This is a genomic window from Streptomyces sp. NPDC051214 (genome assembly GCF_040682375.1).
GTDB lineage: Bacteria > Actinomycetota > Actinomycetes > Streptomycetales > Streptomycetaceae > Streptomyces.
In genome coordinates this window covers 57,672-114,542 of the sequence record NZ_JBFBAT010000011.1, presented here as the reverse complement: position 1 = coordinate 114,542, position 56,871 = coordinate 57,672, and the positions used below count along the sequence as shown (strand labels likewise).

The following is a 56,871-nucleotide window of genomic DNA, read 5'->3' as shown; positions in this document are numbered from 1 at the left end:
CGAACCGGTCAGGGTCGGGGTGACGATCTTGTCCCCGTACACGAAGTACAGGTTCATGCCGCCGAGCTCCTCGACCCACTTGTGCTCCACGGCGTCCAGGTAGGCGACCTGGTCGCAGCCCTTCTCCGCGGCCTCGGCCTGCGCGAGCAGGGACGCCGCGTAGTTGCCGCCGGTCTTGGCGTCGCCCACGCCACCGGGGACGGCCCGCACGCGGTCCTCCGACAGCCAGATGGAGACGGGCTTGACGCCGCCGGGGAAGTACGCGCCGGCGGGCGAGGCGATGACGATGAAGAGGTACTCGTTGGCGGGCTTCACGCCCAGGCCGACCTCACTGGCGATCATGAAGGGGCGCAGGTAGAGCGACTCCTCGCCGCCGTGCGCGGGCACCCACGCCTTGTCCGCCTTCACCAGCGCGTCGCACGCCTCGATGAACGTCTCGACCGGCAGCTCCGGCATCGCGAGCCGCCGCGCGGAGCGCTGGAAGCGCTCGGCGTTGGCGTCGGGGCGGAAGGAGGCCACCGAGCCGTCGGGCTGCCGGTAGGCCTTCAGGCCCTCGAAGATCTCCTGCGCGTAGTGCAGGACGTTGGTCGCCGGGTCGAGGGAGAGCGGGCCGTACGGCACGAGCTGGCCGTCGTGCCAGCCGCGGCCCTCCGTCCACTTGATCGTCACCATGTGGTCGGTGAAGTGGCGGCCGAACCCGGGGTTGGCCAAAATCGCCTCGCGCTCCGCCTTGGACAGCGGGCTCGAGGTGGGCTTGAGCTCGATCGTGGGTGTCGGCGTCGTCGTCATGAGTACTAGTCCTTCACGGTGTGATGGTGACGGACCGCGCTCACGCCAGTACGTGTCGTACTAGGACGTCCGAGCAACCCTGCATTCCGCGGCCCCACGTTCGATTATCGCTCGCGTGGCGCCGAGGAAGAAACAGCGTGAATGCGGCCCAGGGGTCGATGGTGGCACCCGGAGCCGCATACGAGAAGCCGCCGGGTGGTGAACCAGACCCGGCGGCTTGTGTGCAAGAGGATGAGCTGCCGGGTCAGTCGGCTACTCGTACGGCGAGCGCGTCGCCGATCTGCTCGGTGGTGCGGACCGTGTCGCCGCGCTCCGCCAGGTCGGTGGAGACGGCGGTCTCGATGCGCGCCGCCTGGTCCTCGTAGCCGAGGTGACGCAGGAGGAGCGCGACGGACAGGACGGTGGCCGACGGGTCGGCCTTGCCCTGGCCCGCGATGTCCGGCGCGGAGCCGTGCACGGGCTCGAACATCGACGGGAACTCGCGGCTCGGGTTGATGTTGCCGGATGCCGCGACGCCGATGCCGCCGGAGACGGCGGCCGCGAGGTCGGTGATGATGTCGCCGAAGAGGTTGTCGGTGACGATCACGTCGAAACGGCCCGGGTCGGTGACGAGGTAGATCGTCGCGGCGTCGACGTGGATGTAGTCGGTGGTGACGTCGGGGAAGTCCTTCGCCACCGCGTTGAAGACGTTCGTCCAGAGGTGACCGGCGTAGGCGAGGACGTTGTTCTTGTGGACCAGCGTCAGCTTCTTGCGCGGGCGGGCCTGCGCGCGGGCGAAGGCGTCACGGACCACGCGCTCCACACCGAAGGCGGTGTTGACGGAGACCTCGGTGGCGACCTCGTGCGGGGTGCCCGTGCGGATCGAGCCGCCGTTGCCCGTGTAGGGGCCCTCGGTTCCTTCGCGTACGACGATGAAGTCGATCTCGGGCTGGCCCTTGAGCGGGGTGGCCACACCCGGGAGCAGCTTCGAGGGCCGCAGGTTGACGTGGTGGTCGAAGAGGAAGCGGAGCTTCAGCAGGAAGCCGCGCTCCAGGACGCCGGACGGGACCGAGGGGTCGCCGATCGCGCCGAGGAGGATCGCGTCGTACTGCTTGAGGGCCTCGACGTCGGCGTCGGTGAGGGTCTCACCGGTCGCGTGGTAGCGCTTGGCGCCGAAGTCGAACTCCTTGGTCTCCAGCTTCACATCCTGCGGGAGGACGGCGTTGAGGACCTTGAGCCCCTGGGCCACGACTTCCTGGCCGATTCCATCACCGGGGATCACTGCGAGATTGATGCTGCGAGACATGCCAGCAGCGTACGCGTCGTCCCAGGGGATGACACACGCAGTCCGGCATGCGGACACCCCTGGTCACGCCATGGGTGCGTCATCACATGGCCACCCGCCCTTCACCCGCAGGCCTGGCGGGAGTGGGGAATCACCGGGAAGGTGCAGGGACATGGACACCCCCAACGTCGGCATACCGGAGCGGCTCGCGGCCGGGATGAGCATGCCGGAGCAGCACGAGTACCTGCGCAAGAGGCTGTCCCGGCGCAAGGTCCTCGCCAGTTCGTTCGCCGCGGCAGGGACGGTCGGTGGCATCGGCCTGCTCGCGGGCAGTTCGGGCGGCTCGGGCGACGCCCAGGGCGGGAGCGCGTCAGGGTCGAGCCCCCTCACCGCGGCTTCCGCGCGGTCCGCGCCGGTCAAGGTCGACGGCAGGCTGGTGGCGCCCTTCGCCCGGCATCTCGCCTTCGGGGCCGACCCCAAGACACAGATGCGGGTCTCCTGGCAGGTGCCGTTCGCGGTCAAGTCCCCTTATCTGCGGGTGGGACCGAAGCCCTGGGAGCTGAGCCGGAAGATCGAGGCGGAGGTGCGCGACCTGCACACCCCCTCCCTGTCGAAGAAGCTGCCCGCGGTCGAGCAGTACTACCTGCACGCGGCCCTCGACGGCCTGCGGCCCGGCACGACGTACTACTACGGGGTCGGCCACGAGGGCTTCGACCCGGCGTCGCCCGAGCGCATGGCGACGATCGGCACCTTCCGCACGGCCCCGGCGACGGCGGAGAAGTTCGTCTTCACGGCCTTCGGCGACCAGGGCGTGAGCTACGACGCGCTCGCCAACGACCAGTTGATCCTGGGCCAGAATCCGTCCTTCCATCTGCACGCGGGCGACATCTGCTACGCGGACAGCACCGGGCACGGCAAGGAGTCCGACACGTACGACGCACGCGTGTGGGACACCTTCCTCGCGCAGACGGAGTCCGTGGCGAAGTCGGTCCCGTGGATGGTGACGACCGGCAACCACGACATGGAGGCGTGGTACTCCCCGAACGGCTACGGCGGGCAGTCCGCCCGCTGGTCGCTGCCGGAGAACGGCTTCGACCCCGTGCAGGCGCCGGGCGTCTACTCCTTCACGTACGGCAATGTCGGCGTCGTCGCGCTCGACGCGAACGACGTCTCGTACGAGATCCCGGCCAACAAGGGCTACACGGACGGCAGGCAGACGGCGTGGCTGGACAGGCGCCTCGGCGAGCTGCGGGCGGACGAGACCGTCGACTTCGTCGTGGTCTTCTTCCACCACTGCATGTACTCGACGGCGACGCACGGGTCCGACGGCGGGGTGCGCGACGCGTGGCTCGAGCTGTTCACCAGGCACCAGGTGGACCTGGTGATCAACGGCCACAACCACGTGTACGAGCGCACCGACGCGATCAAGGGCGGCGAGGTCGGCAAGCCCGTGCCGGTCGGCGCGTCGACCGATCCGACGCGCGACGGCATCGTGTACGTCACCGCGGGCGGCGCGGGCAAGGACCTCTACAGCTTTCCGGCGGGCGTGAAGGACAGCTACGAGGGCCATGTCGACGACCGGGATGCGGTCAAGTCGTTCCACTGGACCTCGTCGCGCCTGCACGCTCCGGACACCGTGGCGTGGTCACGGGTGCGGTACACCGGCTTCTCGTTCCTCGCGGTGGAGGTGACGGCCGGCGCCGACCCGAGGCTGACGGTCTCCGCGCTCGCCGAGAGCGGAGAGCGCGTGGACCACTTCGAGGTGGTGCGCGGTAAGTAGGGACTCGAAAGCAGGCTCAGGGGGCGGGCGGGTCAGTGACCCGTCTCGCCGCCGTTGTCCCTGCGGTCGAGGGCGCGCTGCAGGGCTGCGGCGGCCTTCCTGCGGTCGGCATCGCTGGTACGGGAGGCGTGGCGGACTCGGCGTGCGGTCGTCTCGGCCATGGGGGATCCACTCCTTGAGGGAAGCGTGTACTTCGAGACGCCGGAAGGGCGGGGAGCGGGGAGCCGCAGGGGTTGCCTGCACGGGGCTCCGGCTCACGACCGCCATTCGCTTGATCGAGCGAGACGTTCGGCTCCTACAAAGCTAAGCGAGGACGGAGCGTCTGTCTCCACAATTACTCGGACTTCCTACTATCTGAGACGGCCTTCTTCCGCGGCCCCTCCTCTGGAGGCCCTGAGCTCGCGGATGAGGGCACGGACAGCGGCCGTGGAGGCCAGCTCAGGCGTGGTGACGTAGCCCACGGAGCGCGACGGGCGCTCCGGACCGAGATCGGTGATCTCGATTCCGTCCGGTGCTCCGTTCAGTGAGAGCGCGGGCATGATCGCCATGCCGTGACCCCTGCTCACCATCGAGAGCACCGCTCCGTCGTCCTCGGTCAGCACCGTCGCCTTCGGGATCCAGTCCTGTCCGGCCCACCACTGCCGGGTGTAGGAGCCGCAGTTCTCGTGCCAGTCCACGAGGGGCAGGGAGCGCGGGTCGGGGTGTCCCGCCGGGTGCACCAGCGAGTAGGGCTCCTCGATGAGTACGTCACCGATGAGTCCGGCGGGCACCGGCGAGGTCGCCCCGATCGTCGCGATGCCCACGTCCGCCCGCCCCTGAGCGACCTCGCCCGCGGTCCCGGCCCCCAGTTCGCGCACCACGCGCACCTCCGGTTCGATGCCGGGATGGCGGGTGGTGAGCCGCTCCAGGACGGGCGGCAGCAGATGCAGGGCCACGCTGCGGAACGCGGCGATGCGCAGCACTCCCGCGACCGTGCCCTGTGCGGCGCCACGCGCCTCGGCGGCCAGGGTGTCCAGGAGCCGCAGGACGCGCCGGGCGTGGGCGGCGGCGGCCACGCCGGCCGGGGTCGGGGTCGCTCCCTTGCGGCCGCGTTCGAAGAGCACCGCCCCGATCTTGCGTTCCGTCCCGCGGACGGAGTGCGAGACCGCGGACTGGGTCACCCCGAGCGCCTCGGCCGCCGCCGAGAATCCGCGCTCGCGGTCGACGGCCACGAGGATGCGCAGTTCGTGCGGCGCCAGGTCGGTGGCGGCGGTGGTCGCGTTCGGCGTTCCGGCAGCGCTCATCGGGGGTCCCACCTGCTTCTATGAGGGCTCTTCATGGTTCGGGGCGTTCCATGAGCGCAACCCACTCCCCCGCCCCCGCATTCCTCCGTACGGTCACCGCCATGACCGAGACCGCGCTCACCGTGCACCAGACCGCCCGCCCCCACGGCTTCCCCACCCGCGACCACTTCGCCTTCGTGGAGTCGGCGCTGCCCCGACCCACGCCGGGCACCGCCCTGGTGGAGAACCTGTACTGGTCGGTGGACCCCTACCACCGCGAGATGATGGACGGGGACTTCGCCCTGAACGCGCCCCTGGAGGGCCGCACCCTCGGCCGCGTCATCGAGTCCCGTGACCCCGCGCTCCGCGAGGGCGAGATCGTCTTCCACCGGCAGGGCTGGCGCACGCACACCGTCGTCACCCCCGATGAGGCGCGCGCCGTCCCCCGCTTCGACGGCGTACCGCTCTCCGCGCACCTGAGCATCCTCGGCGGTACGGGCCTCACGGCCTACGTCGGCCTCACCCGCATCGCCGAACTCCGCGCGGGCCAGGACGTGTTCGTCTCCGCGGCGGGCGGCGGCGTCGGCACGGCCACCGGGCGGCTCGCCCGGCTGATGGGCGCGGGACGGCTCGTCGGCGGCGCGGGCACGGCGGCGAAGGCGGCGTACCTGACGGAACACGTCGGCTACGACGAGGTCTTCGACTACCACGCGGGCCCGACGGCCGAGCTGCTCGCGAAGGCGGCGCCCGAGGGGATCGACCTCTACATGGACAACGTCGGCGGCGAGCACCTGGAAGCGGCGATCTCCTCGCTGCGCGACCGTGGACGGATCGTGCGCATCGGCACGATCGCCCAGTACAACAGCACCGGCACGCCGTACGCCCTGCGCAACCTCCCCGACATCGTCGAGAAGAGCCTGCGCATGGAGGGCTTCCTGGTCCGCGATCACTACGCGGTGCAGGAGGAGTTGTACGAGTTCGTGGTGCCGCATCTGCAGAGCGGGCGCGTCGGGCTCGACGAGACCGTGGTGGAGGGCTTCGGCTCGATCGTGGACGCGTTCCTGGGGATGCTGCGCGGCGAGAACCTCGGCAAGATCATTGTCGCCGCCTAGAAGACGTCCCCGTCACGCCAGTCGATGAGGAGTTCGTGCGCCGGGTCGAGGCCGGCGCCCCACAGGAGCGGGGGTTCCTCGTCCGGCATGGGGACGGCGCCCTGCGGGCCGAGGGTGCCGACCGTGCCCTTCCACCGCTGCCAGCCGCGCCCGAGATAGAGCCGCTCCCCCTCGTCCGACGCCGAGAGCGCGCCCAGCGCGTACGCCCGGTCGATCACCCGCTCCAGGGCGCCCATCACCTGCCCGCCCAGGCCCTGCCGCTGCCGGTCCGGGCGGACGGCGACCGCCTCGACGTAACCGACGCGCAGCGAACGGCCGTCGTGCAGGATGCGGCGCTGCACCACGGAGCCGTGCGCGAGGAGGAGGCCGGAGTCGTCGTGCACCAGGGCGTGCATGCCGCCGAGGCCGTGCTCCCAGTCCTGGTCACTGAAGTCCCCGTCGAACGCCTCGTCCATCAGGGCGCGGGCGGCGCGGAGTTCGGCCGGGTCGATGTCGCAGGTATGGGCCGTACGCAGCGTGGTCACCTCTCCACCGTACTCAGGCCCTGTCTGCGTACGCACGCCGATTTCCCCGCGGCGGTGAGCCTCGCCTTTGGGGCCTTCGGGTGACGGGGTCGAGCTGACCGGGGCACACTCGGGGCCATGGCTGACTACACCGCAGAACGGCCCTGGACCCCCATCCACGGCGAGCCCTACCGCTCCGTTCCGTACCGCCCCGAGCGCATGCCCGCGTCCCAGTCCCTGTCCCGGTCCGCCGAGTTGCGCGAGCGGATGCGGGAGCGCCGCACCGTGCGGCAGTTCGCGCCGGACCCCGTGCCCGCGCAGGTCGTGCGGGACGCCGTCGCGTGCGCGGCGACCGCGCCGTCCGGCGCGCACCAGCAGCCGTGGACCTTCGTCCTCGTCCAGGACCCGGAGGTACGCCGCCGAATCCGCGAGGCCGCCGAGCACGAGGAGCAGGTCTCGTACGACGGGCGGCTCGGCGAGGAGTGGCTCGCGGCCCTGCGCCCGCTCGGCACGGACGAGGTGAAGCCGCATCTGACGGACGCGCCCGCGCTGATCGTCGTCTTCCAGCAGCGCTACTGGCTGGGCGATGACGGCACCAAGCGCAAGCACTACTACGTCGACGAGTCGGTGGGCATCGCGGTGGGGATGCTCCTTTCCGCGCTGCATCTGTCGGGCCTCGCCGCGCTGATCCACACGCCGAGCCCGATGCGGTTCCTGTCGCAGGTGCTGGGCAGGCCGGAGAACGAGAAGGCGTTCGCGGTGATCCCGGTGGGCTATCCGGCGCCGGACTGCCAGGTCCCCGACCTCGTGCGCAAGTCCCTCGATCAGGTGCTCGTGGAGGTCTGAGCGGAGACCAACTGGCTCTCCAGGGAGGGGTAGTCGGTGTACCCCTCGGCGCCGTGGGTGTAGAGGTGCCGCGCGTCGATCTCCTGGAGCGGCGCGCCCACCGCGAACCGCTCCGGCAGGTCGGGGTTGGAGATGAAGGCACGGCCGTACGAGACGAGGTCCGCGAGGCCTTCGGCGAGGACCGCCTCCCCGGCCTCCCGTGTGGTCGGGTCGCCGTTCTCGCCGACGTTGCCGATGAGGGTGCCGTGCCAGTGGGGGCGCAGGTCGGCGAGGGCCGGGTAGCTGTCGTTGTCGGTGAGGTGGAGGTAGGCCAGGCCCAGGCCGTCGATCGCGTCGAGCAGCGCGCGGTAGACGGGGCCGGGGTCCGCCTCCGCCATGCCGAACTGCGGGTTGCCCGGCGAGAGGCGCAGGCCCAGGCGCTCGGCGCCGATGGCGTCGGCGGCGGCGCGTACGACCTCCACGGCGAAGCGGATGCGGTCGGCGATGGTGTTGCGGCCGTACGCGTCGTCACGGAGGTTGGAGTTGTCCGCGAGGAACTGGTGGATCAAGTAGCTGTTGGCGCCGTGCAGTTCGACGCCGTCGAAGCCCGCCGCGATGGCGTTGCGGGCGGCGTCGGCGAAGTCACGGACCGCCGTGTGGATCTCGTCGACGCTCATCTCGCGCGGGGTGGCCGGGTCGGCCTTGCCGCCGTCGCGCACATGGACGCGGCTCGGGTCGACGAGCACGGCGGACGGAGCCGCGGGAACGTCCTCGTCGATCCGGGACAGCGGGTGCCCGTGTCTGCCGCCGTGCATCAACTGGGCGTAGATGCGGCCTCCCGCGGCGTGCACGGCCTCGGTGACCCGCCGCCACCCCTCGATGTGCGCGGCGGTCTGAAGGCCGGGGAAGCGCCAGCCGCTCTGGCCCCGGCTGCTGGGCCAGATGCCCTCGGTGACGATGAGGCCGGCGCTCGCACGCTGGGCGTAGTGGTCGGCGACGACCGGCAGCGGGGTGCCGTCCTCGGTGGCGCGGTGGCGGCTCATGGGGGCCATGACGATGCGATTGGGCAGACGCAGGCCGTGAGCGGTGGGGGCGGAATACGGTGTGAGGAGCTTGGTGTTCGTCATGCCGGAACGGTAGAAGCTGACACCGGTGTCAGATTCAAGTGCGGAAGTACGTCGAGTGCGGAGGTACGCGTGACATGAGGATCGGCGAGCTGGCGAAGCGTACCGCTGTGAGCGAGCGGTCCCTGCGCTACTACGAGAAGCAGGGCCTGCTGCACGCGGACCGCACACCGGGCGGCCACCGCGACTACCCGGAGTCCGCGGTCGACCGGGTCGTCCACATCCAGGAGCTGTTCGCGGCGGGCCTGTGCAGCGCGAAGATCGTGCAGCTGCTGCCCTGCATGCGGGACCAGGACGGCGGCCCGTCGGAGAAGGCGACGCCCTGGCTGGTGGAGGAGCTCTCGGTGGAGCGGGCGCGGATCGACGGCATGGTCGAGGAGTTGCTGCGAGCCAGAGACGTGCTCGACGAGGTGATCACCGCGGCGGGGAAGAGCAACGCGTGACCCCTTGAAGTTTACCTAACCCCTTAAAACGCGTTGACTGGTTAGGTCGACGCGTGCTCTACTCACCTCCAAGGCAACCATCAACACGCGTTTGAGGGGTTAGAGATGAGCAACAGGACCCACCACCGCTCCATCACCGTCCGGGGCCACGAGATCGCCTACCGCGAGGCCGGCCGCGCCGACGCCCCCGTCCTCCTCCTGCTGCACGGCTTCCCCTCCAGCTCGCACATGTTCCGCGACCTCATTCCGCTCCTGGCCCACCGCTACCGCGTCATCGCCCCCGATCACCTCGGCTTCGGCCGCTCCGCCACCCCGTTGGCACAGGACTTCACGTACTCCTTCGCCGAACTCGCCGACCTCACCGCGGAGTTCACCGAGCAACTGGGCCTGACGCGTTTCGCGCTCTACATCCAGGACTACGGCGCACCCATCGGCCTGCGCCTGGCCCTCGCGCACCCCGAGCGCGTCACCGCCATCGTCACGCAGAACGGCAACGCGTACGAGGAGGGCCTCGGCACCGAGGCCTGGGCACCCGTCCTCGCGTACATCGCGGACCCGAACGAGAAGACCGCCGCGCCCGTACGGGAGATCCGCTCCCTCGAAGGCATCAAGTGGCAGTACACGCACGGTGTTGCGGACCCGACCCTCGTCAGCCCGGACGCCTGGCTGCACGACGCGGCGCTGATGGCCCGCGAGGGCCAGGACGAGATCCAGCTCTCCCTGATCGGCGACTACGGCAGCAACATCGAGCTGTACCCCGCGTTCCAGGAGTACTTCCGCACCTCCCAGGTCCCGCTGCTCGCCACCTGGGGCGCCCACGACGAGATCTTCGTGCGGGGCGGCGCCCTCGCCTTCCTCCGCGATCTGCCGGAGGCCGAGGTGCACCTGCTGCCCGCCGGCCACTTCGCCCTGGAGACCCACGCGGCGCAGATCGCCGGACTGATCGACGACTTCCTGACCCGGCGCCTCGACGCACCGGCGCGGTGAGACAGCACCGCCCCCGACCGGGGTGGGGCCCAGGTCGGGGGCGGGGTTCTAGGGGGCGTCGAGGCCCCTGGGGGGCGTCAGCCCATGTGCGGGTACGCGTACTCCGTCGGCGGGACCAGCGTCTCCTTGATGGCGCGGGTCAGCGTCCAGCGCTGCAGGTTCTGCGGGGCGCCGGCCTTGTCGTTGGTGCCGGACGCGCGGCCGCCGCCGAAGGGCTGCTGGCCGACGACGGCGCCGGTCGACTTGTCGTTGATGTAGAAGTTGCCCGCGGCGTAGCGGAGCTTCTCCATCGTGTACGCGGCCGCGGCGCGGTCACCCGCGATGACCGAGCCGGTGAGGGCGTAGTCCGAGGCCGACTCCATCTGGGTCAGCATCTCCTCGTACTTGTCGTCCTCGTAGACGTGGATGGCCAGGAACGGGCCGAAGTACTCGGTCGTGAAGACCTCGTTGGCCGGGTCCGAGCACTCGACGACCGTCGGACGGACGAAGTAGCCCACCGAGTCGTCGTACGTGCCGCCCGCGACGATCGTGCAGGTCGGGTCGGCCGCGGCGCGGTCGATGGCCGCCTTGTTCTTGGCGAACGCGCGCTCGTCGATGACGGCACCGATGAAGTTCGACAGATCGGTGACGTCACCCATCTTGATGCCGTCGACCTCGGCCGCGAACTCCTCCTTGAAGCCGTCGTTCCAGATCGAGGCGGGAACGTACGCACGCGACGAGGCGCTGCACTTCTGGCCCTGGAACTCGAAGGAGCCGCGGGTCAGCGCGGTCTTCAGGATGGCGCGGTCCGCGGACGGGTGCGCGACGACGAAGTCCTTGCCGCCGGTCTCGCCGACGAGACGCGGGTACGTGCGGTAGTTGGCGATGTTCTCGCCGACCGTCTTCCACAGGTGCTGGAAGGTCGGGGTCGAGCCGGTGAAGTGGATGCCCGCCAGGTCGCGGTGGGTCAGGGCCACCTCGGAGACGGCGATGCCGTCGCCGGTCACCAGGTTGATGACGCCCTTGGGCAGACCGGCCTCTTCCAGGAGCTGCATGAGCAGCACGGCGGCGTGCGTCTGCGTCGGGGACGGCTTCCACACGACCACGTTGCCCATGAGGGCCGGGGCGGTGGGGAGGTTGCCCGCGATGGCGGTGAAGTTGAAGGGGGTGATCGCGTAGACGAAGCCCTCGAGCGGGCGGTGGTCCAGGCGGTTCCAGACGCCGGTCGCGTTCGCCGGGGGCTGCTCGGCGAGCAGGTCACGGGCGTACTTGACGTTGAAGCGCCAGAAGTCGATGAGCTCACAGGGCGTGTCGATCTCGGCCTGCTGGGCGGTCTTCGACTGGCCGAGCATCGTCGAGGCGGCGAGCGTCTCGCGCCACGTCGTGGAGAGCAGCTCGGCGGCGCGCAGGATGATCGCGGCGCGGTCGTCGAAGGACATCGCGCGCCAGGCCGGTGCGGCGGCGAGCGCGGCGTCGATCGCGTCCTGGGCGTCCTGCTGCGTGGCGCCGCGGCCGGTGCCGATGACGGCCTGGTGGTTGTGCGGCTGCACGACCTTGAAGGGCTCACCGCCACCGAGGCGCTTGACGCCGCCGATGGTCATCGGCAGCTCGATGGGGTTCTCGGAGAGCTCCTTGAGCTTGGTCTCGAGGCGGGCACGCTCCGGGGAACCGGGGGCGTAGCCGTGCACCGGCTCGTTGACCGGCGCGGGGACCTGGGTGACGGCGTCCATGAGTTCCGTACTCCTTACGGGGGGTCGGGGGAAGTCGGGAGAGGAGCGCTCAGCCCTTGGTGAGGATGGAGCGGGCGAAGAAGAGCAGGTTGGCCGGCTTCTCCGCGAGGCGGCGCATGAAGTATCCGTACCAGTCGGTGCCGTAGGCGGTGTACACGCGCATCCGGTGGCCCTCGGCCGCGAGCCGCAGGTGCTCGTCGCTGCGGATGCCGTACAGCATCTGGAACTCGTACTCGTCCAGTTTGCGCCCGGCACGGCGGCCGAGCTCCTGGGCGATGGAGATCAGACGCGGGTCGTGGGACCCGATCATCGGGTACCCGTCGCCCTCCATGAGGATGCGCATGATCCGCACGTACGCCTTGTCGATCTCGGCCTTGTCCTGGTGCGCGACCTCGGCGGGCTCCTTGTAGGCGCCCTTCACGATGCGTACGCGGCTGCCGGCGGCGGCCAGGCGGCGGGCGTCGTCCTCGGTGCGGAAGAGGTAGGACTGGATGACGCAGCCGGTCTGCGGGAAGTCCTTCCGCAGCTCCTCGTGGATGGCAAACATCGAGTCGAGGGTCGTGTGGTCCTCGGCGTCCAGGGTGACCGTGGTGCCGATGGCGGCGGCGGCCTCGACGACCGGACGGACGTTGGCGAGGGCGAGCTCGTGGCCGCCTTCGAGCGCCTGGCCGAACATGGACAGCTTCACGGACATCTCGGCCTTGGTGCCGAGGCCGAGGTCCTTGAGACGCTCGACCAGCTCCAGGTAGGCGTCGCGCGCGGCGGCGGCCTGCTCGGGCGTGGTGATGTCCTCGCCGACGACGTCGAGGGTGACCTCGAGGCCCTTGTCGGCGGCGTCCGTGATGATCGGCACGACCTGGTCCACGGTCTCGCCGGCGATGAAGCGGCTCACGACCTGCTTGGTGCCCGGGGCCGCAGAGACGAAGCGGCGCATCTGGTCGCTGCGCGACGCGGCGAGGATCACGGGACCCAGCACGGGCACCTCCACGGAGAGTAGAAACAGGGCCGTACCTGGATAGGCGTAACGAAGCGGTACGGCACGGAGAACCACCGTGAAACTTAAGGATCCCTCCGATCCGGGGCCATCGACACCTGTCACGCATCCGTGCCCTGGATCTCAGACATCTGTCTGAAGGCGGGGGCGAACTACGTCAGAATGGACAGCGTGAAAGGCGATTACCAGGAACTGGTCGACGAGATCTCAGCCCTGCTCGGCGCGCCCGCGACGCTGGAGAACCGCGATTTCGAGCTGATCGCCTTCGGCGCGCACGACAGCGGCGGCGACAGCGACTTCGACGCGGCGGCGCTCGACCCGGTGCGCACCCGCTCGATCCTCACGCGCCGCTCGACTGCGGGGGTCCGCACCTGGTTCGAGAGCTTCGGCATCACCCGCGCCACGGCCCCGGTCCGCATCCCGCCCACTCCGGAGGCGGGCGTCCACCGCGGGCGGATCTGCCTTCCCGTACGGCATCGGGGGTTCGCCCTGGGATACGTATGGCTGCTCGACGACGATCCCGGGCCCACGGACGCCCAGCTGACCGCCGCCATGGAGGTCGCCGCCCGCATCGGCGCGCTGCTGGCCGACGAGGTGCAGGCGGGCGCCGATCTGACCCGGGAGTTCCGGGCCGTCCTGACCGCCGAGCGCGGCTGGCAGCGCGACATGGCCGTGGCCGACCTGCGCACGGCGCTCGGCCCGCGCGGCGAGGGCCTGCACGCGGTGGTGTGCGTGGCCCCGTGGCCCTCCGCCGACCCGGACTCCGCCCCCTCGGTCCGTACGGTGCAGGGGGCGACCGCCCTGTGCACGGTCCCCTGGGGCGCGGCGGGCCAGAGCCTCGCGGTCCTGGTCCGGCTGCGCTCGGCGGACGTACCGACCCCGGCGGTGTCGGCGGCCACCCGGCTCCTGGAGACGGCGAAGGGCGCGGCGGCGGGCATCGCGAACGCCCGGCACGGCCTGGACGAGCTGGGCGCTGCCTGGTGGGAGGCGTCGACGGCGGCCCGCGCGGCCCGCGCCGAACCCCGCTTCGCCCCCGTGGCCCAGTGGTCGCAGGTGGGCCCCTACCGCCTGCTGACCTCCCTGCCCGCGGAGGCGGCACAGGACCCGGCGGCCCGCGCCCTGCTCTCCCCCGCCCACCGCGAACTCGCCCGCACCGCCGAGGTGTTCCTGGACTGCGCGGGCCAAGCGGGGCGCGCGGCGGCGGAGTTGGGCATCCACCGCCAGACGCTCTACTACCGCCTCTCCCGCGTGGAGCAGCTCACGACCCTGGACCTGGACGACGGCGAGGACCGCCTGCTCCTGCACATGGTCCTGAAGGCGTCACGACTGTAAGAGCACGGCTACAGGCGGCTTCTGACGTGACCATGGCCGGGTAGCGTCTCGCCTTGATCACGCAGGCACCACTCCACAGGGAGAACGAACACCCCATGCGATTCACGTTGTTGGCACCTGCCGTCGCCGCCGCGGCCCTCGTCGGCACCACCCTCGCGGGCGGCGTCGCCGTGGCGCAGACGCCCACGGCGCCGGTGGCCGCCGCCGCGCCAAGCTGTGGCAACGGCCTGACGAACGTGCCGGCCAAGGAGAGCGTCAAGATCCGCTCGACGCCGAAGCTGAACGGCACGGCCGTCGGCCTGTGGGCCAAGGGCCAGAAGGGCTTCATCTGCAACGACGGCAAGTCGATCAAGGGCCAGAAGTACACGCTCTGCGGCAAGACGAGCACCGAGTGGCTCTACGGCATCACGAACAGCACGAACAAGAAGGGATACGTCCCTCGCGCCTGCATGAAGTGGTAGCCAAGGACATCTCAGCAGCATGAGAGGAGCGGTGCGGGCGGCTCACCAGCCACCCGCACCGCTCCTTTCGTCCCTCTCCCCGGACCTCCGCCTCACTCCTGGGACATGCGCCCCATGACCCGCCGCATCCCCTCGGTCAACTGCTCCGCCGTGGTGGCCGATTGAGGGTCGAAGAGCCACTGCACCATCAGGCCGTTGAGCAGCGTCGTGTGGAAGCGGCCTTCGGTCTCCACCACGTCGTCGGGGAGGTCGCTCTCCGCGATTCCGGTGAAGGCCGCGGCGAGCCCGCTGCGGCCCTCCCGTTGTGCCTTGACCAACAGGTCACGTACTCCGGCAAGGCGCTCTCCCTGGGTGATGACCTCGAAGGTCAGCATCCAGATGGAGCGGGACTGGGGGAAGTCGCGCAGGACGTTCGCCCAGACCTGCTCGAAGCGCTCCAGCGAGCCGCCCTTCGCCTCGCTCTCTGTGGCGGGAGCGTCGTCGAAGCCGTCACCGGCCTTCTCCACCAGGGCGACGAACGCCTCCACGAGGAGCGCGTCCTTGGACCCGTAGTGGTAGCCGATCGATGCCAGATTCGTGCCCGACTCCTTCACGAGATCGCGGGCCGTCGTCCTCACGAAGCCCTTGGTCAGCAGGCAGCGCTTGGCGCCTTCGAGCAGATCCTCACGGTGTCCCATGCGCGCCAGCGTACCGCCCGTCCATACACCCGTACCAGACGACTGTTTTATACAGACGTACTAGACAGATGTTTATGACGCTCGTACAGTCCTCGGCATGACGAACTCGACGCACGACCAAGCGAATTCGGCGGTCCCCGAGCGCGCGGGCCGCAAGGAGTGGACCGCTCTCGCCGTCCTGATGCTGCCGCTGCTCCTGGTCTCGATGGACGTCTCGGTCCTCTACTTCGCGGTACCGGCGATCAGCGCCGACCTGGAGCCGAGCGGCACCCAGCAGCTGTGGATCTTCGACATCTACGCGTTCGTCCTCGCGGGACTGCTCATGACGATGGGATCGCTCGGCGACCGCATCGGCCGCCGCAAGCTGCTCATGTTCGGGGCGCTCGCCTTCGGCGCGGCTTCCCTGACCGCCGCCTACGCGGGCAGCGCCGAGCTGCTCATCGCGGCCCGCGCGGTCCTCGGCATCGGCGGCGCGACCCTGATGCCGTCCACGATGGCCCTCGTCCGCACGATGTTCCGCGACGCCGGGCAGCGCGCGAAGGCGATCGGCATCTGGTCGGGCGTGATGGTGGCCGGGGTCGCGCTCGGCTCGGTGATGAGCGGCATCCTCGTCGAGCACTTCTGGTGGGGCTCGGTCTTCCTGGTCAACCTGCCCGCGATGGTGATGCTCCTGGTCCTCGCGCCGGTCCTCATCCCCGAGTCCAAGGACCCGCAGCCGGGCCGCTTCGACCTGCTGAGCGTGCCCCTGTCCATGGCCGCCGTACTCCCTGTCGTCTACGGCCTCAAGGAGATCGCCGCCGAGGGCTTCGAGCCCGCGTACGGCGCTTCGCTCGCCGTCGGTCTCGTCTTCGCCGCCCTCTTCGTCCGCCGCCAGCGCACCACGGAGTCGCCGCTGATCTCCCCCGCGCTGTTCCGTGGCCGCGGCTTCGCCCCGGCCGTCCTCCTGAACCTCATCGCCTCGCTGGCGATGATGGGCTCGGCCTACTTCACCACGCAGTACCTGCAGTCCGTCCTCGGCAAGAGCGCCATGGAAGCCGCCCTGTGGGCCCTGCTCCCCTCGGCCCTCATCGGCTTCGCCGCACCGGTCGCCACGGCCATGGTGCAGCGCGGGGTGAACCGCGCCCACGTCGTCTCGTCCGGCTTCGTCGTCTCGGCGTGCGGATTCGGCCTGCTGACCCTGACCGGCACGGACTCGATCTGGACGGTCCTCACGGCGGCCGGGCTCCTCGCGTGCGGCGCCGTGATCGTCGGCTCTCAACTCACCGATCTGGCCCTGGGTTCGGCCCCGGCGGAGAAGGCGGGCTCCGCCTCGTCGCTCCTGGAGACGGGCCAGGAGTTCGGCGGCGCGCTCGGCATGGCACTGCTCGGCTCGGTCGGCAACGCGGTCTACCGGGACGAGATCCCGGACGCGGCCCCGTCCGAGGCCCACGAGACACTGGGCGGCGCGCTCGCGGTGGCGCGGGAACTGCCGGACAAGGCGGCTTCCGCCCTGATCGACACGGCCCGGGAGGCGTTCACGAGCGGCATGCAGGTGGCGGCGCTCAGCGGGGCGGCGATACTGCTGATCGCGGCGGCTCTGGCGGCAACGACACTGCGCCGGATCAAGCCGGCGGAGGCTGCCGAGCCGGAGAAGGCCCTGGTCTGAGACCGCACGACAAAAACGCCGGACGGGCTGGAGATATCCAGCCCGTCCGGCGTTTGAGGACGAACTCGGCGGAGCCGGTGATGAACCGGCAGCCGAAGCTTCGGGGCTCCTAGTCGGTCAGGTTCACCGCGCGAGCGGACTCCGCACCGATCTCCTCGGCCAGCTCGTTCAGCACCGCCTGCGGCACGGTGTCGTCCACCGTCAGGACGGCAAGGGCCTCGCCGCCGACGTCGGCGCGAGCGACCTGCATGCCGCCGATGTTGATGCCCGCCTCGCCGAGGACGCGGCCGACGGTGCCGACGACACCGGGACGGTCCGCGTACCGCAGGACGACCATGTGCTCGGCGAGCGCCAGGTCCACGTCGTACCCGCCGATGGCGACGATCTTCTGCAGGTGCTTCGGGCCGGCCAGCGTGCCGGAGACCGAGATCTCCTCGCCGCCGGTGAGCGTGCCGCGCACCGTCACGACGTTCCGGTGGTCCGGGGACTCCGAGCTCGTGGTGAGACGGACCTCGACGCCACGCTCCTGGGCGAAGAGAGGCGCGTTCACGTAGCTCACGGTCTCGTCGACGACGTCCTCGAACACGCCCTTGAGCGCGGACAGTTCGAGCACCTTCACGTCGTGCTGGGTGATCTCGCCGTACACCTCGACGTCGAGGCGGGCCGCCACCTCGCTCGCGAGGGCGGTGAAGATGCGGCCGAGCTTCTCGGCGAGCGGCAGACCGGGACGCACGTCCTCGGCGATGACGCCGCCCTGGACGTTCACCGCGTCCGGGACCAGCTCGCCCGCGAGCGCGAGGCGCACGGACTTGGCGACGGCGATACCGGCCTTCTCCTGCGCCTCGTCCGTCGAGGCACCGAGGTGCGGCGTGCAGACGACCTGGTCGAACTGGAAGAGCGGGGAGTCCGTGCAGGGCTCCTTCGCGTACACGTCCAGACCGGCGCCCGCGACGCGGCCCTCCTTGAGCGCCGAGTACAGCGCCTCCTCGTCGACGATCCCGCCGCGCGCGGCGTTCACGATGCGGACGGCGGGCTTGACCTTGTGCAGGGCCTCGTCGCCGATCAGACCGACCGTCTCGGGGGTCTTGGGCAGGTGCACGGTGATGAAGTCCGAGACCTCGAGCAGCTCGTCGAGCGTGAGGACCTTGACGCCCATCTGCGCGGCACGCGCGGGCTGTACGTACGGGTCGTACGCGACGACCTTCATGCCGAAGGCGCTCATGCGCTGGGCGACGAGAGCACCGATGCGGCCGAGGCCGACGACACCGAGGGTCTTCTCGGCGAGCTCGACGCCCGTGTACTTCGAGCGCTTCCACTCACCGGCCTTGAGCGCCTGGCTGCCCTGGGGGATGTTGCGGGCGGTGGCGATGAGCAGGCCACAGGCGAGCTCGGCCGCGGTGACGATGTTCGAGGTGGGTGCGTTCACCACCATCACGCCGGCCTTCGTGGCGGCGGACACGTCCACGTTGTCCAGGCCCACGCCCGCGCGGGCGACGACCTTCAGTTTCTTGGCGGCCGCGATGGCCTCGGCGTCGACCTTGGTCGCGGAGCGGACCAGAATCGCGTCGACGTCGGCGATGGCGGGCAGCAGCTCGGCGCGGTCCGCGCCGTTGCACTGCCGGATCTCGAAGTCCGGGCCCAAGGCGTCGACAGTGGCGGGCGACAGCTCTTCAGCGATGAGTACGACCGGTTTGCCGTTGGCAGCAGTGCTCACGTGAGTCCTCACAAGTCCAATGCGGACGGCCGTCCCGACGGCCGCATGCGGTGTCGCTTAGCCGCGTGGAAGACGCACGACGCTGTGGGCCCGACGCGAATATTGAAAGCAGTCTAGTGGCGCGGCGCAGGTCGTCTTACGCCTCCGCGGAAGGATCACTCGTCCGTGGCTGGACGAGGTGGACAACGCCGGAGGGAGAGCGCCCCCTCCGGCGTTTCCGGGGTGCGTCAGGCCTCTTCGTCGACCCAGGACATGAGCTTGCGGAGCTCCTTGCCGGTGGTCTCCAGGAGGTGCTCGGAGTCCGCGGTCTTGTACTCGTTGTACTTCTTCAGACCGCCGTGGTACTCGTCCATCCACTGCTTGGCGAACGTGCCGTCCTGGATCTCGCCCAGGACCTTCTTCATCTCGGCCTTGGTGGCGTCCGTGATGATGCGCGGGCCGGTGACGTAGTCGCCCCACTCGGCGGTCTCGGAGATCGACCAGCGCATCTTCTCCAGGCCGCCCTCGTACATGAGGTCGACGATCAGCTTCAGCTCGTGGAGGCACTCGAAGTACGCGATCTCCGGCTGGTAGCCGGCCTCGGTCAGCGTCTCGAAGCCCGCCTTGACCAGCGCCGCGGTGCCACCGCAGAGCACGGCCTGCTCGCCGAACAGGTCGGTCTCGGTCTCCTCGGTGAAGGTCGTCTTGATGACGCCCGCACGCGTGCCGCCGATGCCCTTGGCGTACGAGAGAGCCAGCGCGAAGCCGTTGCCGGTCGCGTCCTGCTCGACGGCCGCGATACACGGAACGCCGCGGCCCTCCTCGTACTGACGGCGGACCAGGTGGCCCGGACCCTTCGGGGCGACCATGCAGACGTCGACGCCCTCGGGGGCCTTGATGAAGCCGAAGCGGATGTTCAGGCCGTGGCCGAAGAACAGCGCGTCGCCGTCCTTGAGGTTGTCCTTGATGGACTCCTCGTAGACCTGGGCCTGGATCGGGTCCGGGACCAGGATCATGATGACGTCGGCCTCGGCGGCGGCCTCCGAGGGAGTCACCACGCGCAGGCCCTGCTCCTCGGCCTTGGCCTTGGACTTGGAGCCCTCGTGCAGACCGACGCGGACGTCGACACCCGAGTCACGGAGCGACAGCGCGTGGGCGTGGCCCTGGCTGCCGTATCCGATGACCGCGACCTTGCGGCCCTGGATGATGGACAGGTCGGCGTCGTCGTCGTAGAACAGCTCGGCCACTGGAAATCTCCTATGTGTGCTGGTGTTGCGACCCACCGTACGGCGGGCGGGGGGAAGAAAGTTTTCAGGTCTCGCCATACGGGCGGGACCGACGGCTCGTGCGGCTGGTTCAGGCCGAGCGGTCGAGCGCCCGCAGGCTGCGGTCCGTGATGGAGCGGGAGCCGCGGCCGATGGCGATGGTGCCGGACTGGACGAGTTCCTTGATGCCGAAGGGTTCCAGCATCTTGAGCATCGCCTCCAGCTTGTCGCTGGATCCGGTGGCCTCGATGGTGACCGCCTCGGGTGAGACGTCCACGGTCTTGGCGCGGAACAGCTGGACGATCTCGACGATCTGGGAGCGCGTCTCGTTGTCGGCGCGGACCTTGGCGAGGACCAGTTCGCGCGCCACGGCGCCGGCCGGCTCCAGTTCGACGATCTTCAGGACGTTGACGAGCTTGTTGAGCTGCTTGGTGACCTGTTCGAGCGGCAGGTCCTCGACGTTCACGACGATGGTGATGCGTGAGATGTCGGGGTGCTCGGTGACGCCCACGGCCAGGGAGTCGATGTTGAAGCCGCGGCGGGAGAACAGGGCGGTGATCCGTGCGAGGACACCGGGCTTGTTCTCGACCAGGACGGAGAGCGTGTGCTTGGTGGACATGACTCTTGAGTCTCTCTTTCGCTCTCGGTCTCAGTCGTCTTCGTTGTCGCCGAAGTCGGGGCGGACCCCGCGGGCGGCCATGACCTCGTCGTTCGAGGTGCCTGCGGCGACCATCGGCCAGACCTGGGCGTCCTCGTGGACGATGAAGTCGACCACGACGGGGCGGTCGTTGATGGCGTTGGCCTCGGCGATGACCTTGTCGAGGTCCTCGGGGCGCTCGCAGCGCAGCGCCACGCAGCCCATCGCCTCCGACAGCTTCACGAAGTCCGGGACGCGGGTGCCCTTGTTGGGGCCGATGTCCTCGGGACCGCTGTGCAGCACGGTGTTGGAGTAGCGCTGGTTGTAGAACAGCGTCTGCCACTGGCGGACCATGCCGAGGGCGCCGTTGTTGATGATGGCGACCTTGATCGGGATGTTGTTCAGGGCGCAGGTGGTCAGTTCCTGATTGGTCATCTGGAAGCAGCCGTCGCCGTCGATCGCCCAGACCGTGCGGTCGGGCGCTCCGGCCTTGGCACCCATCGCGGCCGGGACCGCGTACCCCATCGTTCCCGCGCCGCCGGAGTTGAGCCAGGTGGCGGGCTTCTCGTACTGGATGAAGTGGGCGGCCCACATCTGGTGCTGGCCGACGCCCGCCGCGAAGATCGTGCCCTCCGGGGCGAGCTGGCCGACGCGCTCGATGACGTGCTGCGGGGAGAGCGAGCCGTCCTCGGGCTGGGTGTAGCCGAGGGGGTAGGTGTCGCGCCAGCGGCTGAGGTCGGCCCACCATGCGGTGTAGTCGCCCTGCGCCCCGGCGGTGTGCTCGGCCTGGACCGCCTGGATCAGGTCGGCGATGACCTCGCGGGCGTCGCCGACGATCGGCACGTCGGCGGCGCGGTTCTTGCCGATCTCGGCCGGGTCGATGTCGGCGTGGACGATCTTCGCGAAGGGCGCGAAGCTGTCCAGCTTGCCGGTGACGCGGTCGTCGAAGCGGGCTCCGAGGGCGACGATCAGGTCAGCCTTCTGCAGCGCGGTGACGGCGGTGACCGCACCGTGCATGCCCGGCATTCCCACGTGCAGCGGGTGGCTGTCGGGGAATGCGCCGAGCGCCATCAGTGTGGTGGTGACGGGCGCTCCGGTGAGTTCGGCGAGGACCTTCAGCTCGGCGGTGGCCTGGGCCTTCAGGACGCCGCCGCCGACGTAGAGGACGGGCCGCTTGGCGGCGGTGATCAGCTTGGCGGCCTCGCGGATCTGCTTGGCGTGCGGCTTGGTCACCGGGCGGTAGCCGGGCAGGTCCTGGGTGGGCGGCCACTGGAAGGTGGTCTGCGCCTGGAGCGCGTCCTTGGCGATGTCGACCAGGACCGGTCCGGGGCGGCCCGTGGAGGCGATGTGGAAGGCCTCCGCGATCGTCGCCGGGATGTCCTCCGCCTTGGTGACCAGGAAGTTGTGCTTGGTGATCGGCATCGTGATGCCGACGATGTCCGCCTCCTGGAAGGCGTCCGTGCCGATCGCCTTGGAGGCCACCTGGCCGGTGATCGCGACCAGCGGGACGGAGTCCATGTGGGCGTCGGCGATCGGGGTGACGAGGTTGGTGGCACCGGGGCCGCTCGTCGCCATGCACACCCCGACCTTGCCGGTGGCCTGCGCGTAACCGGTGGCGGCGTGACCCGCGCCCTGCTCGTGACGGACCAGGACGTGGCGGACGCGGGTGGAGTCCATCATCGGGTCGTACGCGGGAAGGATGGCACCGCCGGGAATGCCGAATACCGTGTCGGCCCCGACTTCCTCGAGAGAACGAATGAGGGACTTGGCACCCGTGACGTGCTCGACGGGGGCGGACTGTCCTGAGGATCGGGGCCGCGGCTGCGGATGGTGGGCCCCGGTGGCCTGCTCGGTCATCGGCATTCTCTTCTCGAAGCTGAGGGTTTTTGCGGGGTGTTTGCGGGGATTTGGCAGGTGCCTGTGCAACAAAAAACCCCTCGTGCCGTGAGGCAAGCGAGGGGAGCGCGTCGGAGCGGGTGCAGGGATTCCGGTGTTCCGAACCGGTGGGTCCCAGCTTCAGCCGACGCGCTTTCCAAGTACGAGAATTCGGGTGCGCATGGCATTGACCCTCTCCCCGGCGCGCTATGCCTGTCAAGTAGGTGGGACGGGGGTCTCATTATGTGAGCGGGCGAAGACCTCGACACCTCCTCCGTACGCCCCGTGCGGACCGCCCGCGAGAACCGGCTCCGCGGGCCCGTGCGGGACCGGATACCGCCCGATCGACAGCGCGCGGCGCAGGCGGTACTCGTCGAGCGGGCCGGAGAACGCCATGCCCTGCCCGTGCGTGCAGCCCATCGCGCGCAGGGCGATGACCTGCTCCGGGAGGTCGACGCCGTCGGCCACCGAGCACAGCCCCAGATCGGTGGCGATGCGCAGCAGACCAGAGGTGATCTTGTGCAGCCGCGCGGACTCGACGACGCCCTCGATGAGACTGCGGTCCAGTTTCAGTACGTCCACGGGGAGCCGCCGCAGTGCGGTGATGGCGGCATAGCCGCTCCCGAAGCCGTCCAGGGCGATCCGTACGCCGAGCCGGCGCAGCGCGGTCAGCCTGCGCTCCAGGTCGTCGAGCGACACCCGCGGGTCGCTGTCGGCGAGCTCGATGATGAGCGCCCCGGACGGCAGGCCGTACCGTGTGAGGAGCGCTTCGATGGACCCGAGCGGCATGGAGCGGTCCAGGAGGCGCCGCGCGCTGATACGGACCGCGACGGGCGTCGCGTGACCCGTACGGCCGCGCTCGGCGGCCTGCTGGACGGCCTCCTCGATCATCCAGCGGCCCAGCTCGGCGGTACGGGCGCCCTCCTGGGCGTCCGATGAGTCGGCCACGCGCAGGAACTCGGCGGGCGTGAAGAGGATGCCCTGCGCCGAGCGCCAGCGCGCCTGGGCGGCGACGGAGGTGATGCGACCGTCGTCCAGGGAGACCACCGGCTGGTGGAGCAGCGCGAACTCGCCGTCGTGCAGGGCGGTGCGCAGCCGTGTCGCCAGCTCCGCCTTGCGCACGACGTCGGCCTGCATCTGGGGTGCGTACAGCTCGACGCGGCCCTTTCCCGCGGCCTTGGCGCGGTACATCGCGAGGTCGGCGTTGCGCAGGAGCTCGCCCGCGCCGATGCCGGGTTCGGCGAAGGCCACGCCGATGGAGGCCGCCACGCGTACGTCGTTCCCGTCGATCGCGTAGGGCTGGGAGAGGGTGATTCTGAGACGGTCGGCGAGTTCGTAGATGTGCTGCTCGCGTGCGGTCTGGTCGCGGGTGCCGTCACCCACGATGAGCGCGGCGAATTCGTCGCCGCCAAGCCGGGCCGCGCAATCCCCGGACCTGACGGCCTCCTGAAGGCGGCGGGCCGCCTGGATCAGGAGTTCGTCTCCCGCTTGGTGGCCGATGGTGTCGTTGACCGCCTTGAATCCGTCGAGGTCGATGAAGAGCACGGCCGTGCCCCGGTCGGTGACCCTGCGGCCGGTGAGCGCCTGGCTCACCCGGCGGGTGAACAGGGAGCGGTTGGGCAGGTCGGTGAGGGGGTCGTGCTCGGCGTTGTGCTGCAACTGCGCCTGGAGGCGCACCCGTTCGGTGACATCACGGCTGTTGAAGAGGAGTCCGCCCTGGTGGCGGTTGACCGTGGACTCCACGTTCAGCCAGTCGCCGTGGCCGGACTTGAAGCGGCACTCGATGCGGGTCGTGGGCTCTTCGGCGGGGTTCGCGGTGAGGAACCTGCGGACCTCGTGGACCACGCGGCCCAGGTCCTCGGGGTGCATGAGCGAGGCCAGTTCGGAGCCGACGAGCTCCTCGGCCTCGCGGCCGTAGACCCCTGAGGCCGCCGGGCTGACGTAGTGGAGTATGCCGTTCGGCGCGGCGATCATGATGACGTCGCTCGAACCCTGGACCAGGGAGCGGAAGTGGTTCTCCTTCTGGGCCAGTTCCTGGGTGAGGGTGATGTTGTCCAGGAGCATGATGCCCTGGCGCACGACCAGGGCGAGCACGACCGTGCCCGCGGTGAAGAGGACCACTTCGTCGACGCTGCGGCCGCTGAGCACGTTGTAGAGGATTCCCAACGTGCAGACGGCGGCGGCCAGATAGGGCGTCAGCGCGGCCAGCGAGCCGGCGATGGGCCGGGTGGGTGCGGACCGCGCGTCCTTGGGGACCTCGTCGCGGCGCACGCGCGCGTGCGGCTGCGCCTCCTCTCCCTGCTTGTGCCAGGGCACCGCCCAGGGCGCGTACGCGAGGAGCAGGGAGCCGGCGAACCAGCCCGCGTCCAGCATCTGCCCCGAGCGGTAACTGGCGTGCAGGAGGGGCGAGGTGAACATCGCGTCGCACATGACGGTCAGCGCGAGGGCGCCGATCGCCGTGTTCACCGCCGTGCGGTTGCCGGAGGACCGTCTGAAGTGCAGCGCGAGGACCATGCTGACCAGCGCGATGTCGAGCAGCGGATAGGCGAGCGAGAGCGCGGCATGGGCGACGCTCTGGCCCTCGAACTGTGCCGTGTGCGCGAGCGCGAGGCTCCAGGAGAGCGTGAGCAGGGAGCCGCCGATGAGCCAGGCGTCGAGCGACAGACAGACCCAACCGGCCTTGGTCACCGGGCGCTTGGCGAGCACGAGCAGGCCGATGATGGCGGGCGGCGCGAAGCAGAGGAAGAACAGGTCGGCGAGGCCGGGGCTGGGCACCGGCTGTTCGAGCACGACCTCGTACCAGCCCCATACGCCGTTGCCCAGGGCCGCCATCGCGGAGGAGAGCGCGAAGAGCAGCCATGCGGGTCGAAAGCGGCTGCGCCGGGTGCGTGAGTAGCGGAAACAGGAGACCGCCGCGGCCGCCGCCGCGATGCTCAGGCCGAAGTCGCCCATGATCAGGGCGGCCCGGGGCGATCCCCAGCCGAACGCGGCCCCGGTGGCATACCCGCCGCAGACCACGAGGAGCGCGATCTGCGAGGCCAGGCTCGCGCCGGGTGCGGGGCGCCGGGTCAGCGGCGAGCCGGGCGGCAGCGGCGCCGTCAGCCCTCCGCCGCCCTCCAGGGCGGTGGCGGGTGACGGGCGGGTGCTCACCGGGCCGCCCTGATCCGTGGCGCCGGTCCGCGTGAGAGTCGTCGTCGGCGGCCTCGCCGCGTCGGATGGTTCGCCCATTGGCCGTCCATCGCCCGTCGCCCCCCTCGCGTCTGCTGTCTCGTCCCCGGCGCCGACGAACTCTCCACGGCGCAGCCCCTGTCGGGACGATACACCAGTCTCGTCACTCAGGGACATAGCTTCTCTACGCTCCGTGACTGTCGGAGGTGTTGTGAACACGGGGCGCGCACAAACAGGTGCGGAGTGTGCTCGAACGGTCGCCGAGTGATCGCCGCTTGGTGACCTACTCGGTCGTCAGGACGACGTTGCCGAGGGGTTCCCCGGCCACGTAACGGGTCAGCTGCGCGGCGAGCAGGCGCTTGGCGCGCGGCTGAAAGGCGGACGTCGATCCGCCCACATGCGGGCTGATGAGCACTCCAGGAGCCTGCCACAGGGGGTGACCTGCGGGCAGCGGTTCCGGGTCGGTCACGTCGAGGGCGGCGGTGATCCGGCCGCTCTCCAGTTCGGCCAGGAGCGCCTTGGTGTCGACGACGGGGCCGCGCGCGACGTTCACGAGCAGCGCGCCGTCCTTCATGCGGGCCAGGAAGTCGGCGCCCACCAGGCCTCGCGTGGCGTCGGTGAGAGGCGTGGAGAGGATGACCACGTCGGCGTCGGGCAGCAGCGACGGCAGTTCGGCGAGCGGGTGCACGGGGCCGCGCTCCGTGGCACGGGCAGAGCGCGCGACGCGCGCCACCCGCGCGCACTCGAAGGGGGCGAGCCTGTCCTCGATGGCGGAACCGATCGATCCGTATCCGATGATCAGCACGGACTTGTCGGCCAGCGCCGGATAGAAACCGGACCGCCAGTCCTCCTGCCGCTGTCCTTCCACGAACCGGGGAATGCCCCGCAGCGACGCGAGGATCAAGGCGAGCGTCAGCTCCGCCGTGCTGGCCTCATGAACCCCCTTGGCGTTGCACAACTGCACGCCTGGCGCGAGGTGTTGAAGACCGGACCGCATCTGGTCGACGCCCGCGGAGAGTGTCTGTACGACGCGCACGGACGTCATCTCCGGCAGCGGTCGTACGGCGACCTCCGGACCCTTCAGATAGGGCACCACATAGAACGCGCAGTCGGCCGGGTCCGCGGGGAAGTCCGCGCCCCCGTCCCAGAGGCGGTAGTTGATCCCCGCTTCGGCTGCCCGGGGCAGGCCTTCGATCTCGTCCTCGGCATAGGGGAGCCATACGTCTGTCGTCATGGTCAGGAGGCTAATGCGCGGAGGGCGCACGCCGCGTGGCGGGAGGCAGAGGTTACGTTGGGGGCCGCTCGGACATGAGGTGGGAGGGCACGGCCAGGTGGACCGCAGGACGATCGGCGCCGCGGCGCTCGAGGTGGGTGCGGTCGGGCTCGGCTGCATGCCGATGAGCTGGGCGTACACCGACTCACGGCAGCGGGGCGAGGAGTCGCTGCGCACCGTGCACGCCGCGCTCGACCAGGGCTCGACCCTCCTCGACACCGCGGACATGTACGGGCCGTTCACCAACGAACTCCTGGTGGGCAGGGCGTTGAAGGAGCGGCGGGCCGAGGCCTTCGTGTCCACCAAGTGCGGGCTGCTCGTGGGTGAGCAGCACATCGTCGCCAACGGCCGCCCCGGCTATGTGAAGCGGGCGTGCGACGCGTCGCTGCGGCGGCTGCAGACCGAGACGATCGACCTGTACCAGTTGCACCGCGCCGATCCCGAGGTGCCCGTCGAGGAGACGTGGGGCGCCATGGCCGAGCTCGTCGCCGCCGGGAAGGTGCGGGCGCTCGGGCTGTGCGCGGTGGGGGCGCGGGCCTCGCGGCGCGAGGGCCGGGGGCTGCACGAGGGAACGATCCGGCAGCTGGAGCGGATCCAGCAGGTCTTTCCGGTCAGCGCGGTGGAGGCGGAGCTCTCGGTGTGGTCACGCGAGGCCCTGGAGACGCTGCTGCCGTGGTGTGCGGCGCGAGGGATCGGCTTCCTGGCTGCGATGCCGCTGGGGAACGGTTTCCTCACGGGGACGCTGACGCCGGGGCAGGGCTTCGAGCCGGACGACCTGCGGGCCCGGCACCCGCGGTTCACCGCCGAGATGATGGCCGCCAACCAGCCGCTGGTGGTGGGCCTGCGCCGGGTGGCCGAGCGGCATGGGGCGACCCCGGCGCAGGTGGCGCTGGCGTGGGTGCTCGCGCAGGGCCGCGATGTGGTGCCGATACCGGGGGCCAAGCGGGAGCGGTGGGCGGTGCAGAACGCGGGGGCGGCGGTGGTGCGGCTGACCGGGGCGGACCTGGCCGAGATCGCGGCGCTGCCGTCGGCGATGGGATCCTGGGAGTGACGTCCGCTCGTCGCTTGTTTGGGAACCTGCGGGGCTCGAGCGGTGTATGAACAGGAGAAGCGCTGCGTCGAAGGGAACCTGATCGTGCAACGGACTGCTGTCACGGCCGCATTGGCTGCCGCCGCCCTCGTGCTCACGGCCGGTTGCTCGTCCGGGGGCTCGGACACGCCGGACAACGGAAAGAGCGCCGAGTCGAGCCCCGCGAAGTCGGAGGGGCCTGAGGGGTCACCCTCGGGCAAGGCGCGCGCCGGCGACGCCCCACCGGAAAAGGGCTCGGCGTCGGTCACCAAGACACTCACCGAGAACCTGAAGTCACCGTGGGGCCTCGCACCGCTGCCGGGCGGCGACCTCCTGGTGTCCTCGCGCGACGAGGGGACCATCACCCGCGTCGACGGCGAGACGGGCAAGAAGACGGAGCTGGGCTCGGTCCCCGGCGTCTCCCCCGCGGGCGAGGGCGGCCTGATGGGCCTGGCCCTCTCTCCCTCGTACGCATCGGACCACATGGTCTACGCGTACTTCACCACCGAGTCGGACAACCGCATCAGCCGCATGCTGTACGACGAGAAGAAGCCCTCCGGTCGGCAACTGGGCGCGCCCGACACGGTGTTCAAGGGCATCCCCAAGGGCGTGGTCCACAACGGCGGCCGGATCGCCTTCGGCCCGGACAAGATGCTGTACGCGGGCACGGGCGAGACGGGTGACACCGGTCTGGCCCAGGACAAGAAGTCGCTGGGCGGCAAGATCCTGCGCCTGACCGCGGACGGCGACCCGGCCCCCGGCAACCCCTTCGACGACTCCCCCGTCTATTCGTACGGCCACCGGAACGTGCAGGGGCTGGCCTGGGACGAGGAGAAGCGGCTCTGGGCGGCGGAGTTCGGCCAGGACACCTGGGACGAGCTGAACGAGATCAAGGCCGGCGGCAACTACGGCTGGCCGGAGGTGGAGGGCAAGGGCGACGAGGAGGGCTACAACGACCCGGTGGCCCAGTGGAAGACCTCGGACGCCTCCCCCAGCGGCATCGCCTATGCCGAGGGGTCGGTCTGGATGGCGGGCCTGCGCGGCGAGCGCCTCTGGCGCATTCCGGTACGCGGCGTGGAAGGCACCGTGGAGCCCCAGTCCTTCCTGAAGGGCAAGCACGGCCGGCTGCGCACGGTGGTCGCGGCGGGCAAGGACAAGCTGTGGCTGGTGACGAACGAAACGGATTCCCGGGGCACCCCGGAGAAGGGGGACGACAAGATTCTCGAGGTGACGGTGAAGTAGGGATCACCGCCGGCGGGGGCTAACGCTCGGGCGCGGTGTCCGGGGCCGAGTCGGCGGGAGCGGCGGCGTCGGCGGGAGCAGCTGCGGCGGCCGGTTCCTGGGGCGGCTCCTGGGTCGGCTGCTGCGGGACCCTCACCACCACCTTGCCCGAGGTCAGGTCTATGGGGCCGCGGCTCGGGTCGCCGTCGGCCACGTCGACCCGGCTCAGTTCCAGCCGCTTCTGCTCGTCGTCCGTGTGTTTGCGGCCGGGCTGGAAAAGCTCGATCGGGTTGAACACTGCGCCTCCTGGCGGCCGGGTTCCTCCTTCCAGCGTAAGCGAGCGCCCGCGAAACCCTCCGGGGACGGGAAAGCGCAGGTCAGCCCGTGGACTGTGCGCGATCAGCGGGGAACAGGCGCAGGCGGTGGGCCAGGGCCGCCGCCTCGCCCCGGCCGGCCACGCCCAGCTTGGCGAGGATGTTGGAGACGTGGACGCTCGCCGTCTTCGGGGAGATGAAGAGCTCCTCGGCGATCTGCCGGTTGCTGCGGCCCGCGGCGACGCGGCGGAGCACGTCACGCTCCCGGCTGGTGAGGCCGAGCGCCTCCGCGGGGTCGACCGGTGTGAGGTGCGGGACGGCGGTGTGGTGGTCGTCGTCGTTCAGGACGAGGCGGGCACGCTGGGCGAGCCCGGCGACCGCCTCGGCGAGGGGCCGGGCCCGCAGCCCCTCGGCGGTCTCCAGGGCCTGTCGCAGCAGCCCGGCGGCACGCTCGCGATCCGCTTCGGTGCCCGCGCCCGTGCCCGTGCCCGCGGTGGTCGCGAGCAGGGACTCGGCGAGGCGGAGGCGGACCCGGGCCACGTCGTAGGGGCGGTCGAGGGGTTCGAAGGCGGTGACGGTGGCGGACCAGTCGGCGGGGGTGTCGCGGTCCTCGGCGCGCAGGAGTTCCGCGCGGACCCACTTCTCGTGGGCGACCCAGACCGGCACGGGTGAGGGGAGGTTCTTGGCGACCCGGCGGATGCTGTCGATGGCCTCGGCCCGGCCGGGTTCGGCGGCGGGCAGGCCTCGCGTATCGGCCTCCGAGGTGGCGGCGGCGAGCAGCAGGGCCCAGGTGTAGCGCTGGGTGCCGGGCGGGAAGCCCGTGGCAACGGCCCGTTCGAGTTCGGCGCGCGCCTCGGCTACGCCGGCCGCGCGGTCGGGGTCGGCGGCGGCGATGCCGATGGCGGCGGTGACCATGGGCAGGGAGTACTGCGGCATGAGGTCGTGCGAGCCGTAGTGGGCGCGGGCCGTGGCCAGTTGGGCGGCGGCTTCGGCCATGTCACCGCGGCCGAGGGCGACGGAGGTGAGCTGCAGGGCCGCGCCGCCCCGCGGTTTGACGCTGAGCGCACCGCGGCGGGCCGCCTCGGAGGCCTCGACCGCCTCGTCCCAACGGCCCAGCGAGACAAGGGTCTCCGCCTTGTTGACCTGGACCCAGCTCTCGGTGTCCGTGAGGCCGTACTTCCGGCAGAGCGCGAGGCCCTGCTCGCTGACCTCCAGGGATTCGAGGGAGCGGCCCGCCCCTTCGAGCACGGACGGCAGGTTGACGTGGATGTGCGGGATGCGGGAGACGAGGCCGGGCGGCGCCAAGCAGCGGTCCCTGACCTCGTACATCTCCGCGAGCCCCTGTTCGACGTCGCCCGCGTCGACCATGAGGCCGCCGAGGATGAGCCGGGCGTTGAGTTCGGTCTCCTCTGCCTTGACCATCCGGGCGTATTCGACGGCGCGTTGCGCCGCGGCCAGGGTCTCGGCGCCGGGGTTGTGCAGCATGCCCCAGGAGGCGACGTTCGTGAGGACCTCGGCGTGCACCTCGGACGGCGGGAGGCCGCGGACCAGGTCCTGCGCGGTGGCGATCTCCGCCCAGCCGTCGCCGCGGGCGAGCGTCGAGACGAGCCGGGAGCGCTGGATCCAGAACCAGGCGGCGCGCAGGGGGTCGTGCTCGTCCTCGAGGAGCCGCAGCGCACGCTTGGTGATCTTCAGGGCGCGTTCCCGCTCCCCGCAGAGGCGGCCCGCGACGGCGGCCTCCGCCATGAGGTCGAGGTAGCGCAGGGGGGTGGTGGCGGGATCGCAGCCGCAGGGAGGGTAGACCTCCGCGTAGTCGAGGGGGCGCAGTGCGAGGCGGACGTCCTCGGGGGCCACGTCCCACAGCTCCATCGCGCGTTCGAGGAGGCGCAGTTGCTCGGAGTAGGCGTAGCGGCGGCGGGCCTCGACGGAGGCCCGCAGGACCGCGGGGAGCGCCTTCGCCGCGTCGTGGGCGTGATACCAGTAACTGGCGAGGCAGGCGGCGCGCTGGTCGGCGGCGACGAGTGAGGGGTCGGCCTCCAGGACCGTGGCGAAGCGGCGGCTGATCCGGGAGCGCTCACCGGGCAGCAGGTCGTCGCCCACGGCCTCGCGCACCAGGGAGTGCCGGAAGCGGTAGCCGTCGCCGTCGGGCGACGGCAGCAGGATGTTGGCGCCGACGGCGGCCCGCAGCGCCTCGATCAGGTCGTCCTCCGCGAGGCCCGCGACCGCGGCGAGCAGCGGGTACTCGACGGTCGAGCCGCCCTCGGCGACGATCCTGGCCACCCGCTGGCTGTTCTCGGGCAGCTCCTCGACACGTACGAGCAGGAGGTCGCGCAGGGAGTCCGTGAGGCCGGCGCAGCTGCCGCCGTGCGTGGCGACCGCGAGCTCCTCGACGAAGAAGGCGTTGCCGTCCGAGCGCTCGAAGATGTCGTCCACCAGCTTCTGCGCGGGCTCGGCGCTGAGGATGCCCGCCATCTGGCGGGCGACCTCGCTCTTGCTGAAGCGGGACAGTTCGATGCGCCGCACCGTGCGCAGGCGGTCGAGCTCGGCCAGGAGCGGGCGCAGCGGGTGGCGGCGGTGGATGTCGTCGGCGCGGTAGGTGGCGACGACGACGAGGCGGCCGCTGCGCAGCGTGCGGAAGAGGTAGGCGAGGAGGTGGCGGGTGGAGGCGTCGGCCCAGTGCAGGTCCTCCAGGGCGACGACCACCGTGCGGTCGGTGGCCAGGCGCTCCAGGAGGCGGACGGTCAGCTCGAAGAGGCGGGCCATGGCCTCCTCGTCGTGCTGCGCGTCGGTGCCCCGGCGGCGCTGCGGTGCCTCGCCGAGTTCGGGCAGCAACCGGGCGAGCTCGCCCTCCTGGTCGGCGGCGGCGGCGTCCACCTCGTCGGGGAGCTGGCGGCGCAGCGAGCGCAGGGCGCTGGAGAAGGGGGCGAAGGGCAGGCCCTCCGCGCCGATCTCGACGCAGCCGCCGAGGGCGACGACGGCGCCTTCGGCGTGGGCCGCCGCGGTGAACTCCTCGATGAGGCGGGTCTTGCCGACGCCGGCCTCGCCGCCGAGCAGCAAGGCCTGCGGCTCGCCCGTGCCGGGGGTCGTCCCCTTGGCACGGGCGAGTGCGTCTTTCAGTACGCCCATCTCGTCGGAACGGCCGACGAACACGGGGCTTACGGACCTGGTCTCCACAGCGGTGAGCATTGCACAGGGTGAGTGCTTGGTGGCAGCGGATATCCCAAGGGCAGAGACGGCCGCTCCGTCTGCTCCCGCCGCGCTCATCACGCGGCCCGGGAGAAGAGGCTTCTCCGCAGGCCCGTACTCACCCGCCCCTCGGTTCCGTGGCGGGCCGAACGGCGGGCGGCGCGGGCCGCCTTGGCCTCGCGGGCCTCGCGCAGGAGGCGGCGGCGGTCGGCCTCACGGACGAGGTCGGCGGCGCGCAGCTGGTGCATTTCGTACTCGAACATGAGAACTCCCTGGCTTCTGAGTGGCTGCTGTCTCCGTTGTGACCACTACTTTCGTCCGCCAGGGAGGGGTGGCACATCGGGAGAGTGCCGCATCTTGAGGGGGCCAGGGGCCTTAGGAGGGTGGGAGGGGGCCTTAGGGCTCTCGTTCCTCAGGTAGGCGAAACGCCGGAGGGGCTGCAGCGCAGCCCCTCCGGCGTTCTGAGTACCTGGTTCGCCGTCAACTGGCCGACGGCAGCCCGTAGATCAGGTCCGAGTACTTGGCGATGGCAAGCAGCAGGCCGATGACACCCAGGGCGACACCCGCCCACGCGACCGACTTGATCCACGGTGCCTGCACCTGGTCGGGCGCACCGAACGCGGGCCTGACCAGGACGACGAACCCGACGACGAGCGCGGCGAGCGCGAAGGCGCCGGCGATCAGCGCCGTGACCTGCCAGGAGTCGCCGTACAGGGCCTGGATCTGGTCGGCGACGCTCGCCGACTGCTTGGTCTCCAGCTGCCCGACGATGTTCGAGCGCGCCGCGGCGACCGTGCCGAGCCAGCCGCCGGACAGGCCGATCACGCCGAGAGCGGCGGAGACGACGGCCGCGGCGCCCTGGAACACGCCGGTGGACTTGGCCGGGGCGACCTCTTCCACCACGACGAGCTCATCGGCGTCGTCGTCCTCGACGGCGTCCTCGGCCGGGGCCTCGCCGTCGGCGGTCTTCTCCACCTTGACGGCGTCCTTGGTGTCCGCCGTGCCCACGGTGTCCGCGGCCTCCGGCTCCGCGGGCTTCGCGGCCGCCTCGGCCGTGGTCTCGTCCTCTGTCTTAGTTCCCATGCCCCGCACCGTACGGACGGAGTCTGAGAGCTTTCTTAACGAGCCGCCGAACCCCCGGCACCCGCCGTCTCACGCGCCTCACGCGCCTCACGCGCCTCACGCGCCTTGCGCCACTCCGGCGCGAGCACCGACCACACCTCCATGTCGTGCCGCACCCCCTGCCAGGGGAAGCTCTCCCGCAGCACCCCGTCCTTGGTCATCCCGAGCCGCTTGGCCACCGCCTTGCTGCGGTCGTTCGCCGTGGAGACCATCCACTCCACGCGGTGCATGCCGCGCTCGTCCACCGCCCAGTCGATGAGGACCCGGCTCGCCCTGGTGATCAGACCCCGCCCAGCGGCCGAGGGCTCCAGCCAGACGCCCACCTCGCAGCTCTCCATGGCCGTGTCGAAGATCCGGAAGAGGACTCCCCCGACGAGCGTGCCGTCCAGCCAGATGCCGTACAGGCGGCCCGTGTCGGCGGCCTGCCGGTCGGCGAACATCTGCAGCAGGTCACGCGCCGAATCGAGGTCCTTCACCCGCACGGTCAGGGGCACCCACGGCCCCGCGTACTCCCGCGCACGCTCGACGTGCGCGAGGAACTCCGCTGCCTGCCACGGCTCGATGGGCCGCAGCTCAGCGCCCTCTCCCAGCGATATCGCGAACATCCCGCTCCTTCAGTCCGTCCGGCAGTACGGGGATCCTCGCACCGGGGACGGAATTACTCGAACGACATTCCGGCGGCTCGATGCTGATGCGCGGCAGCAGGCGGTCGAGGCCGCGCGGCAGCCACCAGTTGGCGCCGCCCAGCATGTGCATCAGGGCGGGCACGAGCAGCGTGCGCAGGACGAAGGCGTCGAGCGCGACCGCGGCCGCGAGGCCGATGCCGAACATCGCGATGACCCGGTCGCCGCTGAGGACGAAGGCGAGGAAGACCGAGATCATGATGACCGCCGCGGAGTTGATCACGCGGCTCGTCTCGGCGAGGCCGACGCGGACGGCCCGCCGGTTGTCGCCGGTCTCCAGCCATTCCTCGTACATCCGGCTGACCAGGAAGACCTGGTAGTCCATGGAGAGCCCGAAGAGGACCGACACCATGATCACGGGCAGGAAGGGTTCGATCGGTCCCGCCGAGCCGAGGCCGAGCAGCTCACTCCCCCAGCCCCACTGGAAGATCGCGACGACGACCCCGAAGGCGGACGCCACCGCGGCCACGTTCATCGCGGCGGCCTTCAGCGGGATGCCGATGGACCGGAAGGCCAGAAGCAGCAGGACACAGCCGAGCCCGATGACGACGCCCACGAAGAGCGGCAGCTTGCCGACGATGATCTCCGCGAAGTCGTCGTAGCTCGCCGTGACACCGCCGACCTGGAGGTCCAGCGACGTGTCGGCCTCGGCCCGCGGAAGGACGTCGTCGCGCAGCCGGTCGACGAGATCGCTGGTCCGCTGCGACTGGGGGGACGAGTCCGGTACGACGGTGACGTGGGCGACCGTGCCGTCGGCGCCGTACGTGACGGGGCTGACGGAGGCGACGCCCTGGGTCGATTCGAGCGTGTGGCCGAGGTTGGTGAGGGCGAGCCGGTCGCCCGCTCCGTCGACGTCCGTGACGAGCGTGAGGGGGCCGTTCACGCCGGGGCCGAAGCCGTCCGCGAGGAGGTCGTAGGCCTGCCGGGTGGTGGCCGTCGCCGGGTTGTTGCCCTGGTCGGAGGTGCCCAGGTGGAGGGAGAGCGTGGGCAGGGCGAGCACCGCCATCACGGCGACGGCGACGCCGCCGAGCAGCTTCGGATGCCGCTCGACGAAGGCGGACCAGCGGGCGGCGAGCCCGGTGGGCAGCTCCGGGGCCGGGCCGTGTTCGGCGAGGGCGCGCCGTTCGCGGCGGCTGAGCGCGCGCGGTCCGATCCAGGACAGGAGCGCGGGCAGCAGGGTCACCGAGGCGGCGACGGTGAGGAGCACGGTCAGCGATCCCGCGATGGCGACGCCGTTGAGGAAGCTGAGCCGCAGGATGAGCATGCCGAGCAGCGCGATGCACACGGTGGCACCCGCGAAGACGACCGCGCGCCCGGTGGTGGCGACCGCGCGTTCGGCGGCCACGGCGACCGGAAGGCCCTGCTTGAGGCCCTTGCGATGTCTGGTCACGATGAACAGCGCGTAGTCGATGCCGACGCCGAGCCCGATCAGGGTGCCCAGCATCGGGGCGAAGTCCGCGACGGTCATGACATGGCCGAGCAGCACGATGCCCGCGTAGGCCGTGCCGACCGACACCAGCGCCGTGGCGATGGGCAGGACCGATGCGGCGAGCGAGCCGAAGGCGAGGAAGAGCACCACGGCGGCGACGGCGACCCCGACGATCTCGGCGGTCTGTGCGCTCTTGGACTCGGTGAGGCCGACGGCGCCACCGCCGAGCTCCACCTCCAGGTGGTCCGAATCGGCGGCCTTCGCGGTGTCGACGAGGGCCTGCGCGTCCGCCTTGTCGATGGCGTCGGCCTGCTCGTGGAAGGTGACGGTCGCGTACGCGATGCGCGCGTCGCCGCTGATCTGCGCGGCGCCGTGCTGTCCGTACGGACTGCTGACGGAGGCGACAGCCGGCATGTCATCGATGCGGTCGAGGGTGTCGGTCATCGTCTGTTCGACGTCGGCGGCGCGCACCGTCGTGCCCGCCTCGGTCCGCCAGACGACGGTGTTGCTGTCGCCGCCGAGCCCCTCGAACCCCTCGTTCAGGAGCTCGGTCGCACGGCCGGACTCGGTGCCCGGCACGTCGTAGTCGTTCGAGTACGCGGATCCGGCGAGCACTGCGGCGCTCGCTGCGCCGCAGAGGGCGACGAGCCAGAGCAGTACTGCGAGGAGGCGGTGCTTCACACACCACCGTGCGAGTGCTGCCACTGACCTGCTCCCTGGGGTGGTTCGTGGATCTTTATCGGGAACAGCCGTGAATGAACTGAACAGCCCGCAAAGAACGCATGAGCGACGACATGTGCGCCAGAGACACTTTGACAGGGCTCGGAGATCGTTGGTCCGGTTCGTGGGTTTCCTCACAAGAGCACAAAGGGTGTGCGAGGCCCCACCGGGACCTCGCACACCCTGAGAAGTGCGGGCTTCAGCCCGATACGCTCGCGCGCCCGTTCTCTATGTGCCCCATCAGACGGCGCCGAAAGGCGGGCTCGCCCGCGGACGTGACCTGGAAGTCGTACCAGCCGTGCTCGTCGTCCGTCCGCCAGGCGATCGTGCGGCTGCTGCCCGCCTTGACGCGGACGATCCTGGTCCGCTTCCTGACGTCGTCCTCGTCCACGTAGCCGAGCGGCTTGACCGTGAAGACGAGCTCCTTGCGGCCCCGGTTGGCCAGGGTCACGTGGAGCTCGCGACGGGTGATCGCGGAGGCGAGCCGCGCGCCGCCGTCCTTGGCGCCCGCGAACTCGCGCCGGAAGCCGTTCGGGCCCGTGATCGTGAAGGCGTACGTGTCCTTGGCCACCGGCACGGTCCAGGAACCCTCGCGCACGACGTCCTGGTGCTGCGGGACCGCGAACTCGCCGGCGTAGGGATAGAGCGCGAAGTGCGCGCTGGAGCGGCCGCCGTTGCGCAGCCGCACGGAGAGGGTGCCGTCGCGCCCCGGCTTCACGTACGCGTCGGGCTGGTAGGGCAGCGGGCGTGCGCGGCGGCTGCCCGGCTCCTGGACCGGCATGGACTGTTTCAGGGGCGGCTGCGGGGACCAGCGACCGCTGAACTCCGGGATGGCGCCGGGCTGCTCGACCTCGGGCTGCCGGTGGCCGCGTCTGAAGTCGAAGGCGCCGGTGAGGTCGCCGGTGACCTTGCGGCGCCAGGCGCCGATGTTGGGTTCCTTGACGCCGGTCCACTTCTCCAGGAAGCGCACGACGGAGGTGTGGTCGAAGACCTCGGAGGTGACGTAGCCGCCGACGGTCCAGGGCGAGACGACGAGCATGGGGACGCGCACGCCGAGGCCGGTGGGCCTGCCCTCCCAGCGCTCCTCCTGGTCCTCGGGGGCGTCCGTGCCGGGCACGGGCGGCGGGACGTGGTCGAAGAAGCCGTCGTTCTCGTCGTAGTTGATGAAGACGGCGGTGCGCCGCCAGACCTCGGGGTGCGAGGCGAGGGCGTCCAGGACCTTGTAGACGATGGTCGCGCTGTGGATCGGGGAGGAGACGCTGGGGTGCTCGGAGTCCAGGGCGGAGGGCACCAGGTAGCTGACCTTGGCCAGCTTGCCGCCGGCGACGTCCTTGGCGAACTCCTCGGCGAGCTTGCCGGTGGGCACGCGCCGCAGGCCGCGCTCGAACAGTGACCGCTCCGCCTTGGTGAGGGTCGCGACGCCCTCCTCCAGGGTGGCGAGCAGCTTCGCCCGCTCGGCCTCGTCCTTGGCGTCGCGCACCTTGGCGTAGAAGGCCTCCATGTAGGTGAGGCCGGTCTTGGCGAGAACCTTCCTGGCGATCGCCTTGAAGGTGGTGAAGAACTCGATCTGGTTGTCGGTGAAGTTCTCCCACTCCGTGTACGTCTGCCAGCTCACGCCCGCCTTCTCCAGGCGCTCGGCGTACGTCCCCCAGTCGTAGCCGGGGTGCTTGCCCTCGTCGTACGCGTCGTTGCCGACGGCGCGCTTGCCGTTCGCCTCGTAGCCCGTCTTGCCGCTCCACAGGTGGTTGCGGTTGGGGCTGGTGGAGGTGTGGATGGACGAGTGGTAGGCGTCGCAGACGGTGAAGGTGTCGGCGAGTTCGTAGTGCAGCGGGATGTCGTCGCGCGTGTAGTACGCCATCGTCGCGGCGGTCTTGGCGGTGATCCAGCCGTCCGTCCAGCCGTCGTGCCAGGCCTTGGCGCCGCCGCTCCAGGAGTGGTCGAGGGCGCCGATGTACTGCAGGTCCTTCTTCTGCGCGGCGGCGGCCTCGCGGACCGGGAAGGGCATGACGGTGCGCAGCGCGCCCGGCTGCTCGAACACGGACGTGCCGCTCGGGAGCCGGATGGCGTTGCGGTCGCCGAAGCCGCGTACGCCGCGCAGGGCCCCGAAGTAGTGGTCGAAGGACCGGTTCTCCTGCATCAGGATGACGACGTGCTCGATCGAGTCGAGCCCGCCGCTGCCGGGCTTGTGCCGGTCCTGCGCCAGTGCCAGCTGCAACGACGGCGGCAGGAAGGATCCGACGGCGGCGGCGCCGACCGCGCCACCGCCGACCGCCATCAGTCGCCTGCGCGAAATCTCGGGGGACACGTAACGACCTCCAGTCGACGGCCAATGGTTCTCCGCTGATCCATTGGCCTACTCGGCGGGACGGTAGTGAAGTCCGGTATCCGTGTGAAGACTTGGGGACGAAGTCGACGTGAACGGATGCGCGGGGCTCAGGCGCCGATCAGCAGCGCCGCCCACAGCGCGACGGTCGACGCCGCCAGCGTGAGGGGCACGGTCAGCACGCCGAGGCGGGTGAAGGTCCCCAACTCGGCGTCCGTGCCGTGGTCGTGCAGGATGCGGCGCCACAGCAGGGTGGCGAGCGAGCCCACGTACGTCAGGTTCGGCCCGATGTTGACGCCGATCAGAGCGGCGAGGACGGGCCCGGGCCCGGCGGGCGCGACGGCGGGCAGGAGAGCGAGAATCGCCGGCAGGTTGTTGATGAGATTGGCGAGTACGGCGGCGAGACCCGCGATGGCGAGGAGCGCGGGCAGCGAGGCGCCGTCCGGCAGGATCCACTCGATCCCGGTGCCGAGGCCGTTGTCGACGACCGCCTTGACGACGATGCCGAGCGCGAGCACGAACAGGCAGAACAGCGGGCTCGCGGAGCGGACGAGTGCGGTGGCGCTCGTACGTCGTCGCAGCAGCGCACGGACGGCGAGCACCGCGGCTCCGGCGAGGGCCGCCCACAGGGGTTCGGCTCCGGCCAGCGAGGTGCCGACGAAGCCGGCGAGCGTGAGCCCGAGGACGACGAGCGTGAAGACAGGTACGGGGGTCGGTTCGACCTCCTTGGCCTCTTCGGCGCCCGCGTCCAGATCGGCGGCGAAGTACCGCCGGAAGGCGAGGTACTCGATCCCGATGGCGACGAGCCAGGGCACCGCCATGAGCAGCGCGAACCGCGTGAAACTCAGCCCACTGGCGGTGAGGGCGAGGAGGTTGGTGAGGTTGGAGACGGGCAGCAGGAGTGACGCCGAGTTGGCGAGGTGAGCGGTGGCGTAGACGTGCGGGCGCGGCCTCGCCCCGACGCGGGCCGCGGTGGCGAAGACGACCGGCGTGAGCAGGACGACGGTGGCGTCGAGGCTGAGCACGGCGGTGATCGCCGCGGCCACGCCGAAGACCCCGCCGAGGAGCGTCCGGGTCCGCCCGCCGCAGATCCGGGCGACGAGATCCCCGGCGGCGGCGAAGAGCCCGTCGTCAGCGCAGAGTTGCGCCAGCACGAGCACGGCGGCAAGAAACCCCACCACGGGCAGCAGACTCCGCACCTCCGCGAGCGCGTGCTGCGGCGAAACGGCCCCGAGCCCCACGACGATCCCGGCAGCGGGCAACGCGGCAGCGGCCTCCGGCCACTTCTTCGGCCGCACGACGGCGAACGCGAGCACGGCGAGCAGCAGGCCGACGGAGAGGATCTCGGCGGTGACGGTGTTCAGGGGGACGCTCCGTGGCCCGCGTGGGGCAATGGTTCGGCGGGGACGGACGCCCCCAGCGTAAAACGGGACGCCACACGGCATCACACCGGAACCGGCACAGTCCGGCGGCGCCCCGGCAGCCGCGAGACACCCCCCAAGGCCCGCGCAAGCGAAGGGCGGCGCACCCCCGAAAGGTGCGCCGCCCTGGGTCCCGTACGAGCCGGAGGTGCTAGCCCTCCACACCCAGCTTCTCGAGGATCAGTTCCTTGACGCGGGCCGCGTCAGCCTGGCCCCGGGTGGCCTTCATGACCGCACCGACCAACGCGCCGACCGCAGCGACCTTGCCGCTGCGGATCTTGTCCGCGACCCCGGGGTTACCGGCGATCGCTTCCTCCACGGCAGTGGACAGCGCGCCCTCGTCCGAGACGACCTTCAGGCCGCGCTTCTCGACGACCTCGTCCGGCGTGCCCTCGCCCGCGAGGACTCCCTCGAAGACCTGGCGCGCCAGCTTGTCGTTCAGGTCGCCCTTGGTGACGAGCTCGGCGACCCTGGCGACCTGCGCCGGGGTGACCGGCAGCTCGTCGAGGGCCCGGCCCGTCTCGTTGGCGTTACGGGCCAGCTCGCCCATCCACCACTTGCGCGCGGCAGCCGAATCGGCGCCCGCCTCGATCGTGGCGACGATGGGGTCGACCGCACCGGCGTTCAGGATCGACTGCATGTCGTGCTCCGAGACACCCCACTCCTCGCGGAGACGGTTGCGGCGCACGCGCGGCATCTCGGGGAGAGCAGTGCGGAGTTCCTCGACCCATGCGCGCGCCGGGGCGACCGGGACCAGGTCGGGCTCCGGGAAGTACCGGTAGTCCTCGGCGTTGTCCTTGATGCGGCCCGACGTCGTGGAACCGTCCTCCTCGTGGAAGTGACGGGTCTCCTGGACGATCGTTCCGCCGCCGTTCAGGACGGCCGCGTGACGCTGGATCTCGAAACGCGCCGCACGCTCCACGGAACGGAGCGAGTTGACGTTCTTCGTCTCCGAGCGCGTACCGAACTCCGCACGGCCGTGCGGCCGCAGGGACAGGTTCACGTCGCAGCGCATCTGGCCCTTGTCCATCCGGGCCTCGGACACGTCAAGCGCCTTGATGACCTCGCGCAGCTCCGCGACGTACGCCTTGGCGACCTCGGGAGCCCGCTCGCCCGCGCCCTCGATCGGCTTGGTGACGATCTCGATGAGCGGGATGCCGGCGCGGTTGTAGTCGAGGAGCGAGTGCGAGGCGCCGTGGATACGGCCCGTCGCACCGCCCACGTGCGTGGACTTGCCGGTGTCCTCCTCCATGTGGGCGCGCTCGATCTCCACGCGGAAGACCTCCCCGTCCTCCAGCTGGACGTCCAGATAGCCGTTGAAGGCGATCGGCTCGTCGTACTGGGAGGTCTGGAAGTTCTTCGGCATGTCCGGATAGAAGTAGTTCTTCCGGGCGAAGCGGCACCACTCGGCGATCTCGCAGTTCAGCGCGAGACCGATCTTGATGGCGGACTCGACGCCGATCTCGTTGACGACCGGCAGCGCGCCGGGCAGTCCGAGACAGGTCGGGCAGGTCTGGCTGTTGGCGTCCTGCTTGAGCTCGGTGGAGCAGCCGCAGAACATCTTGGTCTTGGTGCCCAGCTCGACATGGACCTCAAGGCCCATGACGGGGTCGTACGTCGCGAGGGCATCCTCGTACGACACCAGGTCAGTCGTGACAGTCACGGTGAAACTTTCCCTCTCAACCCAGCAGGACGTCGTCGTCGCCGAGCTTCTTCAGCTCGCGATAGAGCAGAGCAAGACCGGTGACGATGGCGGCGGCGGAGACAGCGGCGTCGATGAGACGGAGCGTGTCGTTCTCCTTGCGGGCCAGCCTGGCCTGCTTGACGACCGAGATCGCGCCGAAGGCGGTGGTGCCCATCGACAGGTACGCGCCGGGCTTGGACTTCTTGAAGCCCTGGGCCTTGGCAGTCATAGGACTCATAGTGACGGTGCCTCCTCAAGCAGCGGGTGACCCCACCTTTCCACGAAGGCGGCCTCTACGGCAGCGCCGACCTTGTAAAGGCGGTCGTCCTTCATGGCCGGGGCGATGATCTGCAGTCCGACGGGCAGGCCGTCCTCCGGCGCGAGGCCGCAGGGCAGCGACATGGCGGCGTTGCCCGCCATGTTCGACGGGATGGTGCACACGTCCGCGAGGTACATCGCCATCGGGTCGTCGGCACGCTCGCCGATCGGGAAGGCGGTGGTGGGCGTCGCGGGCGAGACGATCACGTCGACCTGCTCGAAGGCCTTCTCGAAGTCCTTCGTGATCAGGGTGCGGACCTTCTGGGCGCTTCCGTAGTACGCGTCGTAGTAGCCGGAGCTCAGTGCGTACGTGCCCAGGATGACGCGGCGCTTGACCTCGTCGCCGAAGCCCGCCTCGCGGGTGAGCGCGGTGACCTCCTCGGCGGACTTCGTGCCGTCGTCGCCGACCCGCAGGCCGTAGCGCATGGCGTCGAAGCGCGCGAGGTTCGAGGAGCACTCGGAGGGCGCGATCAGGTAGTACGCGGAGAGCGCCAGGTCGAAGGACGGGCAGTCCAGCTCGACGATCTCGGCGCCGAGCTCCTTGAGGAGCGCGACGGACTCCTGGAAGCGCTGGACGACACCGGCCTGGTAGCCCTCGCCCGCGAACTGCTTGACGACGCCGACCCGCATGCCCTGTACGGAGCCGTTGCGGGCCGCCTCGACGACCGCCGGGACGGGGGCGTCGATGGACGTCGAGTCGAGCTCGTCGTGGCCGGCGATGACCTCGTGCAGGAGCGCTGCGTCCAGGACCGTGCGGGCGCAGGGACCGCCCTGGTCGAGGGAGGACGAGAACGCGACCATGCCGTAGCGCGAGACGCCGCCGTAGGTGGGCTTGACGCCGACCGTGCCGGTGACGGCCGCGGGCTGGCGGATGGAGCCGCCGGTGTCCGTGCCGATGGCGAGCGGGGCCTCGTACGACGCGAGGGCGGCGGAGGAACCGCCGCCGGAGCCGCCGGGGATGCGGGTGAGGTCCCAGGGGTTGCCGGTGGGGCCGTACGCGCTGTTCTCGGTGGAGGACCCCATGGCGAACTCGTCCATGTTGGTCTTGCCGAGGATGACGACGTCGGCGTCCTTCAGCCTGCGCGTGACGGTCGCGTCGTACGGCGGGATCCAGCCCTCGAGGATCTTGGAACCGACCGTGGTCGGTACGCCCTCGGTGGTGAAGATGTCCTTGAGCGCGAGCGGGACGCCGGCCAGCGGGCCGAGCTTCTCGCCGTTCTCCCGCTTGGCGTCGACGGCGCGGGCCTGCGCGAGCGCGCCCTCGCGGTCGACGTGCAGGAAGGCGTGCACCTTCTCGTCCACGGCGTCGATGCGGGCGAGGTGGGCCTCGGTGACCTCGACGGCCGTCAGCTCGCCGGAGGCGACCTTCGCGGCGATGTCGGCGGCGGTGAGCCTGATGATGTCGATCTTGCTGTCCGTCATGGTGGTTAGTCCTCCCCCAGGATCTGCGGCACCTTGAAACGCTGCTGCTCTTGGGCCGGGGCGCCGGAGAGCGCCTGCTCGGGGGTGAGCGACGGACGGACCTCGTCCGCGCGCATGACGTTCGTCAGCGGCAGCGGGTGGGAGGTCGGCGGTACGTCTTGGTCGGCGACCTCGGAGACGCGGGCGACCGCGCCGATGATGTCGTCGAGCTGTCCGGCGAAGTGGTCGAGCTCCTCGTCCTTCAGCTCAAGACGTGCTAGGCGGGCGAGGTGGGCGACCTCCTCGCGCGTAATGCCAGGCATGCGGCGATCCTCTGGGGGTGAGTGTGTGGTTTGTGGCCCCAATCCTATGGGGCCACACCCCGTGCCCGTGAAACGGATTGCCTCGGCCGGGCCGGGCCGCCTTCCCGCGGGGTCCGCCCGGCCTACTTCGCGATGTCGGCGCCGGCCTCGGCCTCGGCCGCGGCGGCCGCCTCCTCGGCGGCGACGTCCACCGGGCGGCGCCACCCTCGGGAGCCCCTGGCCCGCAGCCAGGCGGTGGTCTCGTCCGGCGGCATCGCGGCGGCGACCAGCCACCCCTGCACCGCGTCGCACCCCAGGTCGCGCAACCGCTCCCACGTCTCGTCGTCCTCGACACCCTCGGCGACGACCAGCAGCCCCAGGGAGTGCGCGAGGTCGACCGTGCAGCGGACGATCTCCGCGTCCTCGTTGTCGACGGCCAGGCGCGCGACGAAGGAGCGGTCGATCTTCAGTTCGCTCACCGGCAGCCGCCGCAGGTGCACCAGGGACGAGTACCCCGTGCCGAAGTCGTCGAGCGACATCTTGACGCCGTGGCCGGTCAGCCCGGCCAGCGTGTCCGCGGCCCGCTGCGGGTCCTCCAGAAGGACGTGTTCCGTTATCTCCAGTTGGAGCGCTCCCGCGGGGACCCCGTGACGGGCCAGGCGCGCGGCGACGGCGCCCGCGAAGCCGGGCGTGTGCACGTCACGCGGCGAGACGTTCACCGCGACGGGGACCTTGAGGCCCATCGCCTGCCACTTCGCCACCTGGCACAGGGCCGTCTCCAGGACGTACTCCGTGAGGTGCGGCATGAGGCCGGAGGACTCCGCGATGGCGATGAACTCGTCCGGCGGCACCTTCCCGCGCTCGGGGTGCACCCAGCGCACCAGCGCCTCGAGGCCCGCCACGCGTCCGTCGAACTGGACCTTCGGCTGGTAGTGCAGCTCCACGTCGCCCGCGTCGAGCGCCCGGCGCAGATCGCCCAAAAGGCCGAGGCGGTCGGGGGTGTTGGAGTCCCGCTTGGACTCGTACACCTCGACGCCCGTGCGGTCCCGCTTGGCCTGGTACATCGCGACGTCCGCCCGGCGGAGCAGCCCCTCGGCGTCCATGGCGTGGTCGGGGAAGACGGCGAGTCCGGCGCTGGCCTCCAGGACCAGCGTCAGGCCGTCGAGGTCGAGGGGTGAGCCGAGGGCGGCGACGAGGGACCGTGCCACGCGGGTGGCGGACGTCGTGGAGTCGGCGACGGGCAGCAGGACGGCGAACTCGTCACCGCCGAGCCGCGCGGCCTCCGCACCGCGCGGCAGGGCGAGCCGCAGCCGGTCGGCGATCTGCAGCAGTAAACGGTCGCCCGCGAGGTGACCGAGGGTGTCGTTCACCGACCGGAAGCGGTCCATGTCGATCAGCATCAGGGCCGACCGGGCCCCGATCCGCTCGGCGTCGTCCAGGGCCGTCCAGGTCCGTTCGAGGAGCCACTGGCGGTTGGGCAGGCCGGTGAGCGGGTCGCGCAGCTGCTCCTCGGCCCTGGCCCGCGCTATCCACAGCGTCGAGTCGAGCGCGACGAGGGGGATCGCGAAGAGCGGCAGCAGTATCGGCGTCGAGGCCGCGACCACGCAGATCAGCGGCGCGATGCCGAGCAGCGCGACACCGACGAGGCCCTGGCGGACCAGGGCCGTACGGGTGACCGTGGGCAGGGCGCCGGTGCGCGGCGCGTGGACGTACCAGAGCAGGACGCGGGTGACCACGAGGTAGCCCGCGGCGGCGAGGGCCACCTCGGGGGCGGAGTACAGGTCCCAGGTCTCGGGCAGCCAGGGCGACTCCGTCGTCGGGGCGGTGCCGAACGCGGCCATGGCGAGCGCGCCCGCGCCGATGCCGAGGATGTCGACCGCGCCGTGCAGGATGCCCTGGCGCCAGCGGTGGCGGCGCGCGACGCCGACGAGGACGACGACGGTGAGGCTGACCATGCCGGCGGGCACCCAGCCGTACAGCAGGAGGACGGCGACCGTGAGCGCGCCGCCCGATCCCGTGCCGCCCCACCAGCGGTCGCGGCCGAGCGCCACGAGATGGGCGACGATGAGACCCGTGAGGACGGCCAGGGACCAGCCGACCGTGCCGGAGGGGAACAGGTCGCCCCGTCCGGTGAACGCGTGGAAGAAGCCCGTGCCGAGCACCACCGCGGCGATCGTCACGACGACAACCGGAAGCACCGGCCAGGGGTCTCGCTCGCTCGATCCGTCGTCCGGTCCGTGCGCCTCGGCGCCGCGCCAGAGCGGCCTGCGCCGCCCCTCGACGCCGGTCTGGGTGGAACAGGGCCCCGCGTCCCGCCCGCCCGCGCTCTCGCCGACACCGAGCTCCTGTGTGCCGTAGCCGCCAACGGTGCTCCATGCGCGTTCGCGCCGCTCAACTGCCGTGCTCGGGACGGCGGGGCGCTCTCTCTCCGCTTCGCGTGCCCCCCGTGCCGCTCTGCGTCCGCTGAGCCACGCGCCCGGTCCGCGCCGCAGGCGCGCGCGCAGCCGGGAGTCCGGTGCGGCGCTCTCGGTCGGTTCCATTCCCGTCCCTCTCACAGCCGGCGGTGCCCAAGCCACGCGGACTCGCTCCAGAAGTCAGCCGCGTCTGAAACTCCTTCCCCGTGCTCCCGATGAGCAGGGGATACCCCAATCGCAGCGGGGCACGGCAGGCGCACACCTCAACAGTAGGCCGCAGAAGGCTTCCACGGGCAGCGGTCCACAACGGTTGCCCGAATGCGACCCGGCCACCCGTATGCATCTGGTATGCGCTGAACGGGTGGCCTTCAACCGCTACTCCTCGGTCGGAAGCGCGACTTCCGCTGCCGCGTCCGGTCCCTGTTCCAGCAGGACGGCGAAGCCTTCCTCGTTGAGAACCGGAACCTTCAGCTGCATCGCCTTGTCGTACTTCGAGCCGGGATTGTCGCCCACGACCACGAATGCTGTCTTCTTCGAAACGGAACCGGTGACCTTTGCTCCCCGGCTCTGCAACGCATCTTTTGCGCCATCCCGCGTGTGGTGCTCGAGCGTTCCGGTCACGACGACGGTGAGGCCTTCGAGCGGTCGCGGCCCCTCGTCCTCTCCTCCGCCCTCTTCCTCCATGCGGACCCCGGCGGCGCGCCACTTGCGCAGGATCTCCCGGTGCCACTCCTCCTCGAACCACTGCTTCAGGGAGGCGGCGATGGTCGGGCCGACACCCTCGACGGCGGCAAGCTCCTCCTCCGTGGCCTGCTCGATCCGGTCGATGGACCGGAACTCGCGGGCCAGCGCCTCGGCGGCGACCGGACCCACGTGGCGGATGGACAGGCCGGTGAGGACGCGGGCGAGCGGGCGCTCCTTGGCCGCCGCGATGTTCTCCAGCATGGAAAGGGCGTTCTTCTTCGCCTCGCCCTGCTGGTTGGCGAAGACCGTGGCGATCTTCTCCTCGCCGGTCTTCGGGTCCCGCTTGGGCAGACCGCTGTCCTGATCCAGTACGTACGCCTTGATCGGCAGGAGGCGCTCGATGGTGAGGTCGAAGATGTCGCCCTCGTCCAGGACCGGCGGCTCGGACGGCTCGAGGGGCTTGGTCAGCGCGGCCGCCGCGACATACCCGAAGTTCTCGATGTCCAGGCTCTTGCGGCCCGCCAGGTAGAAGAGGCGCTCGCGCAACTGGGCGGGGCAGGACTGCGCGTTGGGGCAGCGGAGGTCGATGTCGGCCTCCTTCATCGGCCGCAGCGCCGTCCCGCACTCGGGGCACTCGGCGGGCATCACGAACTCACGCTCGGTGCCGTCACGCAGGTCCACGACCGGGCCGAGGATCTCCGGGATGACGTCGCCCGCCTTGCGCAGGACGACCGTGTCGCCGATGAAGACGCCCTTCTTCTTCACCACGTCCTGGTTGTGCAGGGTCGCGAACTCCACCTCGGAGCCGGCGACCGTGACGGGCTCCACCTGGGCGTACGGCGTGACGCGGCCGGTGCGGCCGACGCCCACGCGGATGTTCACCAGCTTGGTGTTGACCTCCTCGGGGGCGTACTTCCAGGCGATCGCCCAGCGCGGCGCGCGCGAGGTCGAGCCGAGGCGGCCCTGGAGCGGGATCTCGTCCAGCTTCACGACGACGCCGTCGATCTCGTGCTCGACGGAGTGGCGGTTCTCGCCGAAGTACGTGATGAAGTCCCGTACGCCGTCGAGCCCTTGGACCACCTTGTTGTGCTGGGCGGTGGGCAGGCCCCAGGCCTTCAGGAGTTCGTACGCGTGGCTGAGGCAGTCGATGTCGAAGCCCTCGCGGGCGCCGATGCCGTGCACCACCATGTGCAGCGGGCGGGTGGCGGTGACGCGCGGGTCCTTCTGGCGCAGTGAACCCGCCGCCGCGTTGCGCGGGTTGGCGAAGGGCTTGTCGCCGGCCTCCACCAGGCGGGCGTTGAGCTCCTCGAACTTCTCCATGGGGAAGAAGACCTCGCCGCGGATCTCGACGAGGGCGGGGATGTCGTCGCCCTTGAGGCGGTCCGGGATGTCCGCGATCGTGCGGACGTTCGGAGTGATGTCCTCGCCGGTGCGGCCGTCGCCGCGGGTGGCCGCGCGGGTGAGCTTGCCGTCCTCGTACGTGAGGTTCACGGCGAGGCCGTCGACCTTGAGCTCGCACAGGAAGTGGTGGTCGCTGGTGCCGACCTCCTTGGCGACGCGGTCGGCCCAGGCGGCGAGCTCCGCGTCGTCGAAGGCGTTGTCCAGGGAGAGCATGCGCTCGCGGTGCTGGACCGAGGTGAACTCGGTCTCGTACGCCCCGGAGACCTTCTGGGTGGGCGAGTCGGGCGTGCGCAGCTCGCTGTACTCCTCCTCCAGGGCTTCCAGCGAGCGCAGGAGCTTGTCGAACTCGGCGTCACTGACGACCGGTTGATCGTTCACGTAGTACCGGAAGCGGTGCTCCTCGATCTGTTCGGCCAGCTGGGCATGCTGATCCCGTGCCTCGGCGGGCACAGAGCCTTGCTGTTCGACAGCCACCGTTACATCCTCCCGTTACGTCATACCCAATTACTCAGGGTTGTCCGCGAGTGATCTCGCCGCCCGGACGCAGTGGGCGAGCACCGCGCGTGCGTACGCGGGAGAAGCCCCCGCGAGCCCGCACGACGGAGTGACCACGACCGACTCCGCGAGAGAACCCGGATTCAGCCCCAGCCTGCGCCACAACGTCCTGACACCCATGACGCTACCGGCAGGGTCTGACAATGGGCCGTCCACGCCCGCCACGACACCGGCGAAGAGCTTCGTGCCCCCCTCGACGGCCTCACCGATCGCCTCGTCGTCACGCTCGGTGAGCAGTGAGAAGTCGAACGAGATCGCGTCGGCGCCGGCCCGGCGAAGCAGCGCGAACGGCACGTCCGGCGCGCAGGAGTGGACGACGGCGGGCCCGTCGTGCACGCCGAGCACCTCCCGCAGGGTGCTCTCCACGAGCTGGCGGTCCACGGCACGGTGGGTGCGGTACTCGCTCGCGGTCTTGATGTGCCCGCGCAGCACGCCGATGAGCGAGGGCTCGTCGAGCTGGAGCACGATCTGCGCGCCGGGGATGCGGCGGCGTACGTCCGCGAGATGGAAGCGCAGGCCTTCGGTGAGCGATCCGGCCAGGTCACGGCAGGCGCCGGGGTCGGAGAGCGCGGCCTCGCCGTTCTTCAGCTCCAGGGCGGCGGCCAGGGTCCACGGCCCGACGGCCTGGATTTTGACCGGCCCTTCGTACCCCTGGGTGAACTCCTCGAGGGCGTCGAGGTCCTCGCCGAGCCAGGCTTTCGCGCGGCGCGTGTCGCGCCCCGGACGGTCGCCGATCCGCCAGCCGCTGGGCTCCACGCGCGCGTAGAGCTCGACCAGCATTCCGGCGGTGCGTCCGATCATGTCGGCGCCGGGCCCGCGCGCGGGCAGCTCGGCCAGATACGGGAAGTCCTCGAAACTGCCGGTGACGGTCTTCGCGGTCTCGCGGGCGTCACCACCGGGCATGGACCCGATGCCGGTGGCCGGGCCCCAACTGATCGCGTTCACTGTCCGGGCCGCACCGTCAGGTCGTTGACCTCCGCGTCGCGCGGCAGGTCGATGGCCATCAGGATCGTCGTGGCGACGGACTCCGGGTCGATGAAGCGGGAGGGGACGTACTCCTTGCCCTCCTGCTGGTGGACCTTGGCCTGCATGGCGCTCGCCGTGCGGCCCGGATAGACGGAGGTGACGCGGACGCCGTTCGCGTGCTCCTCGCCGCGCAGGGAGTCCGCCAGGGCCTTGAGGCCGTGCTTGGAGGCGGCGTAGGCGGACCAGGCGGGGCTCGCGCTCAGGCCGGCGCCGGAGTTCACGAAGACCACGTGGCCCCGGGTGGCGCGGAGTTGGGGCAGGAAGAGGCGGGTCAGTTCGGCGGGGGCGATGAGGTTGACGTTGAGCTGGTGGCGCCAGGACTTCGGGGTGAGGTCACCGACGGGGCCCAGGTCGACGACGCCCGCGACGTGGAGCAGGGAGTCCACCTGGTCGGGCAGCGACTGGTGGCCGAAGGCCCAGGACAGTTTGTCCGGGTCGGAGAGGTCGCCCACGAGCGTGGCCGACCCGGGGAACTGCGCCGCGAGTTCCTTGGCCCGGCCCGCGTCGCGTGCGTGCAGGACGAGCGCGTCGCCGCGTGCGTGGAGGCGGCGGGCGACGGCCGCGCCGATGCCGGAGCCGGCCCCGGTGATCACATGTGTTGCCATGCGCCCATCGTCGCACCCCGGCGGGCGCGGCTCAGCGCGTGCCCATGCTCTCCTCCAGGTAGGCGAGGGCGCCCACGGGCTCCTCGGCGAAGAAGACGAGGCCGGTCAGCGGCACCGGCAGGAAGCCCTCGTCCTCCATGCGCTGGAACTGCTCCTTGAGGCCGTCGTAGAACCCCGCCGAGTTGAGCAGGACCACCGGCTTCGTGTGCTTGCCGTGCTTCTTCAGCTCGAGGATCTCGGTGGCCTCGTCCAGCGTGCCCGTACCGCCGACCATGATCACGATCGCGTCGGACTTCTCCAGGAGCAGCGCCTTGCGCTCGGCGAGGTCACGCGCGATCACCATCTCGTCGGGCGCGGTGACGGCCCTGGCCTTGGCGGCGAGGAAATCCACCGAGACGCCGACGAGGCGCCCGCCCGCCTCCTCCACACCATCGGCGACGACCTTCATCAGACCGCTCTCCGAACCGCCCCACACCAGGGTGTGGCCGCCCTTGCCGAGCAGTTCGGCGAACTCGCGCGCGGGGCGGGTGTAACGCTCGGGGAGGTCGGCCGCGGAGAGGAAGACACAGATGTTCATGGCTTCACCGTACGATCCGGCCCAGACTGGGTGGGACGCGGCCGTTCACAGAGCCTGACAGCCCACAGAAGGAGACCACGGTGACAGCAGGGCACAAGATCACCATCGAGCAGGGCACCGAGCACGTACGGGTGGTGCGGGACGGCCAGGTCGTGGCCGAGAGCAGCCGCCCGCTGCTGTTGAGGGAAACGGGCTGCCCGGTGCGCCACTACCTCCCCCCGGAGGACGTGCGCACGGATCTCCTGACCCCCTCGGACACCACCACGTACTGCCCCTTCAAGGGAACGGCGTCCTACTGGTCGATGCCCGGCGCGAAGGACGCGGTGTGGGCGTACCCCGAGCCGAAGGACGCGGTGGCGCAGATCAAGGACCACTTCTGCTTCTACGAGGTGGAAGAGGCCGGATAGCGCCGGCGGACGGCGGCGGCGCCTAGACCGCCGCCGCGGCCCGCTCCGTGGTGGCGATCGTCGCCGAGCCGACCACGCGCGTGCCGTCGTAGAGCACGATCGCCTGGCCGGGGGCCACGCCGCGTACGGGCTCGTCGAAGGTGACGCGCAGCTCCGAGCCGTCGACCAGCTCCGCGCGCACCGTCGTCTCGCCGCCGTGCGCCCGCAGCTGCGCGGTGTACGTGCCGGGCCCCGAGGGAGCGACCCCGCACCAGCGGGGCTTGACGGCGGTCAGTCCGGTCACGTCAAGGGCGGCCGCCGGGCCGACCGTCACGGTGTTGTTCACCGGGGAGATGTCCAGGACGTAGCGCGGCTTGCCGTCGGGGGCCGGGGTGCCGATCCGCAGGCCCTTGCGCTGGCCGATGGTGTAGCCGAAGGCGCCCTCGTGGGTGCCCAGCTTGTTGCCGTCGGCGTCGACGATGTCGCCCTCCGCCTTGCCCAGGCGGTCCGCGAGGAAGCCCTGGGTGTCGCCGTCCGCGATGAAGCAGATGTCGTGGCTGTCGGGCTTCTTCGCGACGGCGAGGCCGCGCTCCTCGGCCTCCGCGCGGATCTCCTCCTTGGTGGTGAGGGTGTCACCGAGGGGGAACATCGCGTGGGCGAGCTGGCGGTCGTCCAGGACGCCGAGGACGTAGGACTGGTCCTTGGCCATGTCGGAGGCGCGGTGCAGCTCGCGGGTGCCGTCGTCGTTCACCACGACGGTGGCGTAGTGGCCGGTGACGACCGCGTCGAAGCCCAGGGCGAGCGCCTTGTCCAGGAGCGCGGCGAACTTGATCTTCTCGTTGCAGCGCAGGCACGGGTTGGGGGTGCGCCCCGCCTCGTACTCGGCGATGAAGTCCTCGACCACGTCCTCACGGAAGCGCTCGGCCAGGTCCCAGACGTAGAACGGGATGCCGATGACATCCGCGGCGCGGCGCGCGTCGCGGGAGTCCTCGATGGTGCAACAGCCTCGCGCGCCCGTGCGGAACGATTGCGGGTTCGCCGAGAGCGCCAGGTGCACTCCGGTCACGTCGTGCCCGGCTTCGGCGGCACGCGCGGCGGCGACGGCGGAGTCCACGCCGCCCGACATGGCGGCGAGCACGCGGAGGGGGCGGGGGTGCTGCGGGGTCCGGTTCTCAGTCATAGCTCTAACAGGGTACGGGCCCGCGGGAACCAGTCGCCCGTGAGTAAGCGTTGACGATCACATGGGGGAAGAACGGGACTCGACAGCGGGGCAGGGGCAGGGACGCCGGGGCGTCAACCGGCGGACGCTCCTGATCGGCGGCGCCGCGGCGGCCGTCGGCACGGCCGTGCTCGCGTCGGACGAGCTGGGGCGCCTGTGGTGGCGGATGCCCGGAGTGGTGAAGAAGCGCAAGGAGGGCGAGGTCGACGCCCGGGGCGCGCAGTGGACGGCGGCTTCCGACTACAACTGGCGCCGCGCGGACCGCCCCGACGACTACGGCATCGACATGGTCGTCATCCACGTCGTCCAGGGCGGATACGCGACGGCGCTGAAGGTCTTCAAGGACCCCGGACACGGCGCGGCGGCCCATTACGTGGTGCGCAAGGACGGGCACATAGCCCAGATGATTCGCGAGCTCGACGTGGCGTTCCACGCGGGGAACAAGAGCTACAACGAACGGAGCATCGGCATCGAGCACGAGGGCTTCGTCGACAAGAAGTCCTCGTTCACCGACGCGATGTACGCGTCGTCGGCGCGCCTGACGGCAGGCATCTGTGAGCGGTACGACATCCCGGTGGACCGCGAGCACATCATCGGGCACGTGGAGGTGCCGGGCACGGACCACACGGACCCGGGGCCGCACTGGGACTGGGACCGGTATCTGAAGCTCGTCAAGAAGGCCCGCGCCGCCCTCGGGTGAGGTGACCTAGCGCAGGTGCACCGGCAGCGACTCCACCCCGTACACGATGGACAGCTTGCGGAAGGTGAGGTCCTCGGGGGCGACCGCGAGCCGCATCTCGGGGAAGCGGCGCACCAGGGCCGGGTAGGCGGCGCGCAGCTCCATGCGGGCCAGTTCCGCGCCGATGCAGCGGTGGATGCCGTAGCCGAAGGCGAGGTGGCCCGAGGCCTTGCGGTGCGGGTCGAAGCCGCCGCCGTCGGGGGTGTACTTGGCGTCGCGGTTGCCGCCGCTCAGGGAGCACAGGACCAGGTCACCCTTGGGTATGCGTACGCCGGCCACCTCGATGTCCTCGCGGGCGAACCGCGGGAAGGCCACCTGCACGACGGTGAGGTAGCGCAGCGCCTCCTCGACGAAGGGTGCGGCCGCCCCGTCGTCGTCACGCAGCCGCGCGGCGGTCCGAGGGTGCTGCAGGAGGAGCAGGGAGCCGAGGGCCACCATGCTCGCGGTCGTCTCGAAGCCACCGGTGAGGACGCCGTCGGCGAGACCGGCGAGCTCCTCGTCGCCGACCGTGTCGCCGTGTTCCTTCACGATCATGCCGAGCAGTCCGTCGCCCGGGTTCTCGCGCTGCTTCTTGACGACGTCCCGGAAGTAGGAGAGCGAGGCGGATATCGCGCCGAAGGGAGCGGTCGCGCCGCCGAAGAGGTCGAAGCGCTCCATGGCCAGCTGCTGGAAGTCGTGGCGGTCCTCGTAGGGCACGCCGAGCAGCTCGCAGATCGTCAGGGAGGGGATCGGCAGCGCGAAGGCCTGGACGAGGTCGACGGGCCCTTCCGTGGCCTCCATCGCGTCGAGCCGCTCCTCGACGATGGCCTCGATCCTGGGCGTGAGGCGGCGCAGCCTGCGCATCGTGAACTCGGGCGTGAGGATGCGGCGCAGATGCGTGTGGACCGGGGGGTCGCTGAAGCCGAGGCCGCCGGGGTGGTGGTCGTCGACCACTCCGGCGTTGCCCGCGAGGTTCATGAAGTCGTTGCTGAAGCCGTCGGTCGCGCCGAGGACCGCCTTCACCTCGTCGTAGCCGGTGACCACCCAGGCGTCCATGCCGAAGGGCAGCGGCACCTTGGATATCGGCTGCTCCGCCTGGTGCTCCGTGAGGCTTGCGACCGGGTCCAGCCCGTCGCGGCGCATCGGCGCGAGCAGGGGCTCGGGCAGCTTCGAGATCGTGGAGGCGCTGATCCCGTTCCGCTGGATCCGCGAGAGATACATGCGTCCGAGCCGCGCGGCGATGCGAGAGCGGAGGTTCGCCTTCAATGTGAACTCCAGGAGGGGTGGTCGTGCAGCCCCGAAGAGGGGGTTGTCGTGCGGCCCCGAACGCGCGGAGCGGACTCGCGAGCGGCAAGCATAGATCGGCGGGCTGTGGGCCTCGTCGCCCGCTCCGGTGCCTGTCCGGCCTATAGCGGCCGAAACCGGCACCAACTCAGGGGGAGGTCAGCACAGTCCGGCGTTAGCCTCATCACGCACGCCGCACAACGGGCAGGTCGTGAGCAGAGGGCCTGGAAGCAGGCAGCTCCCGGCTCAGCTGAGTCCCGCCGTGCGCGCCCGTTCCACCGCAGGACCGATCGCCCCGGCCACCGCGGCCACGTCCGCCTCGGTGGAGGTGTGCCCGAGGGAGAAGCGGAGCGTGCCGCGGGCCAGGTCGGGGTCGGTTCCGGTGGCGAGCAGGACGTGGCTCGGCTGGGCCACTCCCGCCGTACAAGCGGAGCCGGTGGAGCATTCGATGCCCTGGGCGTCGAGCAGCAGCAGCAGGGAGTCGCCCTCGCAGCCGGGGAAGGTGAAGTGCGCGTTCGCGGGCAGCCGGCCGACCGGGTCGCCGCCCAGGATCGCGCCGGGGACCTCCGCGCGCACCGCGGTGATCAGGTCGTCCCGCAGGCCGCCGATCTCCCGGGCGAACCACTCGCGCTGTGCGGCGGCGTGCTTCCCGGCCACGGCGAACGCGGCGATCGCGGGCACGTCGAGCGTCCCGGAGCGCACGTGGCGCTCCTGCCCGCCGCCGTGCAGGACGGGCACGGGGCTGTACTCACGGCCCAGGAGCAGCGCCCCGATGCCGTAGGGCCCGCCGATCTTGTGCCCGGACACGGTCATCGCGGCGAGCCCGGACGCGCCGAAGTCGACGGGCAGCTGGCCGAAGGCCTGCACCGCGTCGGCGTGCAGCGGGATGCCGAACTCCCCCGCCACGTCGGCAAGTTCACGGATCGGCTGGATGGTGCCGATCTCGTTGTTGGCCCACATGACGGTGGCGAGGGCGACGTCGCCGGGGTCGCGCTCGATCGCCTCGCGCAGCGCTTCGGGGTGCACGCGGCCGTACGCGTCGACGGGGAGGTACTCGACGGTGGCGCCTTCGTGCTCGCCGAGCCAGTGCACGGCGTCGAGGACGGCGTGGTGCTCGACGGGGCTGGACAGGACGCGGGTCCGCGCGGGGTCGGCGTCGCGCCGCGCCCAGTACAGGCCCTTCACGGCGAGGTTGTCGGCCTCGGTGCCGCCCGCGGTGAAGACGGTCTCGCTGGGGCGCGCGCCGAGCGACTCGGCGAGCGTCTCGCGGGCCTCCTCGACGGTGCGTCGCGCCCGGCGCCCCGCAGCGTGCAGTGAGGAGGCGTTGCCGGTGACGGCGAGCTGGGCGGTCATCGCCGCGATCGCCTCCGGGAGCATCGGAGTGGTCGCTGCGTGGTCGAGGTAGGCCATGGTGGGCACGATTCTACGAGCCTCGCCGAGCCCCGCGTCCAAGCGGTGTCAGCCCGCGAGACCCCAGGACACGGTGTTGTCCATGGACATCAGCACGGCGAGTACGACGAGATCGGCCACACCGAGCCCGAGTCCGAGCATCGCGCGGCCCTTCCGGCCGGTCCCGCGCCAGAGCGCGATGCTCGCGAGGACGATCGCGATCGGGCCGAGGAAGAGGTTCAGGACGAGCAGTCCGAGCAGCCCGAGGACGAACGAGGCGACGGCCATGCCGTCGGTGTCGCGCCGGCCGGTGGGGGCGGGAGCGGAACCGGGAGAGGCAGAGGTGGAGGTGGAGGTGGCGTCGGAAGCGGTCTTGGGCTTGGTGGCGGTGAGTGCCATGGTGCGACTCCTTTCAGGGGCCGTGCGGATCGGTCACGGATGCGGGGGCGCGCTCAGGAGGTGCCGACGAGCTGCTCAGGAGTGATGGCGCGAGCGCCGCTCGCGCACCGCGAACACCATGAGCCAGACGCCGATCACGGCGGCGGCCACGAGGCTGACGGGGAGCGGCGCGTGGGCCACGGAGCCCATGGCGACACCGAGCA

49 protein-coding genes (2 of these 49 running past the window's edge) are annotated in these 56,871 nt (G+C 70.7%); 12 read left to right on the top strand and 37 right to left on the bottom strand.

Features of this window, described 5'->3' with window-relative positions; translation table 11 throughout:
- Together AB0M70_RS28080 and AB0M70_RS28075 are read right to left on the bottom strand one after the other, a co-directional pair.
- On the bottom strand, window positions 1-789 hold the 5' portion of the coding sequence (locus AB0M70_RS28080; protein ID WP_365823991.1) for a branched-chain amino acid aminotransferase. 309 nt of this gene lie to the left of the window's left edge; the window shows 789 of its 1,098 coding nt (coding positions 1-789); its start codon is at window positions 787-789; its stop codon lies beyond the left edge, outside the window.
- A gap of 244 nt (window positions 790-1,033) precedes the next feature.
- The gene (locus AB0M70_RS28075) at window positions 1,034-2,074 is read right to left on the bottom strand and encodes a 3-isopropylmalate dehydrogenase (protein ID WP_365823989.1); all 1,041 of its coding nucleotides are present in this window, start codon (window positions 2,072-2,074) and stop codon (window positions 1,034-1,036) included.
- A gap of 151 nt (window positions 2,075-2,225) precedes the next feature.
- On the opposite strand from AB0M70_RS28075, the gene AB0M70_RS28070 reads away from it, so the two are divergent.
- Window positions 2,226-3,833 carry a metallophosphoesterase family protein gene (locus AB0M70_RS28070; RefSeq protein ID WP_365823987.1) on the top strand — a complete coding sequence of 536 codons (1,608 nt, stop codon included), beginning with the start codon at window positions 2,226-2,228 and terminating at the stop codon, window positions 3,831-3,833.
- A 32-nt stretch (window positions 3,834-3,865) separates the two neighbouring features.
- Here AB0M70_RS28070 and AB0M70_RS28065 read toward each other — a convergent pair whose 3' ends face one another.
- Both AB0M70_RS28065 and AB0M70_RS28060 read right to left on the bottom strand, forming a co-directional pair.
- Window positions 3,866-3,994, bottom strand: coding sequence for a hypothetical protein (locus AB0M70_RS28065; protein WP_365823985.1), 129 nt, complete (start codon window positions 3,992-3,994; stop codon window positions 3,866-3,868).
- Between the two features lie 189 nt (window positions 3,995-4,183).
- The gene (locus AB0M70_RS28060) at window positions 4,184-5,116 is read right to left on the bottom strand and encodes a LysR family transcriptional regulator (protein WP_365823983.1); all 933 of its coding nucleotides are present in this window, start codon (window positions 5,114-5,116) and stop codon (window positions 4,184-4,186) included.
- Between the two features lie 101 nt (window positions 5,117-5,217).
- Here AB0M70_RS28060 and AB0M70_RS28055 point away from each other — a divergent pair, with 101 nt between their 5' ends.
- Window positions 5,218-6,207, top strand: coding sequence for an NADP-dependent oxidoreductase (locus tag AB0M70_RS28055; RefSeq protein WP_365823981.1), 990 nt, complete (start codon window positions 5,218-5,220; stop codon window positions 6,205-6,207).
- On the opposite strand, the gene AB0M70_RS28050 is transcribed toward AB0M70_RS28055, so the two are convergent.
- Window positions 6,204-6,731, bottom strand: coding sequence for a GNAT family N-acetyltransferase (locus tag AB0M70_RS28050; RefSeq protein ID WP_365823979.1), 528 nt, complete (start codon window positions 6,729-6,731; stop codon window positions 6,204-6,206). The genes AB0M70_RS28055 and AB0M70_RS28050 overlap by 4 nt on opposite strands.
- Before the next feature lie 117 nt (window positions 6,732-6,848).
- On the opposite strand from AB0M70_RS28050, the gene AB0M70_RS28045 reads away from it, so the two are divergent.
- A complete protein-coding gene (locus tag AB0M70_RS28045) occupies window positions 6,849-7,556 on the top strand; it encodes a nitroreductase family protein (protein ID WP_365823977.1) in 708 nt (235 codons plus the stop codon).
- On the opposite strand, the gene AB0M70_RS28040 is transcribed toward AB0M70_RS28045, so the two are convergent.
- Window positions 7,535-8,662, bottom strand: a complete 1,128-nt coding sequence (locus AB0M70_RS28040) for an alkene reductase (protein WP_365823975.1) — start codon at window positions 8,660-8,662, stop codon at window positions 7,535-7,537. The two genes, AB0M70_RS28045 and AB0M70_RS28040, sit on opposite strands and share 22 nt — an antisense overlap.
- Window positions 8,663-8,736: 74 nt before the next feature.
- On the opposite strand from AB0M70_RS28040, the gene AB0M70_RS28035 reads away from it, so the two are divergent.
- Both AB0M70_RS28035 and AB0M70_RS28030 read left to right on the top strand, forming a co-directional pair.
- Complete coding sequence (locus tag AB0M70_RS28035) at window positions 8,737-9,102, top strand: MerR family transcriptional regulator (protein WP_365823973.1); 366 nt, start codon at window positions 8,737-8,739, stop codon at window positions 9,100-9,102.
- 105 nt (window positions 9,103-9,207) lie between these two features.
- Window positions 9,208-10,089 carry an alpha/beta hydrolase gene (locus tag AB0M70_RS28030; RefSeq protein WP_365823971.1) on the top strand — a complete coding sequence of 294 codons (882 nt, stop codon included), beginning with the start codon at window positions 9,208-9,210 and terminating at the stop codon, window positions 10,087-10,089.
- A 77-nt stretch (window positions 10,090-10,166) separates the two neighbouring features.
- Here the strand turns inward: AB0M70_RS28030 and pruA are convergent, their stop codons facing one another.
- Together pruA and AB0M70_RS28020 are read right to left on the bottom strand one after the other, a co-directional pair.
- The gene (pruA, locus tag AB0M70_RS28025; RefSeq protein ID WP_365823969.1) at window positions 10,167-11,798 is read right to left on the bottom strand and encodes an L-glutamate gamma-semialdehyde dehydrogenase; all 1,632 of its coding nucleotides are present in this window, start codon (window positions 11,796-11,798) and stop codon (window positions 10,167-10,169) included.
- A gap of 49 nt (window positions 11,799-11,847) precedes the next feature.
- Entirely contained in the window at window positions 11,848-12,774 is a 927-nt protein-coding gene (locus AB0M70_RS28020; protein ID WP_365823967.1) for a proline dehydrogenase family protein, read from the bottom strand.
- A 180-nt stretch (window positions 12,775-12,954) separates the two neighbouring features.
- Here AB0M70_RS28020 and AB0M70_RS28015 point away from each other — a divergent pair, with 180 nt between their 5' ends.
- Both AB0M70_RS28015 and AB0M70_RS28010 read left to right on the top strand, forming a co-directional pair.
- Window positions 12,955-14,124: a helix-turn-helix domain-containing protein gene (locus AB0M70_RS28015; RefSeq protein ID WP_365823965.1), complete on the top strand. Its 1,170-nt coding sequence runs from the start codon at window positions 12,955-12,957 to the stop codon at window positions 14,122-14,124.
- A gap of 95 nt (window positions 14,125-14,219) precedes the next feature.
- Window positions 14,220-14,585: a hypothetical protein gene (locus AB0M70_RS28010; protein ID WP_365823963.1), complete on the top strand. Its 366-nt coding sequence runs from the start codon at window positions 14,220-14,222 to the stop codon at window positions 14,583-14,585.
- Window positions 14,586-14,677: 92 nt separating this feature from the next.
- On the opposite strand, the gene AB0M70_RS28005 is transcribed toward AB0M70_RS28010, so the two are convergent.
- Window positions 14,678-15,262 (bottom strand): TetR/AcrR family transcriptional regulator, encoded by a 585-nt coding sequence (locus AB0M70_RS28005; protein WP_365823961.1) that lies wholly within the window; start codon window positions 15,260-15,262, stop codon window positions 14,678-14,680.
- A 97-nt stretch (window positions 15,263-15,359) separates the two neighbouring features.
- On the opposite strand from AB0M70_RS28005, the gene AB0M70_RS28000 reads away from it, so the two are divergent.
- Window positions 15,360-16,907 (top strand): MFS transporter, encoded by a 1,548-nt coding sequence (locus tag AB0M70_RS28000; protein WP_365823959.1) that lies wholly within the window; start codon window positions 15,360-15,362, stop codon window positions 16,905-16,907.
- A gap of 109 nt (window positions 16,908-17,016) precedes the next feature.
- On the opposite strand, the gene serA is transcribed toward AB0M70_RS28000, so the two are convergent.
- The 6 genes from serA to AB0M70_RS27970 all read right to left on the bottom strand — a co-directional run bounded on the left by serA (window position 17,017) and on the right by AB0M70_RS27970 (window position 26,779).
- Window positions 17,017-18,621, bottom strand: coding sequence for a phosphoglycerate dehydrogenase (gene serA / locus AB0M70_RS27995; protein ID WP_365823957.1), 1,605 nt, complete (start codon window positions 18,619-18,621; stop codon window positions 17,017-17,019).
- 227 nt (window positions 18,622-18,848) lie between these two features.
- Window positions 18,849-19,847, bottom strand: a complete 999-nt coding sequence (gene ilvC / locus AB0M70_RS27990; protein ID WP_363212455.1) for a ketol-acid reductoisomerase — start codon at window positions 19,845-19,847, stop codon at window positions 18,849-18,851.
- 109 nt (window positions 19,848-19,956) lie between these two features.
- A complete protein-coding gene (gene ilvN / locus AB0M70_RS27985; protein WP_160507374.1) occupies window positions 19,957-20,484 on the bottom strand; it encodes an acetolactate synthase small subunit in 528 nt (175 codons plus the stop codon).
- Window positions 20,485-20,514: 30 nt separating this feature from the next.
- On the bottom strand, window positions 20,515-22,359 hold the full coding sequence (locus tag AB0M70_RS27980) for an acetolactate synthase large subunit (RefSeq protein ID WP_365823954.1): 1,845 nt from the start codon (window positions 22,357-22,359) through the stop codon (window positions 20,515-20,517).
- Between the two features lie 234 nt (window positions 22,360-22,593).
- Window positions 22,594-25,605: an EAL domain-containing protein gene (locus AB0M70_RS27975; protein WP_365823952.1), complete on the bottom strand. Its 3,012-nt coding sequence runs from the start codon at window positions 25,603-25,605 to the stop codon at window positions 22,594-22,596.
- A 223-nt stretch (window positions 25,606-25,828) separates the two neighbouring features.
- A complete protein-coding gene (locus tag AB0M70_RS27970) occupies window positions 25,829-26,779 on the bottom strand; it encodes a 2-hydroxyacid dehydrogenase (protein ID WP_365823950.1) in 951 nt (316 codons plus the stop codon).
- A 97-nt stretch (window positions 26,780-26,876) separates the two neighbouring features.
- On the opposite strand from AB0M70_RS27970, the gene AB0M70_RS27965 reads away from it, so the two are divergent.
- Window positions 26,877-27,869 (top strand): aldo/keto reductase, encoded by a 993-nt coding sequence (locus AB0M70_RS27965; RefSeq protein ID WP_365823948.1) that lies wholly within the window; start codon window positions 26,877-26,879, stop codon window positions 27,867-27,869.
- Window positions 27,870-27,947: 78 nt separating this feature from the next.
- Window positions 27,948-29,129: a PQQ-dependent sugar dehydrogenase gene (locus AB0M70_RS27960; RefSeq protein WP_365824273.1), complete on the top strand. Its 1,182-nt coding sequence runs from the start codon at window positions 27,948-27,950 to the stop codon at window positions 29,127-29,129.
- A gap of 19 nt (window positions 29,130-29,148) precedes the next feature.
- On the opposite strand, the gene AB0M70_RS27955 is transcribed toward AB0M70_RS27960, so the two are convergent.
- From AB0M70_RS27955 to AB0M70_RS27875, 17 genes are all read right to left on the bottom strand, one after another.
- Entirely contained in the window at window positions 29,149-29,406 is a 258-nt protein-coding gene (locus AB0M70_RS27955) for a DUF6191 domain-containing protein (protein ID WP_365823946.1), read from the bottom strand.
- Between the two features lie 79 nt (window positions 29,407-29,485).
- Window positions 29,486-32,608 (bottom strand): AAA family ATPase, encoded by a 3,123-nt coding sequence (locus tag AB0M70_RS27950; protein WP_365823944.1) that lies wholly within the window; start codon window positions 32,606-32,608, stop codon window positions 29,486-29,488.
- A 77-nt stretch (window positions 32,609-32,685) separates the two neighbouring features.
- On the bottom strand, window positions 32,686-32,871 hold the full coding sequence (locus AB0M70_RS27945; protein WP_365823942.1) for a hypothetical protein: 186 nt from the start codon (window positions 32,869-32,871) through the stop codon (window positions 32,686-32,688).
- 217 nt (window positions 32,872-33,088) lie between these two features.
- On the bottom strand, window positions 33,089-33,691 hold the full coding sequence (locus AB0M70_RS27940; RefSeq protein WP_365823940.1) for a hypothetical protein: 603 nt from the start codon (window positions 33,689-33,691) through the stop codon (window positions 33,089-33,091).
- A gap of 35 nt (window positions 33,692-33,726) precedes the next feature.
- Window positions 33,727-34,335, bottom strand: coding sequence for a GNAT family protein (locus AB0M70_RS27935; protein WP_365823938.1), 609 nt, complete (start codon window positions 34,333-34,335; stop codon window positions 33,727-33,729).
- Window positions 34,304-36,547 (bottom strand): MMPL family transporter, encoded by a 2,244-nt coding sequence (locus AB0M70_RS27930; RefSeq protein ID WP_365823936.1) that lies wholly within the window; start codon window positions 36,545-36,547, stop codon window positions 34,304-34,306. The genes AB0M70_RS27935 and AB0M70_RS27930 overlap by 32 nt, the downstream gene beginning before the upstream one ends.
- A gap of 214 nt (window positions 36,548-36,761) precedes the next feature.
- Entirely contained in the window at window positions 36,762-38,867 is a 2,106-nt protein-coding gene (locus tag AB0M70_RS27925; protein WP_365823934.1) for a phosphocholine-specific phospholipase C, read from the bottom strand.
- A gap of 128 nt (window positions 38,868-38,995) precedes the next feature.
- On the bottom strand, window positions 38,996-40,249 hold the full coding sequence (locus AB0M70_RS27920) for an SLC13 family permease (RefSeq protein WP_365824271.1): 1,254 nt from the start codon (window positions 40,247-40,249) through the stop codon (window positions 38,996-38,998).
- A gap of 208 nt (window positions 40,250-40,457) precedes the next feature.
- Window positions 40,458-41,969, bottom strand: coding sequence for an Asp-tRNA(Asn)/Glu-tRNA(Gln) amidotransferase subunit GatB (gene gatB, locus AB0M70_RS27915; protein ID WP_365823932.1), 1,512 nt, complete (start codon window positions 41,967-41,969; stop codon window positions 40,458-40,460).
- A gap of 16 nt (window positions 41,970-41,985) precedes the next feature.
- Window positions 41,986-42,228, bottom strand: a complete 243-nt coding sequence (locus AB0M70_RS27910; protein WP_361838300.1) for a hypothetical protein — start codon at window positions 42,226-42,228, stop codon at window positions 41,986-41,988.
- The gene (gatA, locus tag AB0M70_RS27905) at window positions 42,225-43,730 is read right to left on the bottom strand and encodes an Asp-tRNA(Asn)/Glu-tRNA(Gln) amidotransferase subunit GatA (protein ID WP_365823930.1); all 1,506 of its coding nucleotides are present in this window, start codon (window positions 43,728-43,730) and stop codon (window positions 42,225-42,227) included. The genes AB0M70_RS27910 and gatA overlap by 4 nt, the downstream gene beginning before the upstream one ends.
- Window positions 43,731-43,735: 5 nt before the next feature.
- The gene (gene gatC / locus AB0M70_RS27900) at window positions 43,736-44,032 is read right to left on the bottom strand and encodes an Asp-tRNA(Asn)/Glu-tRNA(Gln) amidotransferase subunit GatC (RefSeq protein WP_016642027.1); all 297 of its coding nucleotides are present in this window, start codon (window positions 44,030-44,032) and stop codon (window positions 43,736-43,738) included.
- A gap of 122 nt (window positions 44,033-44,154) precedes the next feature.
- A complete protein-coding gene (locus tag AB0M70_RS27895; RefSeq protein WP_365823928.1) occupies window positions 44,155-46,551 on the bottom strand; it encodes a bifunctional diguanylate cyclase/phosphodiesterase in 2,397 nt (798 codons plus the stop codon).
- A 249-nt stretch (window positions 46,552-46,800) separates the two neighbouring features.
- Window positions 46,801-48,984 (bottom strand): NAD-dependent DNA ligase LigA, encoded by a 2,184-nt coding sequence (gene ligA / locus AB0M70_RS27890; protein ID WP_365823926.1) that lies wholly within the window; start codon window positions 48,982-48,984, stop codon window positions 46,801-46,803.
- Between the two features lie 30 nt (window positions 48,985-49,014).
- Window positions 49,015-50,010 carry a methionine synthase gene (locus AB0M70_RS27885; protein WP_365823924.1) on the bottom strand — a complete coding sequence of 332 codons (996 nt, stop codon included), beginning with the start codon at window positions 50,008-50,010 and terminating at the stop codon, window positions 49,015-49,017.
- A complete protein-coding gene (locus AB0M70_RS27880; RefSeq protein WP_365823922.1) occupies window positions 50,007-50,696 on the bottom strand; it encodes an SDR family oxidoreductase in 690 nt (229 codons plus the stop codon). The genes AB0M70_RS27885 and AB0M70_RS27880 overlap by 4 nt, the downstream gene beginning before the upstream one ends.
- A gap of 31 nt (window positions 50,697-50,727) precedes the next feature.
- Window positions 50,728-51,273 carry a TIGR00730 family Rossman fold protein gene (locus tag AB0M70_RS27875; protein ID WP_365823920.1) on the bottom strand — a complete coding sequence of 182 codons (546 nt, stop codon included), beginning with the start codon at window positions 51,271-51,273 and terminating at the stop codon, window positions 50,728-50,730.
- A gap of 80 nt (window positions 51,274-51,353) precedes the next feature.
- Here AB0M70_RS27875 and AB0M70_RS27870 point away from each other — a divergent pair, with 80 nt between their 5' ends.
- Window positions 51,354-51,680, top strand: coding sequence for a DUF427 domain-containing protein (locus AB0M70_RS27870; protein ID WP_365823918.1), 327 nt, complete (start codon window positions 51,354-51,356; stop codon window positions 51,678-51,680).
- Between the two features lie 22 nt (window positions 51,681-51,702).
- On the opposite strand, the gene mnmA is transcribed toward AB0M70_RS27870, so the two are convergent.
- Window positions 51,703-52,839, bottom strand: coding sequence for a tRNA 2-thiouridine(34) synthase MnmA (gene mnmA / locus AB0M70_RS27865; protein ID WP_365823916.1), 1,137 nt, complete (start codon window positions 52,837-52,839; stop codon window positions 51,703-51,705).
- Between the two features lie 61 nt (window positions 52,840-52,900).
- Between mnmA and AB0M70_RS27860 the strand changes: the two genes are divergently transcribed.
- The gene (locus AB0M70_RS27860; RefSeq protein ID WP_365823914.1) at window positions 52,901-53,578 is read left to right on the top strand and encodes an N-acetylmuramoyl-L-alanine amidase; all 678 of its coding nucleotides are present in this window, start codon (window positions 52,901-52,903) and stop codon (window positions 53,576-53,578) included.
- Between the two features lie 6 nt (window positions 53,579-53,584).
- On the opposite strand, the gene AB0M70_RS27855 is transcribed toward AB0M70_RS27860, so the two are convergent.
- The 4 genes from AB0M70_RS27855 to AB0M70_RS27840 all read right to left on the bottom strand — a co-directional run.
- A complete protein-coding gene (locus AB0M70_RS27855) occupies window positions 53,585-54,817 on the bottom strand; it encodes a cytochrome P450 (RefSeq protein WP_365824269.1) in 1,233 nt (410 codons plus the stop codon).
- Between the two features lie 309 nt (window positions 54,818-55,126).
- Entirely contained in the window at window positions 55,127-56,290 is a 1,164-nt protein-coding gene (locus AB0M70_RS27850; protein ID WP_365823912.1) for a cysteine desulfurase family protein, read from the bottom strand.
- Between the two features lie 48 nt (window positions 56,291-56,338).
- The gene (locus AB0M70_RS27845) at window positions 56,339-56,668 is read right to left on the bottom strand and encodes a DUF4190 domain-containing protein (RefSeq protein ID WP_365823910.1); all 330 of its coding nucleotides are present in this window, start codon (window positions 56,666-56,668) and stop codon (window positions 56,339-56,341) included.
- A gap of 75 nt (window positions 56,669-56,743) precedes the next feature.
- Window positions 56,744-56,871 carry the 3' portion of a hypothetical protein gene (locus tag AB0M70_RS27840; protein ID WP_365823908.1) on the bottom strand. 28 nt of this gene lie beyond the right edge of the window, so only the last 128 of its 156 coding nucleotides appear in the window; its start codon lies off the right edge, out of view; the stop codon is at window positions 56,744-56,746.

What these genes read in the sequence shown, in the direction of transcription:
- AB0M70_RS28075 (WP_365823989.1), bottom strand. Translation starts at nt 2,074, where the DNA reads ATGTCTCGCAGCATCAATCTCGCAGTGATCCCCGGTGATGGAATCGGC.
- AB0M70_RS28070 (WP_365823987.1), top strand. Translation starts at nt 2,226, where the DNA reads ATGGACACCCCCAACGTCGGCATACCGGAGCGGCTCGCGGCCGGGATG.
- AB0M70_RS28065 (WP_365823985.1), bottom strand. Translation starts at nt 3,994, where the DNA reads ATGGCCGAGACGACCGCACGCCGAGTCCGCCACGCCTCCCGTACCAGC.
- AB0M70_RS28060 (WP_365823983.1), bottom strand. Translation starts at nt 5,116, where the DNA reads ATGAGCGCTGCCGGAACGCCGAACGCGACCACCGCCGCCACCGACCTG.
- AB0M70_RS28055 (WP_365823981.1), top strand. Translation starts at nt 5,218, where the DNA reads ATGACCGAGACCGCGCTCACCGTGCACCAGACCGCCCGCCCCCACGGC.
- AB0M70_RS28045 (WP_365823977.1), top strand. Translation starts at nt 6,849, where the DNA reads ATGGCTGACTACACCGCAGAACGGCCCTGGACCCCCATCCACGGCGAG.
- AB0M70_RS28040 (WP_365823975.1), bottom strand. Translation starts at nt 8,662, where the DNA reads ATGACGAACACCAAGCTCCTCACACCGTATTCCGCCCCCACCGCTCAC.
- AB0M70_RS28035 (WP_365823973.1), top strand. Translation starts at nt 8,737, where the DNA reads ATGAGGATCGGCGAGCTGGCGAAGCGTACCGCTGTGAGCGAGCGGTCC.
- AB0M70_RS28030 (WP_365823971.1), top strand. Translation starts at nt 9,208, where the DNA reads ATGAGCAACAGGACCCACCACCGCTCCATCACCGTCCGGGGCCACGAG.
- pruA (WP_365823969.1), bottom strand. Translation starts at nt 11,798, where the DNA reads ATGGACGCCGTCACCCAGGTCCCCGCGCCGGTCAACGAGCCGGTGCAC.
- AB0M70_RS28015 (WP_365823965.1), top strand. Translation starts at nt 12,955, where the DNA reads ATGGACAGCGTGAAAGGCGATTACCAGGAACTGGTCGACGAGATCTCA.
- AB0M70_RS28010 (WP_365823963.1), top strand. Translation starts at nt 14,220, where the DNA reads ATGCGATTCACGTTGTTGGCACCTGCCGTCGCCGCCGCGGCCCTCGTC.
- AB0M70_RS28005 (WP_365823961.1), bottom strand. Translation starts at nt 15,262, where the DNA reads ATGGGACACCGTGAGGATCTGCTCGAAGGCGCCAAGCGCTGCCTGCTG.
- AB0M70_RS28000 (WP_365823959.1), top strand. Translation starts at nt 15,360, where the DNA reads ATGACGAACTCGACGCACGACCAAGCGAATTCGGCGGTCCCCGAGCGC.
- ilvN (WP_160507374.1), bottom strand. Translation starts at nt 20,484, where the DNA reads ATGTCCACCAAGCACACGCTCTCCGTCCTGGTCGAGAACAAGCCCGGT.
- AB0M70_RS27980 (WP_365823954.1), bottom strand. Translation starts at nt 22,359, where the DNA reads ATGACCGAGCAGGCCACCGGGGCCCACCATCCGCAGCCGCGGCCCCGA.
- AB0M70_RS27975 (WP_365823952.1), bottom strand. Translation starts at nt 25,605, where the DNA reads ATGGGCGAACCATCCGACGCGGCGAGGCCGCCGACGACGACTCTCACG.
- AB0M70_RS27970 (WP_365823950.1), bottom strand. Translation starts at nt 26,779, where the DNA reads ATGACGACAGACGTATGGCTCCCCTATGCCGAGGACGAGATCGAAGGC.
- AB0M70_RS27950 (WP_365823944.1), bottom strand. Translation starts at nt 32,608, where the DNA reads ATGCTCACCGCTGTGGAGACCAGGTCCGTAAGCCCCGTGTTCGTCGGC.
- AB0M70_RS27945 (WP_365823942.1), bottom strand. Translation starts at nt 32,871, where the DNA reads ATGTTCGAGTACGAAATGCACCAGCTGCGCGCCGCCGACCTCGTCCGT.
- AB0M70_RS27940 (WP_365823940.1), bottom strand. Translation starts at nt 33,691, where the DNA reads ATGGGAACTAAGACAGAGGACGAGACCACGGCCGAGGCGGCCGCGAAG.
- AB0M70_RS27935 (WP_365823938.1), bottom strand. Translation starts at nt 34,335, where the DNA reads ATGTTCGCGATATCGCTGGGAGAGGGCGCTGAGCTGCGGCCCATCGAG.
- AB0M70_RS27910 (WP_361838300.1), bottom strand. Translation starts at nt 42,228, where the DNA reads ATGAGTCCTATGACTGCCAAGGCCCAGGGCTTCAAGAAGTCCAAGCCC.
- gatA (WP_365823930.1), bottom strand. Translation starts at nt 43,730, where the DNA reads ATGACGGACAGCAAGATCGACATCATCAGGCTCACCGCCGCCGACATC.
- gatC (WP_016642027.1), bottom strand. Translation starts at nt 44,032, where the DNA reads ATGCCTGGCATTACGCGCGAGGAGGTCGCCCACCTCGCCCGCCTAGCA.
- AB0M70_RS27895 (WP_365823928.1), bottom strand. Translation starts at nt 46,551, where the DNA reads ATGGAACCGACCGAGAGCGCCGCACCGGACTCCCGGCTGCGCGCGCGC.
- AB0M70_RS27880 (WP_365823922.1), bottom strand. Translation starts at nt 50,696, where the DNA reads ATGGCAACACATGTGATCACCGGGGCCGGCTCCGGCATCGGCGCGGCC.
- AB0M70_RS27875 (WP_365823920.1), bottom strand. Translation starts at nt 51,273, where the DNA reads ATGAACATCTGTGTCTTCCTCTCCGCGGCCGACCTCCCCGAGCGTTAC.
- mnmA (WP_365823916.1), bottom strand. Translation starts at nt 52,839, where the DNA reads ATGACTGAGAACCGGACCCCGCAGCACCCCCGCCCCCTCCGCGTGCTC.
- AB0M70_RS27860 (WP_365823914.1), top strand. Translation starts at nt 52,901, where the DNA reads ATGGGGGAAGAACGGGACTCGACAGCGGGGCAGGGGCAGGGACGCCGG.
- AB0M70_RS27855 (WP_365824269.1), bottom strand. Translation starts at nt 54,817, where the DNA reads ATGTATCTCTCGCGGATCCAGCGGAACGGGATCAGCGCCTCCACGATC.
- AB0M70_RS27850 (WP_365823912.1), bottom strand. Translation starts at nt 56,290, where the DNA reads ATGGCCTACCTCGACCACGCAGCGACCACTCCGATGCTCCCGGAGGCG.
- AB0M70_RS27845 (WP_365823910.1), bottom strand. Translation starts at nt 56,668, where the DNA reads ATGGCACTCACCGCCACCAAGCCCAAGACCGCTTCCGACGCCACCTCC.